This window comes from Elusimicrobiota bacterium (genome assembly GCA_016182905.1).
In the GTDB taxonomy this organism is placed as follows: Bacteria; Elusimicrobiota; Elusimicrobia; order UBA1565; family UBA9628; genus GWA2-66-18.
This window is the reverse complement of sequence record JACPFR010000010.1, coordinates 167534-224429: the sequence shown is the minus strand read 5'-3', so window position 1 is coordinate 224429 and position 56896 is coordinate 167534. Positions and strand designations below refer to the sequence as shown.

The following is a 56896-nucleotide window of genomic DNA, read 5'->3' as shown; positions in this document are numbered from 1 at the left end:
AGCAAGGTGAAGCGCACGTCGTTGTTGATGCGCATGCCGACGAGCGAGCCGAGCGGGCCCTCGTTGCCGAGCACGGGCGTGGCGCCCGCCATGTTCGTGCCGACGGTGACGGCCCAGATCGCCAGCTGGTCCCACGGCAGCAGGTAGCCGGTGAAGGAAAGGAACAAAGTCAGAGTCAGCAGCAGAACGCCGATGCCCCAGTTGAACTCGCGGGGCTTCTTATACGCGCCGGTCAGGAACACGCGCACCATGTGCGCGATGACGGCGACGACCATCGCCTGGGCGGCCCAGCGGTGGGCGTTGCGCAGGAACATGCCGAGCGTGACCGCGAACTCGAGGTCCTTGATGTCGCGGTAGGCCAGGCCGATCGTCGGGCGGTAGTAGAACATCAGCGCCACGCCGGTGAGCGTCAGGATCAGGTAGAGCGCGAAGGAGATGCCGCCCATGCCCCAGGTGTACAGCCACTCGAGCGCGCGGGGCCGGACCTTGACGGGGTGGAGGTGCAGCCAGACGTTGCCGATGATGTGGCCGGCGCGGTCGCGAGGGGTGTCCTTCCAGACGCCGCCGCGGAACACGGACCGCCAGAGCTGGGAGTCGATGACCTCTTTCTTGATCTTCTCGATGTCGAGCGTGGGCATGGTGATCGTTTATCCTCAGGCGGACGCGTAGTTCGCGAAGTAGGGCGCGTTCTCGCGCTTGCCGGGCTTGTTCTCCAAGACGGCCTTGTCCACGATCAGGTCGCCGGTCGGGGCCAGCTCCACCTTCGTGCGCCACAGCGGCATCGGCGCGGGGCCGGCGATCACGTCGCCGTCGAGGGTGTAGTTGGAGCCGTGGCACGGGCACTTGAAGCGGTTCTGGTCGCCCCACCAGTTCGGCGTGCAGCCGAGGTGGGTGCAGCGCGCCCACATCGCGTAGAAGCCCGACGGCGTGCGCACGATCCAGACGCGCTGCTCGTTGAGCCACTTCGTCGAGACGCCGAGGTCGTAGCCCGACGCCTGGCCGGCGTTGAACTTCTGCGACGGCTCGTAGATCACGTTCGGGAACATGAAGCGCGCGCCGGCGGCCGCGGAGGCGGCGAAGAAGGCGGCGAGCATGCTCCAGCCGGCCCAGAGGAAGTCCCCGCGGGAGATCGGCTTAGCGGGCTTGACGGGCGCGGCGGGGGCCGCGGCGACGGGCGCGGCGGGCGAGGCGGGCGCCTTGGGAGTCGAGTCGGGAGCCGGATTCGTTTCGCTCATTTTTGTCGTTTCTTACCTGTGTCAGTTTTGAGAAAAGATTAGCGCCGAGCGTCAGAAAATATCAATTAGCGGCGGGCCTGTCAAACGAACGGCCGTTCGCCCCACCGGCGGCCGCCGCGCGCTCGAGCACCCAGGCGTCGAAGCCCGGGTGCGGCATCAGGGTCTTGCCGTCCCAGGCGAAGTCGAGGCCCGCGAGGTCCCTCGGGATCTTCCTTTCTATGCCGCCGCGCGCGATGAGCACGGGGATGACGACCGCGCGGCCCTTGCCGGCCTTGGCTCGGACGACCTTCTCGCGCAGCTCCGCGACGGCGGCGGCGCGGATGGGCGCAGCCGCGTCGTCGCGCAGCAGGCCGAAGGAGCAGCTCCGGAAACCCTTGAAGGAGCCGCACAGCGAGGTCATCGAAGCGCGCCACGCCTCCACGGCCGCGTCGTCGACGGGCCCGTGCGCGACGAGGACGACGCCGTCCTCGGACGGCCTGCGGCTCAGCGCCTTCGCGCGCTCGACGAGGATGCGGCCCACGAGCGCGTGGTCGTCGAGCGCGGGGGTCAGGGAGACCGGCTCGCGCGCCTTCACGCGCTCGGTGGAGAACTCCATCGAGTGCCCGTGTCCTCCGGGCATGTGATGGGCGTGCGCCGCGGCCATGCGCTCGAGGCCGGCGCGCAGCGCCTCGGACGGCGCGTCCGACAGGCCGAGGGCGTAGCGCGTCTGGTCGAGGACCTCGGAGCGGGACTGGATGAACAAGGGCACCGCGACGACGCGCTCGACCCCGCGCTTCTCCAGGCGGTCCACGCCGGCCTGGAGCGTCTTGGGATCGGCCATGCCGAGCGCGGCCTCGGTCGGGACCTTCTTGTCGACGCGGGAGCGCAGGAGCTCGATCTCGCCGTTCCAGGATTCGTCGCCGCCGTGGGCCAGGAGGAGGATGCCGTACGGCGCCGGCGCGGCGCGCGCGACGGAAGACAGGAGCAGCAGGGCGAGCGCCAGCCTCATGCCTGGTATTCCGCGTCGAAGACCCGACCATCCGTTCGGTCGGCGTGCTTGAGGCTGAGCTCGCGGCCGGTCGACAGCGAGCGCGCCCAGGCGATGAACTCGGCGGACTTGGCGTCGACGATGCGGCGCGCCGCGGCGACGGCCTCGGCGCGGGAGGCCATGTTCTTGGCCACGATCGCCTCGAGGTCCTCCAGGCGGTACAGGTACACGCCGTCGATCTCGTGGACCGACTCCTCGATGTCGCGCGGCATCGCGATGTCGATCATGAACAGCGAGCGCCCGCCGCGGCGGCGGACCGCGTCCTTGACGAGGGCGCGGGTCAGCACGGCGGCCGGGGCGCCGGTCGAGGAGATGACGACGTCGGCGCGCTCGAGCTCGGCGGGGAAGGACTCCCACTCGACGGCCTCGCCTTGATAGCGGGCGGCGAGCTGGTAGGCGCGGTCCCAGGTGCGGTTGGCGACGGTGAGCCTGCTGACGCCTTTCTCGGCCAGGTGCTTGGCGGCGAGCTCGGCCATGGCGCCGGCGCCGAGGATCAGCGCGGACTTCCCCTCGAGGCGGCCGAAGATGGTCTCCGCGAGCTGCACGGCGACGGACGGGACCGACAGCGAGCCGGAGGCGAGCGCGGTCTCGGCACGGACCTTCTTGCCGACGAAGAGGGCGCGCTGGAACAGGACGTTGAGGCGCTTGCCGGTCATGCCCGCGGCCTTGGCTTTCTCATAGCCGGCCTTCACCTGGCCCAGGATCTCGGTCTCGCCCACGACGAGCGAGTCGAGGCCCGCGGCGACGCAGAACAGGTGGCCGACGGCGGGGTCGTCCTCGCGGACGTCGGGCGGAGCGGCGAGGGCCGCGCCGGCCAGGTCCTCGAGCGCGGCCAGCAAAGGCGCCGCGGCGAGGGTCTGGTTGGCCTGCGCGGCGACGTAAAGCTCGAAGCGGTTGCAGGTGGAGACCGCGACGGCCTCCGCGAAGCCGCGCGCCTTGAGCTCGGCCAGGACGCGCTCGACGGGCACGGCGGCCAGGGCCTCGCGGGACGCGCCGACGCGGTCGCGGTGCGTCCAGCTCAGGGAGAGGAGCTTCACTTCCCCCCCAGGAAATCGTGGCGGCCGGAGACCAGCTCGGCGCCGAAGAAGGTGAGCAGCATGCAGGCGAAGCCGGCCATCGAGACGTACACCGGCGTGCGGCCGCGCTTGCCCGAGACGTAGCGCAGCCACAGGAACTCGGCGTAGAAGCCGGCCGTGATCAAGGACATCGTCTCCTTCGGGTCCCAGGACCAGGCGCGGCCCGAGGCCTGGTAGGCCCACGCCGCGCCCATGGCCAGGCCGCCGACGAGGATGGGCAAGGTGACGGCGATGATGCGGCCGTTGAGCGCGTCGAGCTCGTCGAGCGAGGGCAGGCGGTAGCACAGCTCGCTCGGCTTGCGCGACTTGATCTGGCGCTCCTGGATCAGGAGGGCCAGGGCCACGCCGAAGGCGTTGATGAACGCGGCGTAGGCGGTCATCAGGATCATGGGATGGATATTGAGCCAGTAGCTGCGCAGCTTGGGCTCGAGCGGGGCGACGGCCGGATCGGCCGAGAGCACCGCGACGCCGAGGCTCAGCGCGGCCATCGGCAGGACGAAGGCCCCGAGTATCCCCAGGTGGCGGCGCACCTCGATGGAGAAGAACGCCGCGGCCAGCGCCAAGGACATATAGGTCAAGGCGCCGAAGTAATTGTTGACCGGCAGGTACCAGCGGTTCTCGGGGAAGGCCCAGAACGAGACGAGGCGGAGGCCGAAGCCCAACACGTGAAGGGCGATGCCGCAGCCGACGAAGGTCAGCATCAGGCTGCTGGCGCGGGCGTTCTTCGTCAGAAGATAGGCGAAGGCCGCGGCGCAAGCGGCGGTATAGAGGAGGAACGCCCCCCACGACAGGATCGATTCGGCCATTATCCGGGCTATTCTAGCATGCGGCGACGCGGCGCCGCTTGACCGGCGTCAATCAGTCGCCCGACCAGGGGTTGAAGCGGCCGCCCTTGATGGGGGCCTCGTCGCAGAGCTTCATGAACAGGGCGATCTGCTCCTGCGTCGCGCCCTCGGCCTTGAGGCGCTCGAGCTCGGGGTAATACACCGAGTTGTACTCGGTCGAGGACCACGGACGGCCCTTGAAGGCGATGACGTGGGCCGCGGCGGCCCGGACCATGTCTTCAGTGACCTTGGCCTTCTTCGTCTTCTTGACCATGCCGGCGAGGGCGCCGAGGCCGAGGACGCCGCCCATGCCGCGGAAGAACTCGTCGATGGTCGGGACGGGGCCGTTCCAGCCCTCGGGGATCTGCGGCGCGGCGACGGGCGCGTGAGAGGCCGCCCAGTAGAAGCCGCCGTAGATCAAGGCGACGAGCGCCACGCCGCCGAGCCACAGCAGGAAGGACTTCAGCGCCGAGTCCCGGGGCGCGGCGGGCGCGGCTTTGCGGATCTCGCCGGTTCGGGCGTTCATCGCCGCGAGCTCGCGGCGCGAGTCCTGGTAGGAGTACCAGAGGTCCTTGTCGCCGCTGAGCGGCTCGACGCGGGGCAGGAGGCTGACGCGGGTCACGCCGTCGAGGCCCTTGAGCCCGGCGTCGGGGGCGGTCTTGACGCCCATGTTGAAGGAGGCGGCGGGCACGCCCTCGGCGAGGCGCTCCTTGGACGTCAGGCCCTTGAGCTCGGGCGCGAAGGCGTCCATCATCGTCTCGGACACCATCGTGCGGCGGGCGGGCACGACGTACTGGACGCCGCCGTTCTCGCCGCCCCAGCCGAAGAAGAAGCGCCACTCGTCGCCGATCCACGCGCCGTTGAAGCGACGGGACTCGTGCACGGCCGACAGGAGCTTGATCTTGTCGGCGGAGACTCCGGCGGCCGCGGCCTTGGCCGTGATGTTCTCGAGCGCCAGGGCGTACAGGTCGTTCGGCTCGACGGCGTGGGTCAGGCCGGGAGTCGCCGGCGCGGAGGCCTTCTGGGCCTTCTCGGAGAGCTGATCGACGCGGACGAAGGCGCCCGCGACGCCGACGGTGCCGATGCTGCCGTCGTTGTCGTAGAACTTGTAGGACAGCTGCGAGCCGTTGCCGTCCGCGGCCGGGCGGGCCGCGAGCGAGACGGAGACGGCGGAGCCGAAGCCGGGAGCCTTGTCTTTGAGGAGAAGGAGCGCGGCGTCGGGGGTCAGCGCGACGAAGGAGGCGAAGGCCTCGGCGGGGATCGGATGGGACTTTTGAGAAGGAAACGCGCCCACGTAGACGCTGGTGCGGAAGTCCTGGCCGCTGCCGAGGAAGGTCGAGAAGTCCACGTAGATCAAGGCGCCGGGAACGGAGAACGTGTACTTCCACTGCGCGCCGTCGCGGACGGGCATGCCGGCGGTCGCCTCGACGAACTCGACCTGGTCGGCGGGGACGCCGCGCTTGGCGGCGGCCTCGCGGGCCTGCTTCAGCGCGGTCGCGTAGGCGTCGTTGGGGTTGGACAGGATCGAGCGGCCCGCGCCCAGCATCCCCGCCATGCCGAGCGTGGTCGCGCCGAGGAAGAAGCCGGCCTCGGGACCGAGCTCGATGCCGCGCCGCAGGGCCTCCTCGGCGAGGCGGAGCATGTCGATGAGGGCGCCGCCGATCGCGTACAAGGCGAGAGCGGCCAGCGCGATGAGCCCGATGCCGGCGCCGACTTCGACCGCCTGCGTGACCTTGATCGCGTCGTCCCGGTCCTTCTCCGCCCGAGAGCGCGCCGGCTTCGAGGCGACGGACTCGAGGACCTTCTGCGCGACGTCCGGCCCGTGGTCGGCGAGGTTCCAGCCGTTGGGGATGCGGGGGTCCATCTTGCGGCCGACGCCGATCGCGAGCACGCCGGGCAGGCCCTTGGACATGTTGCGGTCGGTCTCGTTGCCGGTCTCGCCGATGGGCAGGCCGCTGAGCTTGAGCCCCAGGCGGGTCAGCCACGACGCCTTCTTGGCCTGGCGCGGCACGTACATCATGTCGCCGATGACGAGCGCCTGCGACGGCTTGAGGCCGAGCTTCTCGGCGATCTTCGCCGTCGCGGGAGCCTTCGTGATGATGGAGAAAGTCGCGTAGCCGGGGTTCTTGAGATCTTTAGGAAGGCGGCCGGACACTTCGACCTCGATGCCGCGCTTGGCGAGCTCCTCGCCCATGATCGCGGCGACCTGCTTCATCTGCGCCGGGGTCGCTCCGACCTTGATCATCAGGGCGTAGCCGTAGGTGTTGTAGGACTCCTTGGGGTTGAGCGAGTCGCCGGGGTGCTGCTCGACGCCGGCCTCGGAGAGCCGCGCGATCGTCGCGGCCGACGCGTCCTTGACGGCCTCGGGCTTCTCGGCGGCGAGAGGCTCGGCCTCCCAGACCTTGACGGGGACGCCGTTCCGGTACTGATAGAGCCTGCCGCCGCTGTTGGCGGCGACGTACATGCCCTCGGTCACGTCGGCGGGAAGGCTGGCGAGCGACTCGAACACGGTGAGCTGAGTGGAGCCCGGGCGCTTCTCGTCGCCGCGGTCGCTGACGACGGCGAAGTGCTTGCCGGCCTGGCGGATGGCGCGGATCGCGGCGACCTTCTCGGCCGGCAGGACGGCGTTGTAGCCGGCCAAGGTGTCGTCGAAGTCGGAGACCACGAGCTGCTTGTCGGCGGCGGAGGCGATGACCTTCGCGGTCAGGGCGGCGCCGGCCTGGGGCAGGGAGAAGACGGCGCCGGTCAGGGCCGCGACCGTCTTCAGCGCCAGGCGATGGAACATATATGAGGAAGAGCTCTCGACCGTCTTGGGCGCCTGGACCTGCGGCTCGGCGGCGGGGACCGCCGCCTTCGGGGCTTCGGGAGCGGCCGAAGGAGCGGAGAGCGCGGGAGCGAGGGCCGACGGGACGCCGGCGGCGACCGCGCCGCTCAGCTCGGGATATTCAGCCGCCTTGACGCCGGTCAAGACGTCCTCGAGGTCGCGGCCGGCGACGGCGGCGGCGGAGCCGCCGGTCTCGGGCTTGGCCAAGGCCTGCAGCGCGGGCGCGGCGGCCAGGACCTTCTGGGCGATCGCGGCGGCGGGAGAGGCCGGCTTGAGCGCCGCGGGAACGAAGGCGGCGGGAGCGGCGATCCGAGGCGAGGCGGAGAGGGCGGAAGGCGCGGACAAGGACGGCGCCGACAGGGACAGGACGGGGGCGGCCAAGGACGGCGCCGGCGCGTTGGAGAAACCGAGGCCGAGCTGCGGCGTCGCGGAAACGGGGGCCGCGCGGCCGGCGACGGCCTGCGCGAAGGCCTGCTGCGCGTCGAGCCCCGAGGAGAGGACGACGAGAGCGGCGGAGAGGACGATGCGGACGAGACGGTTGAGGCGTCGGGCCATGCGAGGTTTTCTCCCTGTTGCTGGTCTAACGTCTGACCTTATTGTACCCGGCCCCGCCGTCCGCGCCCTGGGCCGTACGGGGAAGGGGGCCCAGGCATTCGGTCTAGGCCCAAGGTTCTACGCGCGCGGAGGCGGGCGGGATGACAATAGTCACTCATGGGCCTTTGGGCCCATGCCGTCATAGGCCTCATGGCCCACGCGCGGGCCGAAGGACCCGGCTAATAATAGGCCCATGAACCCCCTCCGACTCGCCCTCGCGATCGTCCCGCTCCTCATCGCCTCCGCCGCCCGCGCGCAGTTCTGCCCGCTCGACGCCGGCGACACCGTCCAGAAGATCGTGGCCTGCAAGCCCGGGGTGAGCGCGGACCGCTGCCGCGCGCTCGCGCAGAGCGTGGGGTGCGCGGTCGTGCGCGAGCTCCCGTCGATCAACGCGATCGTCATCGAGCTCCCCGCGTTCAAGGCCGACGCCGCGGAGACCAAGCTCAAGGCCGACTTCCAGGTCGACCTGGTCGAGACCGACAAGGTCGTCAACTGGCTCAAGGCCGTGACCGTCGCGCCCCCCGCCGCCGCGCCCCAGTTCGAGCTCGGGGAGGGTTTCCGCGACATCCTTAAAAAAATCAGCGCGCTCAAGCCCGTCGCCGTCGCGGACCCCGAGCAGCCCTGGGGCATCCGCCGCGTGAACGCGGAGGCCTCCTGGACCACGCCGCGCGGCCAGGGCCAGGGCGCGGCCGTCGCGATCATCGACACCGGCGTCTCCCGGTCCCACCCGGACCTCGCGGGAGTCGTCCTGGGCGGCTTCAACGCGCTCGACCCCAAGCGGCCCGACGCCTGGGACGACGACCAGGGGCACGGCTCCCACGTCGCCGGCACGGTCGCGGGCAAGCGCGACGGCAAGGGCGTCGTCGGCGCGGCGCCGCTGGCCAAGCTCTACGCGGTCAAGGTCCTCGACGCGGACGGCAACGGCGGCTACTCGAGCGTCATCGCCGGCATCGAGTGGGCCGTCAAGAAAGGCGTCAAGGTCGCCAACATGAGCCTCGGCGCCGACGAGGGCAGCGAGGCCCTCAAGCGCGCCGTCGCCGCCGCGAGCAAGGCCGGCATGACCATCGTCGCCGCGGCCGGCAACGGCGGCGGACCGGTCGGCTTCCCGGCGAGCTACCCGGAGACCCTCGCGATCGGCGCCTCCGACGTGAAGGACGGGGTCGCGGAGTTCTCGAGCCGCGGACCCGAGGTGGATTTCATCGCGCCCGGCGTCAACGTGAGGTCGGTGAACATGGCCGGCGGCTGGGAGGAGCTCTCGGGCACCTCGATGGCCACCCCTCACGTCGCCGGCCTGGCGGCCCTCGCCGTCGCGCGCGGCGCGTCCTCTCCCGCCGCGGTGCGCGCCATGCTCAGGAAGGCCGCGACGCCGATCCCCGGCCTGCCGTCCATCACCCAGGGCATGGGCATGATCGACGCCGGCAAGCTCCCGTAAGGGAACGGCTCAGACGGGCGCCGGTCCGCGGGGCCTTGCCTCGGCGACCGACGCAGGCCCGGCTTTCGGCTCCGTCCAGGGAAGGGCGAGCTGGAAGCGCGCTCCCCCCGCCGCGGAGCGTCCGGCGGTCAGGTCGCCCCCGTGACGACGGACGATCTCTCGGCAGTGGTACAGCCCCAGGCCCACGCCCCCCGCGCTGGCCGAGGCGAACGGCGTGAACAGCCGCGGCAGGAGCTCCGGCGGCAGGCCCGGCCCGTCGTCGTCCACGCACACGAACGCGCGCGGCCCGGAGCGGGACACGGACACCATGATGCGCCCGCCGGCCGGCAGCGCCTTGGCCGCGTTGCCGACGAGGTTGACCAGGACGCGCTCCAGCTCGAGCCCCGCGGCCCGGAGATAAACGGTCTCGTCCGGGAATTCCCGGGAGATCTCGATCCGGCGCGCCCGGACCGGGTCCTCGCACAGGCGAAGAGCCGCCTCGACCACGTCGCTGGCGCTTCGGGTCCGCATCGAAGGCTCGTCGCGCTTCAGGAGGCCGCTGACGAGATCCCGGCAATACAGGGCGGCGCGCTCGACGCGCGCCAGGTCGTCGCGCGCGGCCTGCGGCAGGTCCGGATCCTCGCGCAGCATGTTCGCGTAGCCCAGGATGACGGTCAGGGGCGCGCCTAGGTCGTGGACGGCTCCGGCGCCGAGGGCGGCCACGGAGGCGACGCCCTCCAGCCGCTCGATCTCGCCCCGCTGGACCGCCGCCCTCGCGCTGCTCTCGCGCTCGGACTTCGCGAGGGACCAGGTCCCCACGGCGGCTCCGGCGAGGATGCTCGTCTTGAGCACGAGGGAGAAGAGGTCGATGGGGCCGATGACGCGGGCCTCGACGGACAAGGACGCCGCGTTCGCGAGCACGGCGCCCGCGGCGATCCAGCCGGTCTCCCGGCCGCCGAGCAGGATCGCGGCGCTGAAGATCGGAAGGAGGTAGAGGACCCACAGGTCGGATTCGCTGCCTCCGGACCGCCCCTGGATCGCCGCGACGACGACGAAGGAGGCCACCAGCGCGAGGGCGGCCGGCATGACGCGCCCCGGGCGAAGCCGGACCGCCAGGCTCGCCGCCAGGCTCGCGCCCAGCAGGAGCAGGAACAGCCACAGGCAATCGGGGAGGACGAGGCGAGGGTTGTCCTTGGACAGGAACGCCAAGGCGGCGAGCGCCACCCCGAGCGCGGCCTCGTACCGCCCGGACGAGCGGACGCCGGCGGAGGAAGCGCTCATATCCCGCTCCTGCGCCGATCGAACGCCAGGGCGCTCGGCCCCGAGCGCCGCGTGCCCTTGAGCCAGCCCTTCATCTCCCCCGACCAGCGCACGGCCTCCGCGTAGGACGGGATCGGCCGCTGGACCGAGGACACGCCCGCCACGGTCAGGCTCAGCGGCGCGTGGCTGCGGACCACCCCCTGCCGGTCGACCGCCTGGATGGCGCCCCGGGCCGCGTCCGCCGCGTCGTAGAATCCCGGGACGGCCTCGTCGAACCTCATCGCGGCGAAGGCCGCGGCCAGCGGGGCCTTCTCCGCCGCGCACACCAGGGCGAAGTCGTCGCCGCCGATGTGCCCGAGGAAGCCGCTCATCTCTCCGGCCTGACGCATGGCGTCGGAGAGGATCTCGGCCGTCGACAGGATCACGCGGTCCCCGCGCTCGCAGCCGTAATGGTCGTTGAAGGCCTTGAAGCGGTCGATGTCGGCGAGGAGGAAGGCGAACTCCAGCCCTTCGCGGATCCGCCGCTCGACCTCGGCCTGGATCGACGGGCTTCCCGGAAGACGCGTCAGGGGGTTGACCGCCACCGCCTCCGCGTGGCGGTGAAGCCGCGACAGCACGCGCGCGCGCAGGTCCCGCCCCGAGAAGGGCTTCGTGACGTAGTCGTCGGCGCCGAGACCGAAGCCCTCGTCCCGCGCCTCCTCGCCGGCGCAGCCGGTCAGCATGATGACAGGAGTCGTCCGCGTCTTCGGCGCGTGACGGAGCTCGCGCAGGACCTCCCACCCGGTCAGCCCCGGCATCTGCACGTCCAGGAGGATCAGGTCGGGAGAGCGCGTCTCGGCCGCCGCGAGCGCCTCGACGCCGTCGCGCGCCGCGACCACGCGGCATTCGCCGCCGAGGAGACGCCCGACGACCGCCGCCACCCCCTGATCGTCGTCCGCTACCAATATCGTGCTTTCCATTGTCATGTCCTCACAGCCCGCACTCTTGGTGCAGGGAATACGCCTCGCCGTCGGCCTTCACGAAGCGGGCGACCTCCGCGGCCGTCAGCGGCGGGACCTTCCCCTCATGATACGCGCGGCGCAGAACGTCATAGAAGCGGGCCTTCAACTGGGGGTCGGGGATCGTCGAGCCAGGATTGACCTTGAGCTCGGAGGCGGGCAGGCCCTCCTGGAGGCGGCGCGCCCAGTAGCGCGCCTTGATGTCGAGTATGCTCTCCTCGAGGGCGTTGATCCGCGCCTCCGCGCCGGAGCAGCGCGCGGCCGTGTCGGCCACCGCGTCGCGGGCCGCGTCGACCTCGAAGCCGAACCGTCCGCTCATCACCGGCACCGGCACGTCGAAGGGATCCATGTCGGCGACCACCGCCTCGCCCTCGCGCTCCAGCTCGCCTTCGACCGCCCCGACGATGACCCCGGTCTTGTAGTCGACGATCCGCAGGACGAGCCGCACGACCTTCCCGGACGAGCGGTAGGTCCCCATGACGACGCCGTCCACCCGCGCCAGGCGGGAGCCGTCCGCCGCCTCCGGCTCGAGCGCTCCGGTCCGGCCCAGCGAGCGCTCCTCCATCAGCTTCGGCAGCAGGCTGCGCTCCACCGCCTGGACCTTGCCGGAGCGCACCAGCGCGGTCGTCAGGCGCTCGGTGAGGAGCGCCCCTTCCCCGTTATCGCTCCCGCGCGAGGAGTCGAGCCGGGACACCGCGACGCGATTGAGGCCCGCCGCCCGCGCCGCGTCCGCCAGCTCCCGGCCCAAGCCCCGCATCGCGTCGCTCCGGGCCGGCGCGGCCGCCGCGGCCAGGAGGAGGAGGGCGCCGGCGGTCGTCTTGAGGTCCATGCCGCCAGGATAGCCCCGCGGCCTGTGCGCGCGCCGACGCCGCGCTGAAATCCCGCTTAACGACGGGGTTCGGGAGCCGGGTCGAACTTGTAGCCGTGGCCGGGGACGTTGACGATGTGGCGCGCGTGGCGCGGGCCGAGCTTCTTGCGCAGGTGGGAGACGTGGACCTCGACGGTGCCGGGGTCGTTGTAGTTGGCGGGGTCGTAGCCCCAGACGGTCTCGAGGAGGTAGATCACCGACAGCAGGCGGCCGCTCTTGCTGATGAGGACCGCCAGCAGGTCGAACTCCTTGCCGGTCAGCGCGACGGTCTTGCCGTCCACCTTGACGGTGCGGCCCTCGGGATCGAGCGCGATGCCCGACTTGATCACGCTCTCGCCGGCCGGCGCCGCGGCCTCGTACCGGCGAAGGACCGCCCGCAGCCGCGCGAGCACCACGGACATGGTGAAGGGCTTGAGGATGTAGTCGTCGGCGCCCAGCTCGAGTCCCGAGACCACGTCCTGATCGCCCATGCGCTCGCCCGACATCAGCACGACGGGGATGGAGGCCGTCCGCGCCTCGCGCTTGATGGCCCGGCACAGCGCCTGGCCGTCGAGGCCCGGCATCTGCGAGTCGCAGAGGACGAGGTCCGGGCGGGAATCCTTGATCAGGAGCAGCGCCTCGGAGCCGTTGTCGGTGATCACGACCGCGACGCCGTTGGCGGTCAGGTATTGCTTGACCATCTTGAGGATGGCGCGGTCGTCGTCGACGACCAGTATCTTGCTCGGCATATGACAGAGGCCATGGTAGCGCTTAGGCGTCCGCGCGTCAAGGACGCAGCCAGGCCGCTTCGTCGAGCGCGACGAGCGTCTCCTGGAACGCGCCGCGGGCCGCCTCCGCGGCGGCCGCGCGCGCGGCGGACGAGCCGTCCGCGTCGAGGGCCGCGGCCTCGTGGCGCGTCTCGCGCACGACCCGGCCGTCCCGGGCGCCGACGACGCGCACCGCCATCTCCACGCGCGCGCCGACGAAAGGCAGGACCCGGGGGTCGCGGTGCGGCGCGACGAAGGCCGTTCCCGTGATCCGGTAGTCGGCGCCTTTCGCCGTCACGGCGATCCCCTGCCCGGCCAGGTGCGCGCGCAAGGCCGACTCGGCCGAGCGGGCCGCCTCCGCCCCGAACGGGCCCTCTCCGGAGAACCGCACCGACACCGTCGAGTCCTCGAACGCGGCCGGCGGCAGGGTGGTCCGTCCCGCGCATCCCTCCGCGCCCGCGGAGAGCTCCACGCGCACCCGCGCCGAACGCCCGCCCTGGGCCGCCCCCCGCCCGAGCACCTCGTGCTCGAGCACGCAGCCCGAGGCGCGGGTCACCACCCGCGCGTCGACGCCCATGCCCTTGTCGACGCGGGTCCGCGCGTCGACGCGCACGCCCGCGCCCTGCTCGACGGCGCGCTTCAGCGCGTCGGCCACCGCCCGCCGGTCCGCGCCCGGCCCTTCGGCCGCCCACCCCTCGACGACCACGCTCCGCCGCGCCGGGGCGTGGGAGCAGGCCCCGGCGAGGACGGCCAGGACGGCGAGGAGCGCGCGCCTCACGGGAGCACCAGCCCCGTCCCGCGCTGGAGGTCTTCCTTAGGAAGCCGCACGGTCACCACGCAGCCGCCGTCCACGGTGAACTCGCTCTTGAGCACGCGCGCGCCCCGGATGCTCTCATGCACGCGCGTCGCGAGCTTGGAGTCGACGGAGATGGCCCGGGAGACGGTGTAGCCGCCGTCGAGCTCCACGCCCTTGATCAGGGCCAGAAGCTCGTACTGCGCCTTCACGATGGCCGCGTCGCGCGCCAGCGAGCGCCGCTGGGTCTCGGTGGCCAGGGCCGGGTCGCCGGCGCCGATGCCGATGGCCTCGTAATAGGCGCCCTTCTCCGGCTTCTCGTCGATCACGTCGGGCACGCGACCGTCCGCCAATCGGGAGCGCACCGACGAACAGCCCGCCGACATCGCGACGGCCAAGGCCGCCGTCAGGACCGCGATCATCTTCATAAAGCCTCCCGGACGCCTCGCGTCCTGCCGACAGCATAGGCCGCGGAGGCGGCGGCCGCGCTGAACCCGGGCTTAATGAGCGCTTAAGGGACGGAGCCGGCTTCAGCGATATTTAAGCGTCCCGTCATGCGCGCGCAAACGCGGCGGACTACCTTTCGAGCATGTCCGACTGCCCCTTCGAGAGCGCGTGCCCCGTTCCCTCGGGCCTCGGACATCCGCTGCGCGCCCCGTGGAAGGATTGGAGAATATGTTGCATACTGGCTGACATGCTGCGGGAGACTCATCGGCCCCTCGCGCTCGTCCTCCTCGCGCTAGTCGTCGCCGGGGCGCTCGCGGCCCTCACGGGATTCCTCCTCTACCGCGCCGAGAAGGCGAACTTCCTCGCCGGGCGCCTCGGCTACCTCGCGGTCGTGGCCGACCTCAAGGCCGACGCCGTCCGGGACTTCCATCACGAGCGCCTGCACGACCTCGACATCTACGTGTCCAACATCCAGGTCGTGCCCGGCTTCGAGGAGGCTCTGCGCGGCGACGCCGCGAAGCTGCGCGCTCTCTCGAGGATATTCACGCCCCTGTTCGACTACGGCGACTACGAGAGCGTGGCGCTCGTCGACCGCCGCGGACGCGTCGTCCTCGCCCTCCCGCCCGGCGCCGAGCCGCCCCGCCCTTCCCCCAGCCCCGGGAACCCGCTGCGCTTCCTCGGGACCCGCCGCACCGCCTCCGGGACGGTCGTCTTCGAATACGAGGCCGCGATCGCCGGAGGCTCCCGGCTGATCACCCGGGTCAGGAGCAGCGCCCTGCTCGGCCCCCTCACCGAGCGCTGGCCCGGCGTCGAGAAGACGGCCGAGACCATCATCTACGAGCGCGCCGGGGACGATCTGGTCGCCCTCAACGCGCTGCGCTTCAAGAAGGACTCGGCGCTCGCGACGAGGATCCCGCTGACCTCCGAGACGCTCGCCGCCCGGGCGGCGCGCGGAGAGGCCGGCCCGCTCCTGGGACGCGATTACCGCGGCGTCGAGTGCTACGCCGCGGTCCGCGACCTGCGCGAGCTCGAGTGGATCCTCGTCGCCAAGGCCGACGAGCGGGAGCTCCTCGCCCCCCTGATCGAGAGGGTCCGGCTGGCCGCCCTCGCCTCCGCGGGAGGCTTCGGCCTCGTCTCGGCGATGTTCGTCCTCTTCCTGCGCACGCAGGCGGACCGCCTGAGCGCCGAGGCCAAAGCCGAGAGGCTCCTCCTGGCGACCGCGATCGAGCAGGCCGGGGAGAGCATCCTCATCACGGACAGGAACGCGCGCATCCTCTACGCGAACCCGGCCTGCGCCCGCGTGACCGGCTACACCCGCGAGGAGCTTCTCGGGAGGAACCCGTCCGTCGTCAAGAGCGGCCGGCACGAGGCGCCGTTCTACAAGGCGATGTGGGAGACCTTGCTCCGCGGGGAGGTCTGGAACGGGAGGTTCTCCAACAGACGCAAGGACGGGACCATCTTCGAGGAGGACTCCACGATCACGCCGGTGCGCGACGCCGGCGGCACGATCACCCACTTCATCGCGGTCAAGCGCGACGTCAGCGCGGTCAAGTCCCTCGAGGAGCAGCTCTTCCACTCCCAGAAGATGGAGGCCATCGGGCGCCTCGCCGGCGGCATCGCCCATGACTTCAACAACATCCTGACGACGATCAACGGCTACGCGGAGATGCTCTCCGACTCCGCGCCGCCGGAGTCGCAGGCCGCCGGCGACCTCGCGGAGATCCTCGGCGCGGGACGGCGCGCCGCGATGCTCACGCGGCAGCTCCTCACCTTCTCCCGGCGCGCTCCGGCCGACCCCGTCGTCCTCGACCTGCGCGCCTCGGTGCGGGGAATGGAGAAGATACTGCGCCGGACCTTGGGCGAGGACGTCCGGCTCTCCTTCGACCTCCCCGAGGATCCGCTGTGGGTCCGGAGCGATCCCGGTCAGATCGATCAGGTCCTCATGAACCTGGCGGTCAACGCCCGCGACGCGATGCCGCGTGGCGGGACCCTGACCGTCCGAGCGCACGCCGCGCGGCTCGAGTCCGACGAGGTCCGTTCGCTCGAGGTCATCCCCGCGGGAGACTACGCCGTCCTCTTGGTCGGGGACGACGGGGCGGGGATGTCCGGATCGATCCTCGCCCGCATCTTCGAGCCGTTCTTCACGACCAAGGAGAAAGGAAAGGGCACCGGGCTCGGCTTGGCGACGGTGTTCGGCATCGTCAAGCAGAACAAGGGGCACATCTCGGTGGACAGCGCCCCGGGACGCGGCTCGACGTTCAGCATCCATCTCCCCCCGGCCCCGGCGCCGGCCGGCTGGACGCCCTCCGGAGCCGCCGCCCAGCCCGCGTCGTTCCGCGGCGACGAGACCGTCCTCGTGGTCGAGGATCAAAGCGAGGTCCTGCGCCTGGTCGCCCGCGCGCTGACCCCCCAGGGCTACCGGGTGATCTCCTGCGGGAGCGCCAAGGAGGCGCTCGAGACGGCGCGGGCCGTCGAGAGCCCGATCCACCTCCTGCTCACGGACGTGGTGATGCCCGGGATGGGCGGCGCGGAGCTCGCCGAGGTCCTGGGCCGGACCCGTCCCGAGACGCGGGTCCTGTTCATGTCCGGCTACACGGACGGCCGGCTCGACGGCCTCGTCGAAGCGCATAAGAAGGCCGACCTCCTGCTCAAGCCGTTCACCGCCGAGCAGCTGTGCCGCCGCGTGCGGAGCGCGCTCGACGGCGAGGCTCCAAGGATGGCCTAGGCCCTAGGGCGCGGTCAACCGAGCTTCGCCCGGAGGAAGAGCATGAACGAGACTGGCGCGCGCCCGTAGGCCGGACGCAGCGCCGCCGGCAGCGCGTAGACGCTCGCCAGTCCGCCGACGCCCCACCGGGTCCCCTTCCACGCCGCGAAGTCGAAGCGATAGCCGAGGCTCAGCTTGCCGACCGCGCGCTCGTCCCCGCCGGGGATCAGCTCGTCCTTCTCGACGCGCTCGACCCGGCCGAACGCCGTATGGGCGCGCGTCCAGGAGGAGGACGCCTCGAGGAGATAGGCGTCGAGGACGCGCCCCGGCGCCGCGTCGTTGCGGCCGTAGGCGAGAGTCGTCTGCTGGAGCCCCCCGCCGAGGCGCGTGTTGACGCTCGCCGACGCGGTGAAGCGCCGCTGGTCGACCTCGGGCGCCAGCGCCTCGGGGCTCACGACGCGCCCATAGCTCGCCTGCAGGGCCCAGTCGTCGCCGGGGTTCCAGGAGAGCCGGCCCGCATGCGAGTCGAACCGCGGCTTTTCGATATCCCAGCGGTATCGGTCCGGTTCGCGTCCGGTGAAGACCGATCCCTCGAGCTTCCACGCCCCGCGCGAGGCGCCGAGCGTGGCCGCTCCGTGGGCGATGTGGGTGGAGTCGAGCCAGTGATGCGAGATCGGAGCCTCCGGCAGCTCCGCGCCGGACAGGCGGTGCATGAAGGCGGGCGGGCCGAGCGCGGGCTCGCCGGGCAGGCCGAAGTACGCGAACGCGGCGCCGTCCTCGCCGAGGCTCGCGGCATACGTCGCCGACAGTTCCATGAACAGGTCGTGCGGATGCTGGCGGTCGACGAGCTCGCGGCGCCCGTCGGCCGTCTCTCCCGTCTGGAGCAGCAGCGGATAGCCCGCGGCCCCCATCGCCGGGTCCGCCGAGAGCATGCCGCGCAGGCGCAGCGATCCGGGTCCGAGCGGCCGGCGGCCCGCCGCCATGAGCATGCCGGAGGCGAAGTTCTTCTCGCCTCCGCGGGCACCGCCCTGGCGGTCCCAGACGAGGTCGAGGACGCCGTGCGTCATCACCGTCCAATCCCCGCGCCGCAGGTGAAGGCCCTCGTGCGGCGTCGACGCCGGCTGCCAGCTCGTGCCCGAGGCCTCGCGCGTCGACATCGCGCGCGGAGCGTGATGCATGCCGGCCGTCTCCGCGCGGGCTCCGGCGCCGATCAGGAGCAGGCCGACGAGGACCGCTCCCCTCATCGCCCGGCGGGAGCCGTGGACGGCGGGACGCTGAACGACGGCTCGACGGGGGCCTCGTGAAGCGGCCGCCCGTGGCCGCGCTCCTCCGGCTCCAGGCTCCCCGGCAGGACCGGGGACGGCGTGGCCGTCCCCGTCCCCGCGGGATGCCCCGACCAGCGGAAGACCGAGCAGGCGCCCAGCAGCAGCGCGGCCGCGCAGAGGAACGCCCAAAGTCCGGCGTATCGCATGGTCAGATGATGCCGAACCCCGGCGCCGCCGTCCATGACGGGGACGGAAAGGCCTGATGACGGTGTCGCGTCAGCCCGGGCGGCGGACGAGCTTGCGCAGGACGCCGTGGTCCTCGCCGAAACGGCATAAGGCGTCCGCGTTCGCGGCGAGCTCGCCGAAAGGAATATAGGAAAACTCCAGCCCCGTCTTCAGGAACGCCGGACGGGACATCTGCGCCAGCACGTCCCCTTCTCGCTCGTCGGGGGCGACGAGATAAAGTCCGCATGGGCAGCCGGGAAGAGAGAGCGCCAGGTCTTGGAGGCGCAGCATGCCGGAATAGATCGACGTACTTTTCTCCACCTCGAAGGCGCAGACGATATCGCCCGTGCCGCGGCGCAGCCAGAGAACGTCGATGAGGGAAACCGTATCGAGGACCTCGTCGGACAAAGCGAGAGGCGGGAGCCGCGGCAGGGTGCGCAGGGAGAATGATTCGCCCTCGAAGCTTCGGTGCCGATCGTTGCGGGCGACGTGGACATCGCAGTTCAAGGCGCGGCCCACCGTGATGAGCAGGTGCTGCATCCGGCTGTGCTCGGATTCCTCCCCTTTCTCTTCGAGGACCCTCGCGTGACGCGCTCGGGCGGAACGTTCCGCTGCGGTCTTGCCTTCTGTAAAGGCGGCCGCCGTGCCGTCCACGTTGATTCTCCCCGACCCGATCTCGAAGAGAAGGCCGGCGAAATCGCCCAAATCCTTCGAGAATCCCGCCTCCGAGTTCGCCGCGAGGATGGCCGCCCGCATCTCCAGATAGGCCTCCCAGGATCCGAGCTTCTTATCGTCCCGAAATAAAGCGTTGAAGCCGCGAACCATCGCCGTATTGAACGGAGGGATCAAGGTCGGGTGCAGGAAGTAGAGGATGTTCGCCGAGGCCGGTCCGAGGCCCTTGATCTTCGCCGCGGCGAGCAGACTGATTTGATCCAGGAGCTGGGATTCGTTTCCCGCGGCGAGGCAGGCGTCGAGAAACGAAGCGAACAGGCGCTTGTTCGCCTCGTTTTCATAGATATCCGGGATGCGGAGCTTCGGCTTCCAGTAGAACGGGTGCGCGGCGCCCGCGAAAACCTCCTTCTGCTCGGTGATTGCGTTCAAGACCGTTTCCAGGGACGATCCCTTGAAGTCGTTGCCGAAATCCCCCCGCGCGATGCTCGCGACCGTCTCGCGCACCCCGAGGCGGATCGCGCGAAAGGCCTTCATTCGGGCCTCGCCGTTGACGAACCAGGTGTTGTAGACGGATTCCGGATCCGAGCGGTAGCGGGCGAAAAGGGGGCTCAACGCGGCCTTGTTCATTTCCCGTCCATTGTAGCCAATCAGGAGCGCCCGACTTCACCCGCGGCGAAAAAGCTACGCTCTTCCCCCATGCCCAGGATTCTATCGGCGGCGACGGCCGTGCCGGCGCACCGCTATGCTCAGGATGAGGTCCGCCAAGCGTGCCGGACGGCGTTCGGGCCGCTGCTGGAGTCTCCGGGGCGGGAAGCCATCTTCGACCGCGCGGGCGTGCGATCCCGCGCCCTCGTCGAGCCGATCGAGCGCTACCTTTTGCCCCGCCCGTTCGAGGAAAAAAATGCCGCCTACTTCACGCACGCGCGCGAGCTGTCCGAACGGGCCCTGCGCTCAGCGCTCGAAAAGGCGGGGCTCGACTTTTCCGACATCGGCCACATCGTCTCGGTGACGACGACCGGCCTGCTCACGCCGAGCCTCGAGGCCCACCTGGCCCAGGCCCTCCCCTTCCCGCGCGGAGTCAAAAGGACTCCCCTGTTCGGCTCCGGCTGCGCCGGCGGGGCCGTGGCGCTCGCGCGCGCGGCGGACTTCCTTCTGGGGAGGCCCGAGGAGGCCGTCCTCGTGCTCTCCGTCGAGTTGTGCAGCCTGACCTTCATGCCTCAGGAGCTGGAGACGACGCAGATCGTGGCGGCCGCGCTGTTCGGCGACGGGGCCTCCGCCGTGGTCCTGGCCGGAGACCGCCGCCGGGGCCGCGGACGCGCCGAGATCGTCGACTCGGCCGGCGCGCTCCTTCCCGACTCGCTCGACGTCATGGGCTGGGACTTCACCGATCAAGGCATGCGCCTGGTCCTCTCTCCGAGAGCGGTGACGCTCGTCGAGGAGAGCTTCGCCGCGACGGTGGAGCCGTTCCTCGCGCGTCACGGCCTCAAGACGGCGGATATCGAGCACTTCCTGCTCCACCCCGGGAGCGCGAAGATCCTCGACGCCTGCGAGCGCTCGCTCGGTATCGATGCGCGAAAGACCCGCCTATCGCGCGAGTTCCTCGCCGAGAACGGGAATCTTTCCTCATCCTCGCTCCTCTTCATTCTGCGCGATGCCATCGAGAAAGCCGAGCCGCGCCCGGGCTCGCATGGGCTTATGGCCGCGTTCGGTCCCGGGTTCGCCTGCGAGCTCCTGCTTATACGGTTCGCTTAGCACGATACGGCGCCCGCGAGTTGACGGACGTCGTCAAGCCGGCGGAGCGAGTCCTCGCCATAACGTTCTGAAGGCCTCAGGCTTGAGCGCGGACAGGTGATGGCGAAACACGATCCGACGGTCCCGGTCCAGGATGAAAAGGTTGTGCAGCGGGCACGTCCGGGGCGGATGAGCAAGGCCGAGCTTGCGGGCCACGATGTCCTCCGGGTCCAGCAGGATCGGGAAGCCGCAGCGGGCGGAGACCTGGGCCGGCAGCGTCCGGTCATCGCCCAACAAGCTGATGGCCAGGATGCGGAAACGGTCCCCCGCCTCCCGGCGCAGTTCCTCCAGCAGCGGCACCTTGGAGCGGCAGTCCTCGCAGAGGTTGGTAAGCCAGAGGGCGGTCATCTTCCCCTCGGGGTTCTCCGACAGCGAGAAGCGGCGCCCGGCCGCGTCGCTGAGCGTGAAGCCGGGGAAATAGTCCCCCTCCTCCAGGCCCTTGCGCCGCCAGGCGCGCAAGGGCCAGAGGAGCTTCCAAATCCGCATTCTCATGCCGCCGTCTCCCGCAGGACGACGCCATCCCGGGCCGCCGCGTCCGCGAGCGCGTAAAAGGGAATCTCCGTGAAGGCTTTGACGACCCGCGGGTCGAGGGCGGCTCCGGACTGCTCGCAGAGGATCGCGGCCGCCTCGTCGTGAGAAAAGGCGCGCTTGTAGGGCCGCGCCGTGGTCAAAGCGTCGTAGACGTCGGCCGCGGCCACGATACGGGCGCCGAGCGGGATGGCCTCGCCCGCGAGCCCCGCGGGGTAGCCCCGGCCGTCGAAGCGTTCATGATGGGCGGCGATGACCGGTGCCGCGCCCTCCAAAGCGTCCGATCCCCGCGCCAACCGCGCGCCGCTCTCCGGGTGTCGCCGCATCGCCTCCCACTCCTCGTCGTTGAGCGCACCCATCTTCAGGAGCGCGGAATCGGGGACTCCGATCTTGCCCGCGTCGTGAAGCAGCGCGCCGGTCTCGAGCGTACGGAGAAAGGCGCGGTCGCGTAGTCCCATCCGCTCGGCGGCGAGCAGACTGTACGCCGCGACGCGCCGCGAGTGCCCCGCCGTGTAGCGCTCGCGAAGCTCCAGCGACGAGACCAGGGCCAGCAAGGTGCCCGCGTGCGCCCGGCGCAGGCGCTCGGCGGCGGCGCGCTCGGAGCGGAAGAACGCCCAGCTCAGGGGAGCGGCGACCCAGAGGTTCACGAGTTCGGCCGCCTGGTCGGCCTGCACCATGGGGTGGCCGCGCCATTGCACGGCGATGTGGAGGCCGAAGGCCGCGCTGACCGCGGCGGTCATGAGCAAGGTCTCCCGCAGGCCGTACCACGCGGCGCACATGAGCACCGGGATGAAGAGAAGCTTCTGCGCGATCAGGTGAAGCCAGTGCCACTGGTGCGGGCCCGCCGGCGTCATCCAATGAAGAACGAAGACGAAGGCGAACGCGGCGGCCGTCCAGGCCCGCCGCAGGATGGGCGGGGCGGCCAGGGCCGCCTGCTCCGCGGGGATCATGGGATTTCCACGCGCGAGACCACGACGGCGGCCAGCCCTTCGCGCAGGCGGATTTCGCCCTCCACTCGGACCTTTTGTCCGGGCCGATCCTTCAAGCTCTCGAAAGCGGACGGATCCCGCCGGTCAGGCAGGGCGAGGAAGACGCGGCCGTCGAAGGCCGCGATGCCCACGGGCCCGCCCGCCGCGAAGCATTCCCGGGCGCACGCCTCGTGCCCCTCCGGCCGGGCGCCGAGCTTGAAGTAGCAGCACATGTCCGCGACGGTGCCGATCAAAGAGCTCGGCCGGGCTTGCGCGCGCGCGCGCAGCGCCTCCTCCCAGGCCTTGGCGTCCACCTTGAACTGGGTGACGCCGACGCCGTCGATCGCGACGATCGGCGTGCTCCAGCCCGCGAACCCGCGCAGGCGCTCGTCGCGCTCCACGCGCTGGACCTCAAAAATGGCCCCGTACTGCTCGCAGAGCTTGCGCAGTTCCTGTTGAGCCGCGTCGCAATGGCGGCAGGCGCATCGATAAAGTGCGACCTTCGGCCTGTATAGTTCCGGCTCGCTCATCGCGCTCTCCGCCTTCGCGTGATTCTAATCCGCCCGGGCCCGGCGTTCAATCGCCGCGGGATGAAGGATTTGCGGCTATTTCTTCTCGGCCGGGGGCTTGGCGGGCGCAAGACGCTTCGCGGAGAGGTGCAGGTGCCGGATCCTCCAGCCTTTCGCCTCCTTGGCGAGGACCACGGTCTCCGCTCCCAGCAGGACGACGGGGCCTTTCGCGTCGACGATGGTGTAGGTCGCCTCCTGGACGGCGTAGGCCAGGTCCGTGCCGACCTCGAGCTTGGTCAGCTTGGGATCGGCGACCTTGAACTCCTTCCACTCCGCCATCTCGGGGCCGATGTGATGGTCCCGGTAGTCCTTCCAGCCGTCGTTCTTGTACGTGCCCTCGAGCACGAGCAGGCCGTCGGAGACGACCTCGGCGAGCTTCTCGACGCTGCGCGCCTCCATCGCCGTCCTGTAGTCCCCGAGGACTTTGCGGACCGCCGCCTCCTCGGACGACGCCCCGATCGCCGCCGTCGCCGCCGCGACGAACGCCACCACGCCCATCAACCGATATCTCTTCTTCATTATCCGTTCTCCCTTCCGATCACGGCGCCCTCACGCCCACCCCGAAGCCGAAGACCAGCTCCCCGCCGTGCATGGCCGTCGCGACGAGCAGTCCCAGCCCGATCATCCAGAAAAAGACCTGAGCGGCGCGGACCTTGCCCGCGTCGAGGCCCTTGCGCAGCGCGAACGCGCGCAGCAGCGACAGCGCGGTGAACACCGCGACCGTCCGCCACGCCAGCGTCTCGTGCTCGGCCTGGACCTCCCAGGCCAGCGGCACGTGCGGCGCCGTCTTCTCCGCGAGGAGCCCGAGGCCCAACGTCACCCACGCGGAGATCGTTCCCAGCCAGAGCAGCCAGGACTCCGCGTTCGACAGCCACTCCGGCGCGGCCTTGCGCAGGCGCACGCCGGCGGCCGCCCCTCCCGCGATCAATAGGGCGATCGGGAAGTGGACGGCCGCCGGATGCAGATGGTAGAGCTCGAGCTCCACCTAGGGCTTCTCCACCTTGCTCACGACGATGGCCGTCAGGCCGCCGCGCGTGAACACCGTGCCGGTGATCTTCGCGTTCTTGCCCGCCTGCGCCTTGGCCTCGACGTAAGGCTTCTGGTCCTCGTGGTTGCCCACGACGAGGTACACCTTCCCGTCCTTCGTCAGCAGGCCGAGCGGGGCCCCGCCCGTGACGCAGGCGCCGGCGCACTTGGCGTGCTTGGGTCCCTTGCCCTCGTGCATCATGTAGCAGGACATGTCGAGCAGCTCGCCCGAGATCGTCTCGGCCTTGCCCGACGGGTCCATGTGGCTGCCGGCGGCGAAGGCGCTTCCGGCGACGGCGGCCGCGACGACGACGGCGCTCATCAGTTTTCTCATTTTCTACCTCCTTTTGATTCTGGAACGACGACCGGCTCGAGCACGAAGGCGCGCTGCTGCTCCTCGTCCTCGAAGAAGAACGTCTTCCCGCCCACGACCGCGCGCGGAGTGGCGGGCGTCACCTCCAGGCGCCGCCCGTCGACGGGCGAGATCGCGAAGGCCGGGGCCTCCGCGGGTGCCCGCCGGGACTTCCACAGGGACCCGAGGCCGACCGCCCCCATGACGCCCATCATCACGCCCATGACCAGCAGGGAGCCCATCTCAATGCCCCTCGTGGCCTCCCGAGGGCGGAGCCTGCTCGGGAGTCTTGAACGAATCAGGGGCCGCGGCGAAGCGCTTGAGGTTCTCCTCGCTGGAGAAGTACAGCCGCCGGCCCTTCCATGTCATGCTCGGCGTGCCGTCCTTGACCTTGACCGTCTCCCCGGAGACCGGGCAGATCGCCTTGGACGGACCACCGTGGCTTCCGTGCATCATCATGCAGCCCGACAGCAGCAGCGCCGGAACGAGCGCCGAGACCGCGAGTAGCGTCGACTTCATCATATGCCTACGACCTCCATTTCAGTCTTCCATCACCTGCAGCGAGGCGGCGTCGGGCACGACGCTCCCCTTCCTCATGTCCCCGTGCCACTTCCAGAGCAGGAAGACCGCGGGGTAGACGACGAGCTCCATCGTGAAGCTCGTGAACAGGCCGAAGATGATGGGCGCGGCGATGCGCTTCATCAGGTCGGAGCCGGCGCCGATGGCCCACATCACCGGCATCAGGCCGAGGAAGTCGGTGAACACCGTCATCATCTTCGGGCGGATGCGCTTGACCGCGCCGTGGACGACCGCCTCTTCGAGATCCCTATACGTGCGCATCTTCCCCGCCTTCACCGCGTCGGCGTAGGCCAGGTCGAGATAAAGGAGCATGAACGTCCCCGTCTCCGCGTCGAGGCCCATCAGCGCGATCATGCCCACCCAGGCCGCCACCGAGAGGTTGTAGTCGAGCAGGTAGAAGCCCCAGAAGGCGCCGATCAGGGAGAACGGCACCGCGAGCATCACGATGCCGGTCTTCACCCAGGACTTGGTGTTCATGTACATGAGCAGGACGATGAGCACCACGGTCAGAGGCAGCAGGAGCGCCATCTTCTCGCGCACGCGCGCGAGGTTCTCGTATTGGCCGCTCCACTGCAGGGAGTAGCCGGCGGGCATGGACACCGCGGCGGCGACCTTCTTCTTGGCCTCGTCGACGTAGCCGCCGATGTCGCGCCCGGCGACGTCCACGTAGACGTAGCCGGTGAGCAGGCCGTTCTCGTTGCGGATCATCGCGGGGCCCATCGCCAGCTCGATGTCGGCGAGCTGGGCGAGCGGGATCTGCGCGCCGTCCGTGGACACGAGCACGCGCCGCAGCTTCGGCAGGTTGTCGCGCAGCTCGCGCGGATAGCGGACGCTGACGCTGTAGCGCTCCCGGCCCTCGACGGTGACCGTCACCGCCTCGCCGCCGATGGCCGAGACGATCACCATCTCGACTTCCTTCACGGAGAGGCCGTAGCGCGCCAGCTGGTCCCGCTTGAGCTTGAAGTCGACGAAGTAGCCTCCGGCCGTGCGCTCCGCGTAGACCGAGCGCGTGCCGCGCACGCCGCGCAGGGCTGCCTCGACCTCGAGGCCCAGGGCCTCGATCCTGGCCAGGTCCGCGCCCTGCACCTTGATGCCGATCGGCGTGCGCACGCCGGTGGTCAGCATGTCGATGCGCGCCTTGATGGGCATGGTCCAGGCGTTGGTGACGCCCGGGAACTTCATCTTCCCGTCCATCTCCGCGACCACCTCCTCCCAGGTGACGCGGTCCCACCAGACGCGCCGCAAGGGCTTCTGGAGGGATTCGGGCAGCGCCGAGTACCAGCGCTCCTTCCGGCGCCACTCCTCCATGGGCTTGAGCACCACGGTGGTCTCCATCATCGAGAACGGGGCCGAGTCCGTCGACGTCTCCGCGCGGCCGGCCTTGCCGAAGACGCGCTCGACCTCCGGGAAGCTCTTGAGCACCTCGTCCTGGCGCTGGAGGAGGTCGGCGGCCTGCGTGACGGAGATGCCCGGCAAGGTCGTCGGCATGAAGAGGATCGTCCCCTCGTTGAGCGGGGGCATGAACTCCGAGCCGAGCCGGAGGTAGACCGGGACCGTCGCCAAGGTGACGAGGGCGGCGGCGGCGATCACCTTCCACGGGCGCTGGAGGACCCAGCGGCACACGGGATCGTAGGCCCGGAACAAGGCCTTGCTGATCGGGTGATCCTCCTCCGCGTAGTAGCGCCCGACGACGGCCTGGTTGACCGTCCAGGCCAGCCATTTGGGCTTGAAGACGAAGAAGTCCATGCGCGAGAACATCATGCGAACCGCGGGGTCGAGGGTCAGCGCGAGGAAGGCGGCCAGGAACATCGTCAGGTTCTTCGTGTAGGCCAGGGGCTTGAAGAGCCTTCCTTCCTGGTCGACGAGGGCGAAGATCGGGAAGAAGGCCACGGCGACGACGAGCAAAGAGTAGAACACCGACGGGCCGACCTCCTGCATCGCCTCCAGGCGGACCTTATGGTAGTCGCCCTTGCGCCCGCCCGCGTCCCAGAGCTGGAGCTTCTTGTACGCGTTCTCCACCTCGACCATGGAGCCGTCGACGAGCACGCCGATGGACAGCATGATGCCCGCGATCGACATGATGTTGGCGCTGATGCCCATGTAGTACAGCGGGATGAAGGCCAGCAAGGTCGAGATCGGGATGGTCACGATCGGCACGATCGCCGAGGGGATGTGCCAGAGGAAGACGAGCAGGACGAGGCTGACCAGGACCATCTGCGTGAAGAGCTCGTGCTTGAGCGTGTCGATGGCGCCCATGATCAGCTCGGAGCGGTCGTAGGTCTCGACGAGCTCCACGCCCTCGGGCAAGGAGGGCTTGAGCTCGGCGAGGCGGGCCTTGACCCTCTCGATGACGCTCAGCGCGTTCTCGCCGTGACGCATGACGACGATCCCTCCGACCGTGTCCCCCTCCCCGTCGAGGTCGGCGACGCCGCGCCGGATGTCGGGACCGAGCGCGACCTTGGCGACGCTCTTGATCAGGATCGGGGTGCCGCCCTTGTCGCGGCCGACGACGATCTGCTCGAGGTCCTCCACCGACTTGGCGTAGCCGCGGCCGCGGATCATGTACTCGGCCCCCGCGAACTCGACGAGGCGTCCGCCGACGTCGTCGTTGCCGTCGCGGATCGCGTCGACGACCTTGCCCAGCGGTATGCGGTAGGCGGACAGGGCGTTGGGGTCGACCTGGACCTGGTACTGCTTCTGGAAGCCGCCGATGGAGGCGACCTCGGCGACGCCGGGGACGGCCTGCAGGTGGTAGCGCAGGTTCCAGTCCTGGAAGGAGCGCAGGTCCGCCAGGCTGTGGCGCCCGCTCTTGTCGACGAGCGCGTACTGGTACACCCAGCCCACGCCCGTGGCGTCGGGGCCGAGCTCGGTGCGCACGCCCTCGGGCATCTGCGGCAGGATCTTGCTCAGGTACTCGAGCACGCGCGAGCGGGCCCAGTACACGTCGGTGCCGTCCTGGAAGACCACGTAGACGTAGGAGTAGCCGAAGTCCGAGAAGCCGCGCACCGCCTTGACGCCCGGCGCGCCCAGCAGGGAGGTCACGATCGGATAGGTGACCTGGTCCTCGATGATGTCGGGCGAGCGGTCCCAGCGGGAGTAGACGATGACCTGGGTGTCGGACAGGTCCGGGATCGCGTCGAGCGGTATGTTCTTCATGCAGTACCAGCCCACCGCCATCGCCACGCCCGTCAGGGCCATGACCAGGAACTTGTTGTGCGCCGACCAGGCGATGACCTTCCTGATCATCGCAGCGCCTTCAGCTTCGATTCGGAGTCGATGAGGAAGTTGGCCGTCGTCACCACCCTCTCGCCCTCCTTGACGCCCGACAGGAGCTCGTAATAGCCGTCCGCCTCCCGGCCCACGCGGACCTCCCGGGGCTCGAGGCGCCCCTCGCCGAGGTCGACGAAGACGAGCTTGCGCGCGCCGCTGTCGAGGAGCGCGCCCTCGGGCAAAGCGAGCGCCAGTCCTAGGTCGGCCTTGATGGCGGCGTTGACGAACATCTCGAGCTTGAGCAGGCCGCCCGGGTTGGGGACCTCGATGCGCGCCCGCAGCGAGCGGGTCTCGGGCGAGAGGTTCGGGTCCACGGTCCGGACCTTGCCGCGGAAGGTCTTCCCGGGGTAGGCGGGCGTGGTGATCTCGGCGTCGAGGCCGGGGCGGATCTGGGAGATCTCGTACTCGTAGATCTGCGCGTACACCCACACCGAGCCGCCGGAGCCGCCGATGAGGAGGTTCTCGGGCACGGCCTCGGCGCCGGTGTAGGCGCCGATCTGGTCCTCCGACAGGCCGAGCTGGCGCAGGCGCAGGGCGGCGGCCGCCACCAGGGCGTCGGCCCGCTCCCGGGCGTCGGGCCAGGGGCTGTCCTTGACCTTCTCGCGCGCGAGCATGGCCGAGTGATGCTCGGCGATGGCGTTGTACAGCTCGGGATCGTAGGCCACCTTGCCGGAGGCGCGCACGGTGAACTTGAGCCGGCGCTTGGCGACCGCCTCGGTCTTCATGCCGATGAGCCGGCGCTTCTGCTCGGAGACCACCGCGGAGGCCTGCCCGGCGACGGACGCCCCGGAAGCCGCTTCCTCGTACACTGGCACGTAGTCCATGCCCATCGAGTCCTTCATCGGCACGGGAGAGGTCACCGCGGGGTTCATCGGATTGCGGTAGTAGAGGAGCTTCGCCGTCGAGCCGGCGGCCGGCGCCGTGTGCGTGCCGCAGACGGGGCAGGTCACCGTCTCCCCGGGCTTCATCGGCAGCTCCATGCGGCAGTTCGCCATCGTGCACTTGTGCAGGATGCAGATCGACTTGCCCGTGACGACGGAGGTCGAGGCGGACGGCTGCGCCGCCGGCTCGACGGGAACGAGGTCCATGCCGCAGATCGGGCAGCTGCCCGGCTTGTCGGCTGTGACCGAGGGGTGCATCGGGCACTGGTACAGCGCCGCCTGATGGGCCGCGTGCGGCGCCGGGCCGCGGCGATAGAGGGAATAGGCTCCGAAGGCCGCCGCGCCGGCGGCGAGAGCGGCGATCATCACGATCTTCTTGTTCATGGTCATATCCTCAGGGAACCGTCTCTCGCCCGACGGCCCGCGACAGGGCCGCCATCGCTCGTTCAAAATCCGCCTCATGGCGCGCCGATTCGAGGCGCGCGGTGATCAAGGAGCGCCCCGCGTCGAGCAGGTCGAGGAAGCCGGCGCGGTCCGCCTGGTACGCCGACTCGGCCGAACGCAGGGCCGCCTCCGCCTGCGGGATCACCGTCGTGCGGTACGCGTCGCGCAGGCGCGCCTGCGTCCGCACGGAGGCGTGGGCCGCGCGCAGGGCGGCCAACACCTCGAGCCTCTCCCCCTCGCGCAGGGCGTCCGCGTACCGCGCCTCGTAGCCCGCGTGCGTCGCCGCCCCGGCCTGCTTCCAGAACCATAACGGGACGGACAACCCCAAGGAGGCGTCGTGGGAGCGGATCCCGTTCTCCGTGCGACGGCGATAGCGTAAAGACAGGTCCGGCAGCCACTCCGAGCGCTTCATGCCGAGCTCGGCGCGCGCCTTCTCGCTCTCCCGGACGGCGGCCGCGAGCGCGGGGTTCTCCGCGAGCGCGATGGCGCGCAGCTCCGCGCCCGACGCCGACGGGAGCGCCGACGCCGGCGGCGCCAGCGGCGGCAGGGGCGAGTCCTCGTCGCGTCCCATCGCGGAATTGAGCGAGCCCTTCGCCCCCTCGACGGCGGCCTCGGCCAGCGCCTTCTCGTTGAGCATGCGCGTCAGCTCGAGCTGAGCCTTCATCGCGTCGGACTGCGTGCCCTTGCCCGCCGCGTACTTGGCCTCGGCCACGCGCGAGAATCGGCGCAGCAGGTCGACGATCTCGTCGAGGAGGGCCAGCGAGCGCTCGGCCTCGTACAGGTCGGCGTAGGCCTCGCGCGCCCGCGCCGACGCCGCGACGATCGCGAAGCGGGCCTGAGCCTCGGCCGCGTCGGCCTCGCGCGCGGCGGCCCGTCCGCGGTAGTACAAGGCCGTCGGGAAAGGGATCTGCTGGCTCACCGACCAGGTCTTCTCGGGTCCGGAGAGGGGGCTCCCCCCCACGGGACCGCGCGCGCGCTCGAGCTCGAGCATGGGCTTGTCGGGCGAGGCCTCGCTCTTGACGAGGGCGCGCTCGGCGTCGCGGTGCATCGCCGCGGCGCGCACGGACGGCGCGTCGCGGCGCGCGGTCTCGAGCACGGCGGGCAAGGTCAAGGCGTCGGGCGGCTGGGCGCGGGACGGGACGGCTAAGGCGGCGAGCAGAACGGCTGCGATGATCTGGAACACGGATCCTCCGGAAACGGCGTCGGACGGCGTCGCCCGAAGACGCGGGCGAGCGGCGGACCTTACAGTCCGGAGGAAGGCGGCGACAGCCCGGAGTGCGTCCCCGGCGGCGCCTGAGGCGCGGAGGCGACGGAGCGCGACGTCGCCTCGCCGCCCGAGGCGGGCGGCTGGGCGACGATCACGCCGGACGGAAGAAGGGCGGGGACGGGCGCCAGGAGGGCGGCGGTCGAGGCGGCCGGCACGGAGTCGGCGGGGCGGCAGCAGGCCGGCACGTCCCCGTTCGAGGGCGCCGGCATCGGCGCCCCGCCCCCCACGCAGCAAGCGTGGGTCGGTCCCATCGGCATCGCGCAGAGGGGCCCCACCCATGCGACGGACAGGGCCAAGGAGAGGAGCAGACCGAAGGCTTTGCGCGCCATCATCACAGCATACCATGCAACGGAACTTCCCGCAAGAGCGCCGGCCGCCGGAATTATTGTAGAATGCGCCCGTGAAACGACGAGGCCCCCAGGCCGCCGTGTTCGCCGCCATCGCCGGAGCCGCTCTCGGCGGGATCTTCGCCATCCGCCACGTCGACGCGACGCGCGCCCGCCGCGAGAGCGAGTGCCGCGCCCTGACCAAGGCCCTCGACAAGACCGTCCGGGCGCGGTCCCCCCGATACTTCGAGGGCATCGTCGAGCACTCCTACGACCGGGACAAGGGACGCTGCCTGGCCTCGCTCGAGTATCATTACAAGCCCTGCAACGCGACCCTCCTGAAGAAGACCCCCCTGCTGTGCACCGGCCCCGACGCCGACATCGCCATCTACGCCTTCAACGACGGCGGCGCCAGCCCCCTGTTCATCTGCGAGCGGACCTACGAGACCGACGAGGCCCGGTGCACCGAATCGGTGTACGGCAACGACGGCAGCCTCCTGTCCAGCCGCGAGTTCCCGCCCGACCAGTTCCCGGCCATCAAGGCGGAGCTGATCAAACCCAAGCCTTAACCTCTAAAGCCTGGCACCGGAGGATTGACGGGGATCAATGACCGAAACCGGTCAGGACATGGTAAAATACCTTAATGGATCAGAAAAACACTCTCGATTTCCACGGTTCCGGCCTCTGGGCCGTCGTCCTCGGCGGCTCCTCCGGCTTCGGCCTGGCGACGTCTAAAAGACTGGCACGCGCCGGCTTCAACCTCCTCATCGGCCACAAGGACAAGGAAGGCACCGTCGAGACGGTGATCAAGCCCCATTTCGACGAGATCCGAGCCGCGGGCGTCAAGCTCGTCACCCACAACGTCAACCTCTTCGACGAGGACGGAAGAGGCGAGCTCTTCGAGAGCATCCAAACCAACTGCGGCCCCGGCAAGGTCCACCTGTTCATGCAGTCCATCGCGGCCGGCTCCTGCCGCCTGATGATCGAGGACAAGACCCCCGACTTCCGCGGGATGGCCATCAAGGGACTTGCCGACGCCCTCGGCATCTCCGCCGAGAAGGTCAAGGCCGCCGTCAACACCGCCTTCCACGAGAAGGGCTGCGACGCCCTGCATACCCTCGCCGATTCCCGGATCCCGTACCGCGAGGAGCTCCTGACCCAGGACGACCTCATGAAGACGATCTTCATGATGGGTTACGATTATCTGCTGTGGGGCCGCGAGCTCTGCAAGGAAGGGCTGCTCAGCAAGGACGCCCGCCTCGTGGCCATGACCTCCGAAGGCAACGAGGTCGCCTGGAAGGGCTACGCCGCCGTCTCCGCCGCGAAGACCGCCCTCGAGGCCTCCTGCCGCGCGATGGCCGTCGAGCTCGCGCCTTACGGGGTTTCCTCATATATCGTCCAGGCCGGCATCACCGACACGCCCGCCGGCAACGCGATCCCGAACTTCGACCTGATGAAGGCGCAGGCCCGCCTGCGCAACCCGTTCCACCGGCTCACCACGCCGGAGGACGTCGCCGAGACCATCCTCGGCCTCTGCACGCCCACCTTGCGGTGGGCGAACGGCTCGATAATCCGCACCGACGGCGGAGAGGCCATCTCCGGCCTGTGATGAACAACTCCTTCAACATCCTCGGGATGGGCTGGGCCCTCCCCAAGACCGAGATCGACAACGACTTCCTGCATAAGGAGGTCGGCTTGAAGAAGACGCCCGAGTGGTGCCTCTCGCGCCTCGGCATCCAGAAGCGATACTCGGTCCTCTCCAAGGAATACATCGTCAAGACGCACAACAAGGACCCGCTGCAGGCGATCGTCCACGCCCGCGCCAACGGCGAGACGCCGGTGACCCTCGCCGTGCGCGCCGCCCAGAAGGCGATGGCGCACTGCGGCGTGAAGCCCTCTCAGATCGGGATGGTCGTGTGCAACTCCGACCTTCCTTTCGACCTGATCCCCGGCACCGGCAATTACGTCGCCAAGGCCCTCGGCATCGGGCCCGGCCCGCACATCGACATGAACACCGCGTGCTCCTCCTTCGCCCGCCACATGAAGTACCTGGGCGACCTGAAGGAGAGCGCTTTCCCGGAATTCGTGCTGACCGTGCAGACCGCCTGCTACACGACGCGCACCGACTACTCCCCCGAGAACTTCGACGGCTACATCTGGGGCGACGGCGCCGCCGCCCAGATCTGCTCGCTCAAGCACAAGGGCCGCATCAAGATCGAGCCGATGGTCTTCGCCACCGACCCGCAGGGCTGCGAGGACGTGAAGGTGGACTCCACCCGCCACTTCTGGCAGGACGGCGCGAAGGTGCGGGAATTCTCCATCCGCCGCACCGTCGAGATGTTCGAGCAGATCGCCGCCGCGAAGAAGCTCTTCGCCGAGGACGTGTACACGGTCACCCACCAGGCGAACTTCGTGATGCAGGAGTCCATCATCGGCCATCTGAACCTGCCGAAAGAGCACCACATCAGCAACGTGCAGGTGCAGGGGAACATCGCCTCGGCCGGGATGCCGTCGGCGATCGCCCAGAGGCTCGACAAGCTCAAGAAGGGCGATCAGATCGTGTACGCAGTCCTCGGTGCCGGCCTGGCGTGGGGCGGCGGATACATGGAGGTGCAGTAAATGGATATCGCCGTCGTGACGGGTGCGTCCGGTGGGATCGGCGCCGCTATCGCCAAATTGATCGCCGTAAAAGCCGAAGGCCAGCTCCAGGTCTGTATACACTACAACGGCAATAAGGGGGCCGCGGAGGCGCTCGTCAACGAGATCCCCGATTCGTTCGCCGTTCAAGCGAATCTGTCGACGGCCGAAGGCCGAAAAACTCTGTTGGATGCCGTGCTTGCCAAGGGAACCCCCTTCTGTCTGATCAACAACGCCGGCATCGACAAGCCCCACGAGCCGGCCCTCATGGTCTCGGAGGAAGGCTTCGACAAGCTGATCAACACCAACCTGAAAGCGCCGTTATTCCTCATGCGCGACTTCGCCAAAGAGATGGCCCGCAACGAGTCCGGCGTGATCGTCAACATATCCTCGGTGCTCGCCCGCAAGGCCGTCGTCGGCTCCGCCGTGTACCGCGCCACGAAGGCCGCTCTCGAAGCGCTCACCCTGCAGTTCGCCTCGGAGCTGGGCCCGAAGGGGATCCGCGTCGTCGCGATCGCCCCCGGCTTCATCGAGACCGCGATGACCGCCGAGATCCCCGAGGAGCAGCGTTCCGGAATCAAGAAGGACGTGGCCCTCGGCGCCTTCGGCGGGCCCGAGGCGATCGCCGAGACCGTCTGGCACGCGATCGAGAACCAGTACCTGACCGGCGCCGTCATCGCCGTCGACGGGGGCATGGCGCTCTGATGAGCGACCTCACCGCCGCCGAAGTCCTCAAGCTCGTCCCCCAGCGCCCGCCGATGCGCTTCATCGATCAGATCCTCGAGATCGACAAGCAGCACGTCCTGACCAAGTACACCTGGAAGGACGAGGACTGCGCGGGCCATTTCCCCGGGAACCCCGTCGTGCCCGGCGTGAAGATGGTGGAGATGGCGGTGCAGACCTCGGTCGTCGCCTGGGCCATCTACCTGATGGGCGCCAAGGCCGGCGAGGAGCGCCTGGCGGAGCTCGTCAACCTGTTCACGCACGTGGACAAGGGCTCCTTCAAGAAGATGGTGCGCCCCGGAGACACGCTCGCCTGCCGCGCCCAGTTCGGCAAGGACGGGTTTTTCCGTGCCGGCAAGCTCGTGGCCGAGGCCGAGATCAAGTTCCTCGGCGGGCCGAAGGACGGAGAGACCGCGTTTTCCGGCGTCGTCTCCGGGCTGTGGATCCCCAAGGATTCGGAGAAACTGAAATGAGCCGATTTCCCAAGCGCGTCGTCATCACCGGCATCGGGGCGGTCGCCCCGAACGGCCTCGGCGTCGCCGACTACTCCGCGGCGCTGGCCGCGGGCAAGTCCGGCATCGCCCACCACGAGGAGCTCAAGGCTCTCAACTTCGCCTGCCAGATCGGCGGCAAGCCCCCCGTCGGTCCCGACGAGGCCGAGGCGCTGATCTCCGGCCCCGACCTCGCCAAGCTCAACGAGGCGATGGTGTACGCGACGATGGCCGCCGTGGAAGCCGCCCGGATGTCAGGGGTCCTCGTGGATCTCAAGAAGGGCTACAACGAGACCCACGTCGACTGGGACACCGGCGCCATCATCGGCTGCGGCATCGGCGGCATGGACACCATGTTCGACGAGCTGGCGCCGGTGATGACCGCGGCGGCCGAGCAGGACCCGGGCATGGGCTGCCGCCCGATGGGCACCGACATCGTCCCCAAGATCATGGAGAGCTCGGTGTCCGTGGCGGTCGGCAAATTCCTGGGGCTCGGCGGCCAGACCACGACGAACTCCTCCGCGTGCAACACGGGCACGGAGGCGATCTTCGAGGCCTTCAAGCACATCCAGATGGGCTACGCCGAGTCCATGTACGCCGGCGGCGCCGAGGGCACGCACGCGGGCACCTGGTCGGGCTTCGACGCCATGCGCGACGTCCTGTGCTCCAAGTTCAACGACCGCCCCGAGAAGGGCTCCCAGCCGATGGGCGCGGGCGCCTGCGGCTTCGTGCCGTCGGGCGGCGCGGGCGTTTTGCGCCTGGAAACTCTGGAACATGCCCAGAAGCGCGGCGCAAAAATCCTTTGTGAAGTCGTCGCGGCCTACGCCAACTCCGGCGGCCAGCGCGACGGCGGCACGATGACCTTCCCCAACCCGGACGGCGTCATGCGCTGCATCCGGCAGGTGCTCAAGGACAGCGGCGTCGACCCCAAGCGCATCTCGCTCATCAACGGCCACCTCACTTCGACGGGAGCCGATCCCCGGGAAGTGGGAAGCTGGATCAAGGCCCTGGAGCTCCCGCTCGACAAGTTCCCCCTCATCCAGTCCACGAAGTCCATGATCGGACATTCGCTCGGAGCGGCCGGCGCCCTCGAATGCGTGGCCGTCGTGGACCAGATCGTGAAAGGCTACGTGCACCCCTCCATCAACAGCGAGGACGTGCATCCCCAGATCCCGATCGGGAACAGCATCCCGCACGCGATGGTCAAGAAGGAGCTGGAGTACGTCATCAAGGCCTCGTTCGGCTTCGGCGACGTCAACGGCTGTGTTTTGTTCAAACGCTGGGACGGAAAATAATAGAATCGGTCGCTAAACCGGAGGAAAGAAAGACATGGCATTCATGCGAAAACAGGCGGTCGTCGAGGCGGTGGACGTGAACACGCTCACCCCGGAGGACACCGAGAAGCGCATCACCGCGGGCGTCAAGAAGTACGCCACTAACGAGGCGAACTACGCCGCCGCGGACGCGAACACCCCCTACCTCGGCCATATCGTGGGCATGGGCATCGAGTCCTCGAACCTCGCCGACATCACCATGTCCATCGAGCGCCAGTTCCTCACGAAGATGACCACGAAGACGCCGGTCGCCGAGGGCTCCGCGGAGTACAGGCTCACGGCGGGAGAGCTGGGCAAGCTGCGCATCCTGGACGGCCAGGACGCTTTGGCCGCGACGCCGGGCCTCTCCGTCAAGATGCTGATGGACCTCGGCCATATGCCGAAGAACGACGCCTACCTCGAGAAGGTCATGTCCTTCGCCTACGTGATGGCGACCGGAGACGGCTGGAAGATGGCCGACGCCCTCAAGAAGATGGCGGGCAAGGCCGAGAAGCTCGCGGGCGCGGAGCGTTCCGAGGCCCTGGCGAACCTCAAGACCCTCGTCGCGCAGGCCAAGGACTACGACGTTTTGCTCGCCGACGCCGCCAAGCTCGCGGCGTCCAAGGCCAAGGCCTACAACAACGACAAGGCCGGCTTCGACGCGCTGACCACCGAGCTGAACCTGACCCTCGACAAGATCAAGGGAGTGTCGGCCGGCGGCGACGCGGCCGCCTTGGCCAAGCTCCGCGGCGAGGAGGCCGAGATCAGGACGCGTCTTAAGATGAGCGCGGCGAAGCTGCGCGTCTCCCAGGAGGTCTCCGAGGCCGCCGGCAAGCGCCGCGCGATCGAGGACAAGAAGGTCGCCGAGGTCCGGGCCGCCCTGCAGGAAGCGGTCGCGCTGGCTGAGAAACTCTCCTAAAAATGCCCCTGGAGGCGGAGGAAGTCAAAGCCCTCCGCCTCCAGTGGGCGCTCAGCCGCGCGCTCGTGGTGCCCGTGTCGCTCGTGGTCGCCGCGGTCGCGCGGCTTCATTTCCGCTATCGCCTCGACCCGGACATCGACCGCATCCGCGCCGAGATATGGGCCAAGCTCGACGCGCACGACGGCCCGGTCATCTGGGCCGCCAACCACCTGACGCTCATCGACAGCTTCCTCGTCTACTGGGCGGTGTTCCCGACGAGCCGCCTCATCGAGGACCGGCGCATCCCCTGGTCCACCCCCGAGTACACCAACTACTACAAGCTCGGCGGCCCGGTGCAGAGCGCGTTCATCCGCGGCCTTCTTTATCTGTGCCGCTGCATCCCGTTTCTCCGCGGCGGCGAGGACGCGGCGTCGGAGACCTGGCGTCAGAAGGCCTTCGATAAGTGCGTCTGGGTCCTCAAGCAGGGCGGCGCCGTGTTCGTCTACCCGGAGGCCGGGCGCTCCCGCTCCGGCTGGCTCGAGCCGAAGCGGCCGAAGGACTTCCTCGGCAAGCTCGCCCTCGAGGTCCCCGCCTCCAAGTTCCTGTGCGTGTACCTGCGCTCCGACCGCCAGATCGCGACGACCGCCGCCCCGCCGCGCGGCGACCGGCTACGGGTCGTGGCCGACCTCATCGACGGCGTGCTCCCGGGCGAGACCAACGCGCGCGACATCAGCCGGCGGCTGTTCGACCGCCTGGCCGAGATGCAGCAGGAGTGGTGGAAGGGCTCGGACATGGCCCGCAACTGCGCGGGCAACGACGTGGTCGACCTCAAAGGTCCCCTGCTGAGGGAGAACTTCTCGGACGATCTCATGGAAGCGGATCAGGAGTGGCTGGAGCGGCACCTCACGAAGAAGGAGCTCGCCGCCCTGGCCGCGCTCGGGCCCGAGAGCCTGTTCCGAGGCTTCTGGCGCTACTTCTGCGCCAAGGAGGCGTGCCACAAGGCCCTGGGCCGCGCCGTGATCGTGGTCCCCAACGGCGCGTTCCACGAGATCGAGGTGGACCTGTTCCGCCGCAAGGCGACCCACATCCCGAGCGGCCTCCAGCTCGACATCCGCTTCACCGACGACGACGAGGACAAGCTGCACTGCGTCGCGGTCCTGCGCGGCGGCTTCGTCGGCGACGACGACTCCGAGGGCGACGTCCTGTGGGCGGTCGGCGAGGTCCCCCCGGGGACTTCCCCCGGCGCCTTCGTCCGCGACCTCGCGCTCGACATGATCGCCGCTTCCAACGACGAGATCGGGACCTCCTCGCGCCTGGCGCTCACCGAGGACTCGGGCCTGCCCGGAGTGCTGTGGAAAGGCGCTCCGCAGGACTGGAGCCTCTCGCTGTCCCACTCCGGCCGCTACGCGGCCGCGAGCTTCATGATCTCCTAGGCCGGACTGTTGCGGAGCGTTAGTCCTAGGAGGGCGGGGCCCAAAAGGCTCATATTCTGGCTCATATTCTTTAAAAGAGCCCCGCGCTATAATAGACCCATGAAGAAACTCATTTTCGTGCTCCTCGGCCTCCTTCCGGCGCTGAGCTTCGCCGGGGTCACCAAGTCCGCGACCTCCTCGGCCTCCTCCTCGATCGCCCCGGCCGTCTCGCCCGTGTCCGTCTCCGGCCCCGGCCTGCTGGCCCCGTCCGCGCTCGCGCCGTCGCTCCTCTCCCCGGCCTTGGCCGCGCCCGCGCCGGCCCCCATGCCCGCCGCCGCGGCCCCATCCGCCCTCGCTCACGTCATCCCGGCGGCCATCGCCCCGGTCGACGGCCACCCCCGCGCCGCGCTCTTCGAGCGCCTCCACCGCCGCTTCGCCGCGCTCGACGCGGCCTTCCCGATCCCCGCGAGGAGCCCCGCCGCCCGCCTGCGCCGCCACGTCCGCGCCGAGCTGCTCGACACCGTGCGCACCGTGCCGGAGGCCGACGCCTCCCTCCTCGAGACGGTGGCCGGCGAGGCCGACCGCGCCTTGGCCGCCATCCAGAAGCGCCTGGACGCCGGCGAGATCGACCCGTCGCTCGACCTCCGCGTCGATCCGGACGGCCCCCCCGTCTCCTCCCCCGCCCGCCCGCTGAAGGTCGGCGTCTATCCCGTGGCCGCCGACCCGTTCCACTGGGGCCACCTGATCGTCGCCCTGCGCGCCGTCGGCGACCTGAGCGTGGACAAGGTCGTCTTCGTCCTGGCCGGCGACGACCCGCGCAAGCCGACGATGACGCCGGTCCTCGACCGCCACCCGATGGGCGTCGAGGTCCTCAAGGGCTTCGCCCCGTTCTTCGTCTACTCCCCCATCGCGGTCGGCACCCAGTTCGACGGCGAGACCAACATCTTCCGCATCCTCGCGCTGAACCCCGGCATGCCGGTCGAGGCCTGGTACATGGTGGGCGACGACCACTACCGCCTGACCGACAAGAAGGGCAACCCCGACACCTTGCCGAAGCTCGAGGCCAACCGCGAGAAGGCGCTCGGCCACGACACGGCCCTGCATCAGCTCAAGGTCGCCTTCATCGAGCGCGAGCGTCCCGCCGAGTCCGTCCCCACCACGCTCGAGGTCAAGTTCATCGAGCACGCGGGCTTCGACGCCTCCTCGACGGCCGTCCGCGAGGGCAGCCACGGCCTCGTCCCGCACCGCGCCATCGAGTACGCCCGCCGCAGAGGCCTGTACGGCATGGCCGAGCCGCCGTCTCCCGTCAAATAGACGGCTCGCCGCAAAAAAGTTATTCTCGTTCCATGAACGAGACCGTTTGCGCGCTGTTCGCCGGGCAGTCGGTGCAGGAGTCGGGCATGGGCGTCGGGCTCCTCAAGAACGCCGCCGCCCGCGCCGTGATCGAGCGGCTCAAGCCCTCCCTCGGAGCGGACCTCGAGACTTTGCTGACCACGATGCCCGAGGAGCCGCTCGCGCTGACCTTCAACGCCCAGCGCGCCATCCACGCCTCCCACGTCGCCCACTGGCTCGCCTACGAGGCCGCGCGCCCCGGCCTCGTGCTCGACGGCGCGATCGGGCACTCGATGGGCGTCGTCGCCGCCCTGGTAGCGGCCGGCGCGCTCAGCGTCGAGGAGAGCGGCCGCTTCATCGCCGCTCGCGCGAAGGCCTTCTCCGACTGCTGCAAGGGCTTCTCCGAGCCGATGGGCCTGGCCGCGGCGTCCGCCGACGACTTCCAGGACGTCGCCGACTCGGTCTCCGAGGTCCCCGGCGTCTCCGTCGCCCTGTGGAACACCGTGACGAAGGGAACGCTCGGCGGGACCACCGCCGCGCTCGAGGCCTACGCCGAGAAGGCGCGCGCCGAGGACTGGCCGGTCAAGGTCAAGGTGCTCAAGGTCGAGGGGCCGTACCACACCGCCGCCTTCGCCCCCGCCAAGGCGGAGCTCGCCGCGGCGCTCGCGTCCATCGACCTCAAGGCGCCGAAGGTCCCCGTGTTCATGGGCACCTCCGGCAAGGCGGAGACCGACCCGGCGCGGATCAAGGAGCTCCTCGCCGAGCAGACCGTCGCCTGCGAGCGCCATCTCGAGGCGGTGCGCGCGGCGCACGCCGCCGGCTGCAGGACCTTCGTCGAGGTCTCCTTCAAGCCCCAGCCGGTGACCTGGCTCAACGATCAGCTCGAGGCCGGCTCCTACAAGGCCCTCGCCGTCCCCACCGCCGAGATCGCCGCCTGACGGCGCCTATCCTCAAGGATAATCAGCGGAGTCCGGCGCGGCGCTCGGCGCACTTGCTGCATTTGCCGCACGGGTCCACGCCGCGCGGACGCAGGCAGGAGAAGGTCAGCTCGAGCGGGAAGCGCTTCCCCAAGCGCTCGGCCAGGCGCGCCACGCCGTCCTTGTGGAGCTTGGTGTAGGGGGCCTCGACCTTGAGGCGCGAGCGCAGGGCGTCGTTGATCGCCGACTCCATGTCCATGAGGAAGCGCGGCTTCGAGTCGGCGAAGGGGTTGCCCCGCAGGACGCCGAGGACGACGAGCGGCAGGCCGCGCGTGGCGGCGTAGACCCCGGCCTGGCTCAGCAGGAGGAGGTTGCGCCCCGGGAGGTACACCGAGTCCCAGGCCGCGCGCGACGAGGGCACGCCCTTGCCCGTCAGGCTCCAATGTCCGCCCATGATCCAGCCCATCGGGGTCTCGGCGACGGTCAGCGGCTTCAGGCGCGGGCTTTTCAGCGCCTTCAGGAAGCGCCGGAGCCAGTGCAGCTCGGCCTTCTCCCAAAAGAAGCCGGAGCTGACGTAGAACGGATGGACCTCGTAGCCCCGCTCGAGGTAGTCGGCCAGGAGCACGCCGCTGTCGAAGCCGCCGCTGGCCAGGATGCAGACCTTCCTCCTCATCCCGCGCAGTGCGCCCATAGGGCCTCCCCGTCGAAAGCGAGCTCGGTCACGCTGCGGTCGAGCAGGAACAGCGCGAGCTGCGAGCCCGCCGGCGTGAAGGCGGCCGACAGGTCGCAGCGCGCGAACATCGGCCAGCGCAGGGGCCGCGCGAGACGCAAGGTCCAACCCGGCGATTCGAGAGACAGCGTCGCCAGCGGCGAGAGCCGCGAGAAATCCTCCAGCGCGCGGTCGAGGACCGGCTCCTTGAATATCCCCGCCTTGAACGGGACGGGGCTCAGGACGCGGCGCGTCGGGGCCTCCGCGCCGGCGGCGTAGTCCCAGGCCAGGGCCTGGCCGGTCTTGAGCTTGGCGCCGCGCGCCGCGCCGCACAGGCGGACCGAGGTCCAGCGTCCGGTCTTCAGGTCCCAGGACGCGGCGAGCCAAGGGCGGCCCTCGACGGGGGCGTCGGGGGCGGGGCCCTCGAGCCCGAACGGCGCGAGCGCCGTCTTGATCCAGGCGGCGTGATCTCCGGCCCCGAAGAAGCGCAGCCCGACGCGGTGAAGGCCGGCGCCGCTCACGGAGACCTCCCAGCGGCCGGGGCCGTCGAGGGCCCCGGCGGCGGCGAGCATCGCCTTGACGTCGGCGCCGGGCACGCAGGCGCCCACGGCCTTCGTCCATTCGATCCGTTCTTTGGCGTTCATGAATCTTCCTCGGGGGTCAGGAAGGCCGCGCGCTTCACCTTGTCGACGAGCGCGGCGTCCTTGTAGAACCCGGTGTCGCCGAGCGCGTACTTCTTGCGGTGCGCGGCCGCGGCGGCGGCCTGCTCCTTGAGCAGGGCCGCGGGGAACCACAGCACCGAGTGGCGCAGGACCTCGAGCTCGGTCCACATGCCCATCACGAAGCGGCGCCCGAACTCGGTGAAGGAGCCGTAGCCGGTCAGGCCCTTGAGCGCGGCCTCGACTTGATTGAGGCGCAGGGCGACGTTGACCATCAGCTCGATGCGCTGCTCGACGGGGAACTCCTCGCGCGCCAACGAGGTGGCGACGTAGCGCGCGACGTTGAGGAACGCGTGCGCGCCGAGGAGCAGGCCGCGCAGGCGCCGCGCGTCCGGGCGCCACGGCGAGTAGAACACCTGCCCGCCCTGCCCCGGCAGCAGGATCGCGTCGACGACGAGGAGCTGGTTCATCTTCTGGTGGCAGAATTCGTGGATGAGGGTCTCAGCCTGAAGGATGCGGTCCTCGGAGTGGGACAGCGCGATCAGGCCGCGGAGGTTGACGTAGGAGGAGCTGACGCTGCCGTGCTCGACGGGGTTCTTCAGCGGGACGAGGGAGAAGAGCAGGTCGCGCATCTCGGAGTACAGGCCGTGGTCGCGCCCGGAGAGGTCGCAGAACGCCTCCCCAAGGACCGCGGCGAAGCGCGCGCGCTCCTTGTCGTCCAAAGACACGAGCCCGTGCATGGTGACGCCGTGCACCATCAGCCAGCCGCGGTCGTCGGCCACGATCCCGGGAACGGCCTCGACGAGGGACTCGAGGCGGGCGGGCCTGGCTCCGGACGAGAGCCTGCCCCCCGCCGTCTTCAGCGTCAGCGGAGCCGTGGGCGCGGCCTGCAGGAACTTCGGCGTGCCGTACAGGAAGAAGCGCCCGTCGGGATCGGCCGTGGCGTCGAGCGCCAGGCGGTCGCCGCGCGACAGCGCCAGCGCCGCCGGGAAGCTCTGGAACAGCCCGAACTGGAGGTGCCAGTCGCTCTCCTGGACGGGCGCGCCGAAGTGGCGGGAGTGCAGGTCGAGCCAGTAGTCGAAGCAGGGGTGCACGGCCAGGCGGTCGCGCTCGGGGGACTTCGTCCGCAGGAAGTAGCGCAGGCCCGCGGCGTAGCGCCGCTTCTTGACCGCGGCGGGCGCGTGCTTCAGGTAATGCGTCTCGATGCGCGCGAGGTCCGCGAGCGCCAGCTCGCGCCGGCGCTTGACCACCCAGGCCCACTCCGGGCTGAGGCCTCCGCCGAAGATCCAGCGATTCTCGTAAAGGGTGTTCAATAGAGGAACCTCAGCACGTGGCCCTCGAGCAGACGGGTCAGGAAATAGCCCAGAAAGATCCAGTTCGCGAAGGAGATGGTCGGGGCGAGCGGCACGGTCTCGATGCCCTCGGCCCCGCACCACTCGCGCAGGGCCTCCGCCTGCTCTCCCGTCAGGCCGTCGGCGTAGAAGGTCGAGAAGTGCTCGTCGCGGAAGTCCTCGTCGGCCTCGATGCGCTCGACGAGCGAGGGGCCGAGCGTCATGAACCGGTCGATGTGCGCGATGGGCACGCTCTTGTAGGACTCGGCGTCCCAGATCTTCACGAAGACGAGCGCCAGGCCGAAGAACAATCCCATCACCGCCCAGATCGAGAGCACGGACAGGTCCATCGCCGCGGCCCACGCCGGCGCCTCGAGGCCGCCGAGGCTCGGAAAGGCCGCCGCGGGGAGCGCCGGCAGGGCGGGCGCGGCCGGCACGGACAGCCCGCGGCCGAGGGACGCCAGCCGATGCCAGGCGCCGGCGATCCACGACCAAAGCGTCGAGAACAGCAGGCGCCACGGGATCAGCCCCGGCAGCATCATCAGGAAGGGAAGGAACACGTAGCCGGTCTTCCCGGCGATGATCTTGAACGCCAGCTGGACGCCGAGGAGGATGCACAGGCTGAAGACGGTGAGGTGCCCGAAGATCACCGCCAGGGCCGGGAGGTTCAGGTTCGGGTGCCGCCACAGGACCACGGCGCAGACGCCGAGCACGGTGCCCAGCGCCCAGCCCGTGCCGACCCACTGGCAGATGCGGCTCCAGGTGAACATCAAGGCGAAGCAGACCAAGGTCTTGAGCACGTTGGAGGTGATCACGTCGTTGAGGTAGTAGGAGATCATCGACATCACCGCCATCATCGACAGCCAGGATAGCGCGTCGAGGACGAACCGCAGCGGCTTCTCGCGGTAGGCCGTCAGCCAGCCGCCGACCTCGACCTTGACCTGGTCGCGCAGCCAGCACGCCTTGCCGTGCACGACGGCGGCCGCGGCCCGGGCGTTGGCGAGAGTGAAGGCCTCCGCCGGGAGCAGACCCGCGCCGAACGACTTGAAGCGCAAGCGCGAGAAGTCGAACTCGGGGAAGCGGAAGTCCTTGTAGTAGGCGCGGATCAACCCCGTCACGTGGCTCTTGTAGTGGGCGAAGCGCGTGCGCCACAGGTATTCGCAGGCGGTCAGGAACAGGAACGCGGCCGCGGGCACGAAGACGTTGATCAGGACCTCGAGGAAGAGCAGGCCCGAGCGGAACGACCCGGGGATGCGCATCAGCGGGTAGCACAGCGCGAGGAGCACGAAGAGCTTCACGTCGCCGGCGGGCCAGATGCGCAGGCGCCACAGCAGGTACGCCGCGGCCGCCGAGAACCCCGCGTGGCCGGCGAGGGCCAGGTAGTAGTCGCGCAGGATGAAGACATTGATGAAGCCGAACGCGCCGAGCAAGGACTGCCCCAGGATCAGGGCGTAGCCGATCAGGATCAGCTTGAGCCAGAACATGATGTACTGGTTGCGGATCTTCTGCTCCTTCCAGTCGACCCACCCCATCTGCCCCCAGGAGGACAGGAACACGGCCCAGGCGTACAGCTGGATGACGCGGATCAGGACGCCGGCTCCTTCCATTACCTTCCCACCTCGTTTCGGTCTCCTTCGGGCGGAGGGATGTTAGCTTTTTTCATCTCGGGAACCGGGCGCGCGGGCCCGTTGAGACAGGGTAGGTCAAAATGACAGGGGCGTCAAGGACGGCCCCCGCGGGCCCGCTCCCCGTGAACAACACATGCAAAACGGCTAAGCTTTACACGTCCGAACCATGAAGACCTTCCCTCCCGACACCCTCGCGGAAACCCTCGGCCGTCACTTCTTCCTCGGCCGTTCCACCGCGCATCTTCCCGGCCGCCACGGCATCATCCATGGGAAGGATTACCGCGCGGCGCTGCGCCGTTTCCCCGCGATGCCCTCCCCCCGCAAGCTCGCCGAGCGCGGCCGTCTGCTGCGCGTCCTCGGAGAGGCGGAGCGCGCCGCGGCCGACCTCGACGCGGCGCTCGAGGCCGACCCGTCCCTCGCCGCCGCCCACGCCTGGCGCTGGGAGCTGAAGGCCGCGGCGGGAGACAAGTCCGCCGCGGACATCGAGCGGGCCGTCGAGCTCGAGCCGGGCAGCGGCTGGTGGCGGCTGTGGCTGTCCTTGGCCAGGATGACGAAGGGCGCCTTCGAGGCCGCGCTGGACGACGCCGAGGCCGCCGCGAAGCGGCTTCCGCGCGAGGCCCTGCCGCTCGCCGTCCAAGGGCTGATCCTCTACAAGCTCAAGCGCCGAAAAGACGCGCTCGCGCCGCTCGGCGCGGCCCTGCGCCTCGACCCGGAGCTGGAGTGGGGCTGGCGTCTGCGCGGCGTCTGCCGGTTCGAAGAAGGCGACCGGAAGGGCTGCCTCGCCGACTGCATGGAGGCGATGCGTCTCGACGAGAACTGCGGCCTGCTCTTCGTGATGCTGGGCCTGCACGCCCTCAAGACCGACTCGCGCCAGAGCCTGGACGCCGCGACGCGCCACATCGACGAGAACCCGGACGACTTCTGGGCCTACGTCTTCCGCGCCGACGTGCGCCGCGGACCCGAGATCGGCGAGAACCTCGGCGCGCTCGAGGACCTGCGCCGCGCCGCCGAGCTCGAGCCCGGGCGCGGCTTCGTGTGGGCCTACCTGTCGCGCTGCCAGATCACCTTGGGCGATTTCCGCTCGGCCGCCGAGTCGCTGAAGAAGGCCGTCGCCCTCGAGCCCAAGACCGGCTGGATCCGCGCCTGGCACGGGGAGTTCCTGCGCCGCACCGGCGACGCCGCGGGCGCCGCCAAGGCGCTCGACCTGGCCGTGCGCCTGTCCCCCGGCTACGAGCTGGCCTACGCGTGGCGCGGCAGCGCCCGCCGCCTGCTGGGCAAGCCCAAGGACGCCGTCGCGGACCTCGACATCGCCATCGCGCTCAAGCCGCACACGATCGACCTGTGCCTGTTCGAGCGCATGCACGCCTACCGCGCGCTCGGCCGCACCGCCGAGGCCCTCGAGGACATCCAGCGCGCGAGCGCGCTGAACCCGAAGTACCTCTGGGAGGCCGAGCCGAAGAGCTTCGCCCGCGGCCTCAAGGAGCTCGACGCCGAGATCGAGAGAGCGCCCGCCAACGCGCTGGCGCACCTGTGGCGCGGCGACCTCATGATGCGCCTGCGCGACTTCGCCCGCGCCGAGAAGGACCTGACCCGCGCGCTCGCGCTGAAGCCTTGTCCGCCCGAGGCCCTGATCCTGCGCGGACGCACGCGCGGCGAGCTCGGCGAATGGAAGGCCGCCTTCGCCGACTTCGACGCGGCCATCGCGCGCGACCCGGAGTCGGCGTTCGCCTACGCCTGGCGCGGCCGCGCGCGCATGCTGCAGGGCGCCTTGCCCGCCGCGATCGCCGATCTCGAGCGCGCGCTCGAGCTCGAGACCAACTCCGCCTGGATCCTGAGCTGGAAGGGCGAGGCCGAGTACCGCCTCGGCCGCGACGCCGCGGCCGAGGCGTCCTTGTCGAAGGCCATCGAGGTCCACGTGAAGTTCGCCGACGCCTTCCTGTGGCGAGGGGCCGCGCGCCTGCGCCGCGGCGACCGCGAAGGCGCGATGTCCGACCTGGACCAGGCGCTGGCGCTCCAGCCCGGCAACGGCCTCGCGCTGTACTACCGCGGCAAGCTGTATCTCGCGAACGGCCGCGCCTGCGAAGGCCGCGCCGACCTCGCCTTGGCCGCCGGGAACCCCGGGCTCCTCTCCCCCGCCGAGCTCAAGGAGATCAAGGCGATCCTGCGCAAGCCCGCGCCCGCCGCCGCCGACGCCGACGACGACGACGACGACGCTCTCGTCGCGAAGGCCCGGGCGCTTCAAAAAGAAGGCCGCCACGAGGAGGCCGCCGGTCTCTATGCCGGACTGCTCGCCAAACGCGAGGACGCCGAGCTGTACGGCCTGCGCGCCGAGGCCTACCGCTGCATGGGCCGCTACGACCTCGCCCTCGCCGACCAGAGCGCGATCGTGAAGCTGCAGCCGGGCTCGGCCGACGCCCTATCGGGCCGCGTCGAGTTCAAGCGCCACCTGTGGGACTTCGAGGGAGGACTCGAGGACGCGGAGGCCGCGATCGAGCTCGACCCGAAGTCGGCCTCCGCCTGGGTCCAGAAAAGCGAGTGCCAGCGCAGCCTCGGGCGCTACGACGAGGCGATCGCCAGCGCGACGAAGGCCGTCGACCGCGACCCGTCCTGGCCGTGGGCGCGCATCGTGCGCGCGAAGGCGCGGCGCCAGAAGGGCGATCTCGAGGGCGCGCTCGCCGACACGCGCGAGGCGGAGAAAGGCGGCACCGAAGCCTACGCCCGCGGCTGGCGCGCCGAGATCCTGCGCAAGGCCGGACGGCTCGAGGAAAGCCTCGCGGACGTCCTCGTCGCCGTCTCGCTGCAGCCGACGAACGCCTGGTTCCTGGCCCTGCGCGGTCAGATCCGGATGGAGCTCGGCGAGAAGGAGAAGGGCCTCGCCGACCTGCTCGAGGCGATGCGCCTCGATCCGCGCTGCTCCTGCGACTACGATTTCCTGGGCGCGCAGGGCCCGCTCGTGCTCCGCGACGAGAAGCTCGCGTGGGTGCACGCGTGGCGCGGCGGCGTGCACCGCGCCGCGGGCCGCGCGGAGCAAGCGCGAGCCGCCCTCGATCATGCGGTCCGGCTCGCCCCGGACTGCTTCTGGATCGTCGCCTGGCACGGCGAGCTGCTGATCGCGCAGGGCGACGCGGCGGCCGGCCTCGCGGAGCTGAAGCGGGCGCTGAAGCTCTATGCGCGCTACGCCCAGGCCTGGGTCTGGGCCGGACAGGCCCTTCTCAACGAGGGGAAGGCGGCCGAGGCCCTGAAGGCCTTCGCCTCCGCCGCCGCCGTCGAGCCGAACAACGTCTGGAGCCTCATCGGGCAGGCGGTCTGCCTCGAAAGGATCGGGAAGGCGGAAGAGGCCGCCGCCCTTTATTCGCGCGCCCAGGCCCTCGCGCCCGCGTTATTTTCCGGAGCGAAGTAGCCGCGTCGTCTCGTCGCGAGTCGAACGAAGCAGCACCCAGTGAGGATCGGAGGCGGCGCTTCCCAGCGTGAGCGCCCGGTCATAGACCTTCAACGCCTCCTCGGACCGCCCCATCCGGATGTAAACGGCGCCGAGAGAGAACGAGGCCGGAAGGAAAGCCGGGTCCGCCGCAAGCGCCTTTCGCAGGTCGGAGGCCGAAGCCTCCCATCTGCCGCCGGCGGCCTCGCTGACGGCCTTGTCCGTCCAGAGGGTCGCGGAGTCCGGGCGGACGCGAAGAAGCTCGCGGAGCAGAGCCAAGGCTTCGCGGTGCGCTCCCGCGGCTTGAAGGGAGACGACGGCGTCCCGCATCGGATCATGACGCCGCGCGACTTTCCTCGAAGGCTCGTCGTCGAAAAGGAGGTAAAGCTCCCGCCACACCGCGATCCAATCCTTCGGCGGCAGATGGCCGAAGAGCTCCCGCGCGTGGTCCCAGAGGATCTCCAGGCTGTGCGGGGATTCCTCCGGCGCCCGGCCCGCGTGAATGATCGCGTACGCCGCCAGCAGCCGTTCCCTCGCCTCGCGCGTCCGGCCGTCCCGGCCGAAGACATAGGCCCGCATCAGGTCGGGGTCGGTCTTGTGCGTCTGCGCGGTGAGCGGCGACAGCGGGCGGTTCCAGGCGAGCAGGGGCTCGGGGTCGCCCGCCAACAGCCTCGCCCAGTCGCGATGGAGCCCCCAGAGAGGGTTGTCGGGGCGGAGCTCGGCGGCCAGGCTCAGGTCCGCGACGGCTCCGGCGCGGTCCCCCGCTTTCAAGCGCCGCCAGCCCCGGCGATAGTGGAGCCAGCCGTCACGGGGCGCGCGTTCCAGGGCCTCGGCCAGCGCCTGGTCGGATTCGGGCGGGCGCGCCTGAAAGAGCTTCGCGTAGCGCAGCGCCCGGACGTCGGCTTCGGCTCCGGCCAGGCAGGCGCAGGCGAGAAGGAGCAGCAGCCAAGCCCGCGCGCCCGCCGCGAGGCCGGACGCCTCGGCCGCCTTAGGGAGAAAGGGGACGGCGAGCATAGCCCCGAGCGCGGCCAGCAAGGGCCAAAGCGGCACCATGTAGTCCGGGAGCACGGCGATGGAGGAATGGATCAGCACGTAATACGCGCAGAGGAGCGCCAAGGCCCGCGCCGACGGATTCCGGCGGCACGCCCAGGCGCCGGCGGCGCCGAAGGCGAAGAGCCACGGCTGGAGACTGATCGCGTAGGCGAAGCGCCCCGCGAAGCCCGCCGCGTAGCGCAGCGGGTGGCGTGCGATCTCGGTGAAAGCCCAGGTCAAGAATCGCGGAAGGTATTGGTTCTGCAGCCCGGGCTCGGCCCGCACCTGCGCGCGCCAAAACGCCTCGGAATAATGCACGAAGCCGCCCGCGGCGCTGACGATGTTCGGAAGCGATTCTCCCCGCTCGAAAAAGGAGATCTGATGGTGGACGATCCAGTTCATCGCCGCCCACGGCAGCAAAGGCAGATAAGGGACCGTCAGGAGGATCAGGGCGTTGACGGCCCAGTCCCGCCCGCGCTCCCGGCGGCCCGCCCATTCGAGGCCGGCCAGCAGCGGCGGCAGAAGCAGCAGCGGCGAGCGGTAGAGCAGGCTCACGCCCACCGCGGCGGCGAGCACCGCGGTGCGGGCCGGGGTCGGCGACGCGGCGCGCCAGACCAAGGCCGCCGCCGCCTGGAGAACGAAGAGCGTGTAGAAGAACTGCACGTAGGGCTGATGGCGAGGCCAAAGGTCCGGCCAAGCCAGCAGGATGAATACCGCCGGAACGGCGGCGAACGGCGCGCCCGACAGGATGCAGACGGCGGCGACGGTCAGCAGTCCGGCCAGAACCGCCGCCTGGCGCCAAGGCCGGCGCCCGGGAGGGGTATGGCTGAAGATCCGCACGGCGAGCATGCTCGCCAACGGCTGGTGGAAGGAAGGATAGAGCGAGAAGCCCGGATTGGCGCCGTGGATCAGGACTTCCCCGCACTCGGCGTACGGCAGAGACGCGCCGTGGGCCTCGGTTCCGGGAAGGACCCAGGCGGGAGCCTTCCAGACGCCCCAGGCGAGAAGGAGCGCAAGAAGGGGGAGGACGACGCGTGTCTGATTCAGTCTCGTTTCCTATTGCGCGCGGCGCCGAAGTCCGCGGACATGATACCAATATTCAGAATCCGCGCGCGGCGCCGGGCGAAAGCCTCCAAGTTCACTGGGTTTTAACGGATAAACCACCAAGGCACCAAGACACGAAGATATTTAGTTTTTCAAAGGACGATTCTTCGGATACCCTCCCGGATCAGGGATGAGCAAGCCGAGGCGTAGGCCTGTCAGCTTAAGATAGGTCAAGAGCTGCGCGGTATGGATCGGATGAAGGACCTCGACCGCCTTGAGTTCGACGATGATGCGTCCATCCACGATGAGATCGACGCGCAGGCCCGTCTCGATGCTGAATCCGCCGTAAAGAACGGGCAGGGAGAGTTGTGACTGGAAAGGAACGCCCCGACACCTGAATTCGTGGCAGAGGCAATGCTCGTAGACCGATTCGAGTAATCCCGGACCCAGGGTCTTGTGGACCTTGAAGGCCGCGTCGACGATGACGCGAGAGCTCGGCCCCAGATCGGGCGGGAGCGGTCGAAACCAAAAATCCTTTGTGTCTTGGTGGTTTATCCATTACTATTCATACGATCCACCCCGCCAAAAAGTTCCCTAGCCCCTGCCGTAAAACCCCGTGACCATGGACCCGAAAGCGAATTGCGCCTCAGGCTCTTATCTGTTATACTCGAAAAAATCGCATGAAGAGGGCCCTTTTATGAAGATGACAAGCCTCCTGGGAGCCGTTCTTCTTCTCGCGCCCGCCCTGGCGTCCGCGGCCGACGCCGCGTCTCCGCCGCCGCCCAGCGTTCCGAGCCCCTCCGCCGCCGCCTCCGGCGCCGCGACGAGGCAAGCCTTGAGGAATTCGATCGGAGGATTGAACGCGGCGTTCGACTCGACTCAGCAGTGCCTGGACCTGGAGGCCGAGTTGAAATCGGACCTCGCCAAGAAGAAAGCGGCCCTCGCCGCGGAGTTCAAGGGCAGTATCCCCCTCGCGTTCGACGACCTGCTCCGGCAGAAGACTCAGCGGATCGAAAAGCAGCACGCCCGGTGCTTCCGGGAGCATGACGCGCTGGGAAAACAGATCGAGACGGTGGGACAGCTCTTCGGCAGCATCGAGCCGAAGAGCTTGAACGTCAAGACGGAAAGGGAGCTCTTCGACGCCAAGAAGGCCCGATTCCTGGAGATGATGCCGACGGCCAAGCCGTACAATCGGCCGAAGCGCAGGCAGGCCTCGGAGTAGCCCCGTGCCCGTCTCCCCCTCCAAAGCCCGGAAGAAGGCCGCGGCCCGTCCCAAGCTCGAGTTCAGCGTCGACCCCCGTCTCGAGCTCGACGGCGTCATGGAGCTGCTCGCCTTCGACCTCACCGCGGGCGGCAAGGGCCCCGGGCACGCGACGGACTTCATGCACCCGGACATCGAGTACGTCCGCCAGGCCCGCAGGTACTTCGCCCCCTACAAGGACCACCCCGCCATCCGCCACCGCGCCCTGCCCGAGATCCGGGCCTTCGACCTCGGGCAGCGCGGCCAGGGGCTCATGCGCCTCTCGCCCTCGCCCGAGCTCAAGCCGCACTCGCAGATCTCCATCGCGTTCCTCGCCCACTACGTCGGAGGCGACGCCGAGCTCGAGAAGTGGCTGCAGCACATGCGCGACTTCGCGGTCGACTCGAAGTTCACGGAGTTCTTCGACGCGAACGTCCATCTGCTCGACGCCGACCTGGCCAAGCTGAAGGGCGAGATCGAGGCGGTCGACTACATCGGCAAGATCGAGAAGTACACCGGCCTGCCCTTCGAGGGACGCTACCTCTTCACGCTTTCCCCGTTCATCTCCTCGGACACCGGCGCGAACATCGTCCAGCGCGGAGAGGACGGCCTGGCCGACATCATCTCCGTCGTCGGCCCCGTCGAGCCGACCTCCGGGCCGCTCACCTGCACCTACCACCGCCTGCACGCGCGCATCTGGCACGAGGCCGCCCACGGCGTCCTCGACAACGTCACCGAGCTTTACGGCGAGGACATCGCCAAGAAGCAGCCCCCGCAGCGCAAGGCCACGCGCGAGTACCAGAACTGGATGCACCACGTGCGCGAGCACATGGTCCGCTCGGTCATGCTCCGCCTGGTCAGCCTGGAGATCAGCGCGGCGCTGTCCGACCACGAGCTGCGGCACGAGGAGGAGTGCGGCCTCCCGTTCCTGCGGGATTTCAAGGCGCGCATCGCCGAATACGAGGGCGACCGGAAGAAATATCCGACCTTCGCCGATTTCTACCCGCGCCTGCTCGACGCGCTTCCCGCGCCCCCCAAGGGCAAGCCCTCCCGCCCTCTCGATCGCGAGGGCGACCCTTATCGCGACTGGATCACCGAGAACGCGATGCCGTTCTACACCGAGCGCCAGCGCGTGCGCGCGCTGTGGTATCTCGATCTCATGCTGTCCCGCTCCAAGAACCCGGGGCTCCTGCTCAAGCGGGCCTGCCTCAAGCACCTCCTCGGCCGCACGCAGGAGGCGGTCAAGGACGCGGAGGCCGTGCTCGCTCTGCGCCCCAAGGACGAGGGCGCCTTGCAGGTGCTCAAGGGAGGCGGCTCCGCCCCCAAGGGGACGGGCGCGCCCGCCCCCGCCGTCGAGAAAGCGCCTCCCGGGCGGGAGGCGCCCTATGAACGGCCGGCCGATCTCAAGCGGCTGAACGCCGAAGGCGTCAAGCTTTATCTCAAGGGCGGCCACGCGGCCGCGCTCAAGAAGTTCGAGGCGGCGCTCAAGTCCGCGCCCGAGGACGCGGAGACCTTGGTCAACGCCGCCGTCGTCTACGGCGAGACCGCGCAGGACGCGAAGGCGCTCGCGGCGTACGAGAAGGCCATCGAGCGCTGCCTCGCGGTCCCCTCGCCGCAGAGCCGCACGACGGCGGCCGCGGCGATGACCTCGCGCGCCACCCTGCACGAGCGCGCGAAGGACCCCAAGGCGGCCCGCGCCGACCTGGAGCGGGCGCTGCAGCTCGCGCCGATGGAGTGGGACCAGCGTCCGGCCATCGAGAAGCGCCTCAAGGGATTGGGGTGACCGGGACCGCGGAGCAGGACCTCGAGACGCTCACCGCCGCCATGACCGCGGCGACGGCCCAAGCCTGGCTGCCCCTGCTCAAGACCGCCGTCGATCGAGCCTCGCACGGCAACGGCCGGTCCGCCTCGCCGGACGAGGCCATCAGGCGCGCGCTCGACAAGGCCCTCGCCCTCGCGCCCGGGGACTGGGAACTGCTGTGCCTGCGCGGGACCATCCTCGCCGGCCGAAGCGAGTTCGACCTCGCCCTGAAGGACTTCGATCGGTCCATCGAGCTCGCGCCGAAGTCCCCGAGGCCTTTCGCGGGCCGGTCGTACCTGCACACCCGCCTCGGCGACTGGAACGCGGCCCTCGCGGACCTCGACCGGGCCGCCGCTTTGTCGGGCGCGGGCGCCGGGAGCTCTCTCGACCGCGGCCTCGTCCTGCTCTCGCTCGGGCGCGCCGCCGAGGCCCGGGCCGAGTTCGCCAAGTCGCCCTCGGACCCCGAGGCCCGCTACCAGCTCGGCCGCGCCTTGCTCGCCGAGGGAAAGACGGAGGAGGCGCGGGAGGCGATCCGCGCGGCGCTCCAAGGCAGCGGCGCCGACTCGTCGCGCCGGCGCTCGTACGAGATGATGGAGGCCGCGGCCGCCGCGCTCGGCCACATCGCGAAGTCCGGGAAGGCGGCCGGCGCGCCCGGGGAGAAATTCATGAGCGACGCGAAGAAGACGGCGGCCAAGGACGGCAAAGGATGCCTCTGGCTCCTCGGCGTCGGCATCGACCGCCCGTACGAGGTCACTTTGAACACTTTGATGGCCCTCAAGCGCTGCGACGCCGTCTACACCCAGGCCGACACGCGCGAGGTGCGCGAGCTGCTCGAGGCGGTCTTCCCGGGCGTCCATTCGATCGCCGTCGGCGGCGGCAAGGGCGCCAACCCTCAGGAGACGGTCTGGAAGACGGTCAAAGCCGAGCTCGACAAGGGTTCGCAGACCGGCTACGTCACCTACGGCCACCCGATGCTGTTCGGCGAGGGGAACATGATGGCCAAGCGCTGCAAGGACGCCGGCTACCCGTACCGCGTGATGACCGCACCCTCCTCGATCGACGGGATCCTGACGATGCTGCAGGAGGACCTCGAGCTGTGCGAGCGCGGCTTCACGGTGCAGAACGCCCGCAGCCTCGCCGAGCCCGGCGCCGCCGTCGATTCCTCCAAGGGCGCGATCATCCTCGGCGTCAACCGCGTGATGGAGGAGAACAAGTTCGGGACCTTCTGCGACCGCCTCGAGGCCGCCTTCCCGAAGGAGCACGTCCTCTACGCCCTCAAGTGCGGCGACGGCTACCGCGACGAGACGCGCCTGAAGCTCACCGTCGCCGAGTTCCGCCGCAAGGAGCGCGAGCTCGACCCGGCGCTGACCTTGTTCGTGCCCGAGATAAAAGGGAACAGCCCGGCGCCGAAGCCTCGACGAAAAGGGTCCTGATGACTATCCTCGAGGTTAGTCCGCCGGAGGAAGGCCGCTAAATGCCCGTTCAGGATCATTTCGGAGGCGAGACGCTCGCCGCGTCGTTCGCGAGGATCGACCCGCTGCTCGACAGCGAGCCGACGGTCACCTATCGCAAGCTGCGGGACATGATGCTCAAGGCGCAGTTCGACCGCGGGCAGAGCGAGGCGCTGAAGTCCCCGTGGAGGGAGTTCTGCCTGGCCTCCCTGGAATGGGCCGCGAGCCGCGACCTCGAGGCGCTGAAGCTCCTCGACGCGGGCAGCCGCGTCTCCCCCCGCTACTACTGGATGCGCTACTACATCGCCGAGATCCTCCTGCGCCGCCTCGACCTGTACGGGCTCGCGCGCGAGGAGATCCAGGGCGTGATCGCGCGCTGCCCCTGGCTCTGGGAGGCGCGCTGCCTGTGGACGGAGAACCTGATGGCCGTCGGCCATCCCGATCCGCTCAAGGCCGTGCGGGGCATCGCCGTGCCCGAGCAGTCGCGCGCCTCGTTCCTCGCCTGGCGCGGCGCGCTCAAGCTCTGGTGGGGCGAGTACGCGGACGCGGTCGAGGACCTCGACGTCTCGGCGGGCATGGACAACCCCGACGCCCTGTGCTGGCGCGGCGGAGCCCTCTGCAAGCTCGGCCGGCTGGAGGAATCCAAGCGCGACCTCGACCGCCTGCTGACCATCGATCCGCACGATCCCGAGGGCCTCGTCTGGCGCGGCGAGCTCAACCGCCTGCTCGGCCGCTATCCGGAGGCGCTCGAGGACCTGGCCGGCGTGATCGCGATCAGCGGCGACAAGCCCTGGGCCCACGTCAACCGCGCCTTGGTCCATCTGGAGCGGAAGAACCTCCTCGAGGCGTACAAGGATTTCGCGCGCCTGCATCTCGATCACCACGACCTCGCGGCGATCGAAAGATCCCCCTTCACCGCCGCGAAGCTCCGGAGCCTGCTCGAAGCCGCCCTGAAAGCCGGGCGCGGCTGCCGCCGCTCGGATCCGCACCTCAACGCGGGCTGGATGAGGGCGGCCGGCATCCCGGTCCCGGCGAGGCCCGCGCCCGCCTCGCGCCTGCGCTGCTGGACCCGTTCGATGGGGATCCCGACGCCCCCCGACTCGCCGGACGCCGGGTCGGTCACCGAGGCGCAGGTCCGCGCCGCGTTCGCGGCCGCGGGAAGGAGATGACCAAGCCCGCGCCGGCCAAGGCCGCCGTCGCCCGGGCGCACGCGCTCCAGCGCGCCGGCGACGAGGGCCGGGCCCTCGAGGTGCTGGTGGAGTTCGTTCGAGCGCACCCGTCGAGCGCCGCCGCCCGCGCCGCGCTCGCCGACCTGCTCGCCGTCCAGGGCCGCCCCGCCGAGGCGATCGAGTCCTACGAGAAGGCCCTCGCGCTGGACCCGGACGCGCCCTCCGTCCTGATGAGCCTCTCCCGGCTGTATCTGCGCCACGGCGAGCCCGCGAAGGCGGAGGCGGCCCTGCGCCGCGCCGTCGCGAGGAAGGCCGGGCCCGAGGCGTCCTTGCTGCTCGGCGAGATGCTCAAGGACAAGGGCGAGGCCGGCGAAGCCGCGCCGCACCTTCGACGCGCCGCGGCCTCCAGGCCGCGGGGCGACGACGCGCACGCGCGGATGGCCGGCGGCCTCACGCGCTTCCGGGCGAACGTGAAGCTCGGCGCGTTCAAGGAAGCCTTCGAGGAGGCGGAAGCGCTGCTCGCCGCCTCGGGGACGCAGGACTGCATCGACTCCTTCTTCGTGTCGCCCGAGCAGAAGGAGCTCATGCCCACGCTCGACGCGCTCAAGGCCTTCTCCCGCGCGAAGCCGGAGAATCCCTGGCCGTACTACTTCCGGGCGACCCTGCTCGGCAACATGGGCCGCGGCGAGGAGGCGATCGCCGAGACCGAGAAGCTGGCCCG

The 56896-nt window shown here is 69.8% G+C and carries 51 protein-coding genes and 1 pseudogene (2 of these 52 cut by a window edge); 19 read left to right on the top strand and 33 right to left on the bottom strand.

The window, feature by feature from the left end:
* The 6 genes from HYV14_04960 to HYV14_04935 form a co-directional block, all read right to left on the bottom strand.
* Positions 1-638 carry the 5' portion of a cytochrome bc complex cytochrome b subunit gene (locus tag HYV14_04960; protein ID MBI2385348.1) on the bottom strand. Its footprint begins 1018 nt before the window's first position, so 638 of the gene's 1656 nt are visible here — the first part of the coding sequence; the start codon lies at positions 636-638; its stop codon lies beyond the left edge, outside the window.
* 15 nt (positions 639-653) lie between these two features.
* Positions 654-1235, bottom strand: a complete 582-nt coding sequence (locus HYV14_04955; GenBank protein MBI2385347.1) for a ubiquinol-cytochrome c reductase iron-sulfur subunit — start codon at positions 1233-1235, stop codon at positions 654-656.
* A 61-nt stretch (positions 1236-1296) separates the two neighbouring features.
* The gene (locus HYV14_04950) at positions 1297-2223 is read right to left on the bottom strand and encodes a hypothetical protein (protein MBI2385346.1); all 927 of its coding nucleotides are present in this window, start codon (positions 2221-2223) and stop codon (positions 1297-1299) included.
* Positions 2220-3299 carry a glutamyl-tRNA reductase gene (locus HYV14_04945; protein MBI2385345.1) on the bottom strand — a complete coding sequence of 360 codons (1080 nt, stop codon included), beginning with the start codon at positions 3297-3299 and terminating at the stop codon, positions 2220-2222. Before HYV14_04945 ends, HYV14_04950 begins: the two co-directional genes overlap by 4 nt.
* A complete protein-coding gene (gene ccsA, locus HYV14_04940) occupies positions 3296-4144 on the bottom strand; it encodes a cytochrome c biogenesis protein CcsA (GenBank protein ID MBI2385344.1) in 849 nt (282 codons plus the stop codon). Before ccsA ends, HYV14_04945 begins: the two co-directional genes overlap by 4 nt.
* A gap of 52 nt (positions 4145-4196) precedes the next feature.
* Positions 4197-7541 (bottom strand): hypothetical protein, encoded by a 3345-nt coding sequence (locus HYV14_04935; GenBank protein MBI2385343.1) that lies wholly within the window; start codon positions 7539-7541, stop codon positions 4197-4199.
* A gap of 232 nt (positions 7542-7773) precedes the next feature.
* Here HYV14_04935 and HYV14_04930 point away from each other — a divergent pair, with 232 nt between their 5' ends.
* Complete coding sequence (locus HYV14_04930) at positions 7774-9012, top strand: S8 family peptidase (GenBank protein MBI2385342.1); 1239 nt, start codon at positions 7774-7776, stop codon at positions 9010-9012.
* Positions 9013-9021: 9 nt separating this feature from the next.
* Here the strand turns inward: HYV14_04930 and HYV14_04925 are convergent, their stop codons facing one another.
* From HYV14_04925 to HYV14_04900, 6 genes are read right to left on the bottom strand one after another with little or no spacing between them, the layout of a single operon-like run.
* Positions 9022-10272, bottom strand: a complete 1251-nt coding sequence (locus tag HYV14_04925) for a HAMP domain-containing histidine kinase (GenBank protein MBI2385341.1) — start codon at positions 10270-10272, stop codon at positions 9022-9024.
* Positions 10269-11210 carry a response regulator gene (locus HYV14_04920; protein MBI2385340.1) on the bottom strand — a complete coding sequence of 314 codons (942 nt, stop codon included), beginning with the start codon at positions 11208-11210 and terminating at the stop codon, positions 10269-10271. Before HYV14_04920 ends, HYV14_04925 begins: the two co-directional genes overlap by 4 nt.
* Before the next feature lie 10 nt (positions 11211-11220).
* Positions 11221-12078: a hypothetical protein gene (locus tag HYV14_04915; GenBank protein MBI2385339.1), complete on the bottom strand. Its 858-nt coding sequence runs from the start codon at positions 12076-12078 to the stop codon at positions 11221-11223.
* A 56-nt stretch (positions 12079-12134) separates the two neighbouring features.
* Entirely contained in the window at positions 12135-12845 is a 711-nt protein-coding gene (locus tag HYV14_04910) for a response regulator transcription factor (protein MBI2385338.1), read from the bottom strand.
* 37 nt (positions 12846-12882) lie between these two features.
* Positions 12883-13641, bottom strand: coding sequence for a hypothetical protein (locus tag HYV14_04905; protein MBI2385337.1), 759 nt, complete (start codon positions 13639-13641; stop codon positions 12883-12885).
* Complete coding sequence (locus HYV14_04900) at positions 13638-14084, bottom strand: hypothetical protein (GenBank protein ID MBI2385336.1); 447 nt, start codon at positions 14082-14084, stop codon at positions 13638-13640. The genes HYV14_04905 and HYV14_04900 overlap by 4 nt, the downstream gene beginning before the upstream one ends.
* A 266-nt stretch (positions 14085-14350) precedes the next feature.
* Here HYV14_04900 and HYV14_04895 point away from each other — a divergent pair, with 266 nt between their 5' ends.
* On the top strand, positions 14351-16828 hold the full coding sequence (locus HYV14_04895) for a PAS domain S-box protein (GenBank protein MBI2385335.1): 2478 nt from the start codon (positions 14351-14353) through the stop codon (positions 16826-16828).
* 14 nt (positions 16829-16842) lie between these two features.
* Here the strand turns inward: HYV14_04895 and HYV14_04890 are convergent, their stop codons facing one another.
* The 3 genes from HYV14_04890 to HYV14_04880 all read right to left on the bottom strand — a co-directional run bounded on the left by HYV14_04890 (position 16843) and on the right by HYV14_04880 (position 19596).
* The gene (locus HYV14_04890) at positions 16843-18051 is read right to left on the bottom strand and encodes a hypothetical protein (protein MBI2385334.1); all 1209 of its coding nucleotides are present in this window, start codon (positions 18049-18051) and stop codon (positions 16843-16845) included.
* Positions 18048-18278: a hypothetical protein gene (locus tag HYV14_04885; GenBank protein ID MBI2385333.1), complete on the bottom strand. Its 231-nt coding sequence runs from the start codon at positions 18276-18278 to the stop codon at positions 18048-18050. The genes HYV14_04890 and HYV14_04885 overlap by 4 nt, the downstream gene beginning before the upstream one ends.
* 70 nt (positions 18279-18348) lie before the next feature.
* On the bottom strand, positions 18349-19596 hold the full coding sequence (locus HYV14_04880) for a hypothetical protein (GenBank protein ID MBI2385332.1): 1248 nt from the start codon (positions 19594-19596) through the stop codon (positions 18349-18351).
* A 69-nt stretch (positions 19597-19665) separates the two neighbouring features.
* Between HYV14_04880 and HYV14_04875 the strand changes: the two genes are divergently transcribed.
* On the top strand, positions 19666-20721 hold the full coding sequence (locus HYV14_04875; GenBank protein ID MBI2385331.1) for a type III polyketide synthase: 1056 nt from the start codon (positions 19666-19668) through the stop codon (positions 20719-20721).
* Between the two features lie 33 nt (positions 20722-20754).
* Here the strand turns inward: HYV14_04875 and HYV14_04870 are convergent, their stop codons facing one another.
* The 12 genes from HYV14_04870 to HYV14_04815 all read right to left on the bottom strand — a co-directional run bounded on the left by HYV14_04870 (position 20755) and on the right by HYV14_04815 (position 30973).
* The gene (locus tag HYV14_04870; protein ID MBI2385330.1) at positions 20755-21252 is read right to left on the bottom strand and encodes a TlpA family protein disulfide reductase; all 498 of its coding nucleotides are present in this window, start codon (positions 21250-21252) and stop codon (positions 20755-20757) included.
* Positions 21249-22238, bottom strand: a complete 990-nt coding sequence (locus HYV14_04865; GenBank protein MBI2385329.1) for an HD-GYP domain-containing protein — start codon at positions 22236-22238, stop codon at positions 21249-21251. The genes HYV14_04870 and HYV14_04865 overlap by 4 nt, the downstream gene beginning before the upstream one ends.
* Entirely contained in the window at positions 22235-22786 is a 552-nt protein-coding gene (locus HYV14_04860; GenBank protein ID MBI2385328.1) for a hypothetical protein, read from the bottom strand. Before HYV14_04860 ends, HYV14_04865 begins: the two co-directional genes overlap by 4 nt.
* Before the next feature lie 75 nt (positions 22787-22861).
* Positions 22862-23344: a nuclear transport factor 2 family protein gene (locus tag HYV14_04855; GenBank protein ID MBI2385327.1), complete on the bottom strand. Its 483-nt coding sequence runs from the start codon at positions 23342-23344 to the stop codon at positions 22862-22864.
* 19 nt (positions 23345-23363) lie between these two features.
* On the bottom strand, positions 23364-23810 hold the full coding sequence (locus HYV14_04850; protein ID MBI2385326.1) for a DUF2231 domain-containing protein: 447 nt from the start codon (positions 23808-23810) through the stop codon (positions 23364-23366).
* Positions 23811-24185 carry a hypothetical protein gene (locus HYV14_04845; protein ID MBI2385325.1) on the bottom strand — a complete coding sequence of 125 codons (375 nt, stop codon included), beginning with the start codon at positions 24183-24185 and terminating at the stop codon, positions 23811-23813. It lies immediately after the preceding gene.
* Positions 24182-24445, bottom strand: coding sequence for a hypothetical protein (locus HYV14_04840; GenBank protein ID MBI2385324.1), 264 nt, complete (start codon positions 24443-24445; stop codon positions 24182-24184). Before HYV14_04840 ends, HYV14_04845 begins: the two co-directional genes overlap by 4 nt.
* Position 24446: 1 nt before the next feature.
* Positions 24447-24725, bottom strand: a complete 279-nt coding sequence (locus HYV14_04835) for a hypothetical protein (protein ID MBI2385323.1) — start codon at positions 24723-24725, stop codon at positions 24447-24449.
* Positions 24726-24743: 18 nt separating this feature from the next.
* Positions 24744-28028 (bottom strand): efflux RND transporter permease subunit, encoded by a 3285-nt coding sequence (locus HYV14_04830; GenBank protein MBI2385322.1) that lies wholly within the window; start codon positions 28026-28028, stop codon positions 24744-24746.
* On the bottom strand, positions 28025-29317 hold the full coding sequence (locus HYV14_04825; protein MBI2385321.1) for an efflux RND transporter periplasmic adaptor subunit: 1293 nt from the start codon (positions 29315-29317) through the stop codon (positions 28025-28027). Before HYV14_04825 ends, HYV14_04830 begins: the two co-directional genes overlap by 4 nt.
* A 10-nt stretch (positions 29318-29327) precedes the next feature.
* Positions 29328-30560, bottom strand: coding sequence for a TolC family protein (locus tag HYV14_04820; GenBank protein ID MBI2385320.1), 1233 nt, complete (start codon positions 30558-30560; stop codon positions 29328-29330).
* Between the two features lie 59 nt (positions 30561-30619).
* Positions 30620-30973, bottom strand: coding sequence for a hypothetical protein (locus HYV14_04815; GenBank protein MBI2385319.1), 354 nt, complete (start codon positions 30971-30973; stop codon positions 30620-30622).
* 71 nt (positions 30974-31044) lie between these two features.
* Between HYV14_04815 and HYV14_04810 the strand changes: the two genes are divergently transcribed.
* The 10 genes from HYV14_04810 to HYV14_04765 all read left to right on the top strand — a co-directional run bounded on the left by HYV14_04810 (position 31045) and on the right by HYV14_04765 (position 40714).
* Positions 31045-31539 carry a hypothetical protein gene (locus HYV14_04810; protein ID MBI2385318.1) on the top strand — a complete coding sequence of 165 codons (495 nt, stop codon included), beginning with the start codon at positions 31045-31047 and terminating at the stop codon, positions 31537-31539.
* Positions 31540-31613: 74 nt separating this feature from the next.
* The gene (locus HYV14_04805; protein ID MBI2385317.1) at positions 31614-32579 is read left to right on the top strand and encodes an SDR family oxidoreductase; all 966 of its coding nucleotides are present in this window, start codon (positions 31614-31616) and stop codon (positions 32577-32579) included.
* Positions 32579-33589, top strand: coding sequence for a hypothetical protein (locus HYV14_04800; GenBank protein MBI2385316.1), 1011 nt, complete (start codon positions 32579-32581; stop codon positions 33587-33589). Before HYV14_04805 ends, HYV14_04800 begins: the two co-directional genes overlap by 1 nt.
* The gene (locus HYV14_04795) at positions 33590-34312 is read left to right on the top strand and encodes an SDR family oxidoreductase (protein MBI2385315.1); all 723 of its coding nucleotides are present in this window, start codon (positions 33590-33592) and stop codon (positions 34310-34312) included.
* Positions 34312-34803, top strand: coding sequence for a hypothetical protein (locus tag HYV14_04790; protein ID MBI2385314.1), 492 nt, complete (start codon positions 34312-34314; stop codon positions 34801-34803). Before HYV14_04795 ends, HYV14_04790 begins: the two co-directional genes overlap by 1 nt.
* Entirely contained in the window at positions 34800-36116 is a 1317-nt protein-coding gene (locus HYV14_04785) for a beta-ketoacyl-[acyl-carrier-protein] synthase family protein (GenBank protein ID MBI2385313.1), read from the top strand. Before HYV14_04790 ends, HYV14_04785 begins: the two co-directional genes overlap by 4 nt.
* 34 nt (positions 36117-36150) lie before the next feature.
* Positions 36151-37053 (top strand): hypothetical protein, encoded by a 903-nt coding sequence (locus HYV14_04780; GenBank protein ID MBI2385312.1) that lies wholly within the window; start codon positions 36151-36153, stop codon positions 37051-37053.
* Between the two features lie 2 nt (positions 37054-37055).
* Positions 37056-38465: a 4'-phosphopantetheinyl transferase superfamily protein gene (locus HYV14_04775; GenBank protein MBI2385311.1), complete on the top strand. Its 1410-nt coding sequence runs from the start codon at positions 37056-37058 to the stop codon at positions 38463-38465.
* A 99-nt stretch (positions 38466-38564) separates the two neighbouring features.
* Positions 38565-39758: a hypothetical protein gene (locus tag HYV14_04770; GenBank protein ID MBI2385310.1), complete on the top strand. Its 1194-nt coding sequence runs from the start codon at positions 38565-38567 to the stop codon at positions 39756-39758.
* Between the two features lie 32 nt (positions 39759-39790).
* Positions 39791-40714 (top strand): ACP S-malonyltransferase, encoded by a 924-nt coding sequence (locus tag HYV14_04765; protein MBI2385309.1) that lies wholly within the window; start codon positions 39791-39793, stop codon positions 40712-40714.
* Between the two features lie 22 nt (positions 40715-40736).
* On the opposite strand, the gene HYV14_04760 is transcribed toward HYV14_04765, so the two are convergent.
* The 4 genes from HYV14_04760 to HYV14_04745 are packed head-to-tail and all read right to left on the bottom strand — an operon-like array spanning position 40737 to position 44999.
* The gene (locus HYV14_04760) at positions 40737-41384 is read right to left on the bottom strand and encodes a 7-cyano-7-deazaguanine synthase (GenBank protein MBI2385308.1); all 648 of its coding nucleotides are present in this window, start codon (positions 41382-41384) and stop codon (positions 40737-40739) included.
* Entirely contained in the window at positions 41363-42046 is a 684-nt protein-coding gene (locus HYV14_04755; protein MBI2385307.1) for a hypothetical protein, read from the bottom strand. The genes HYV14_04760 and HYV14_04755 overlap by 22 nt, the downstream gene beginning before the upstream one ends.
* On the bottom strand, positions 42043-43374 hold the full coding sequence (locus HYV14_04750) for a hypothetical protein (protein ID MBI2385306.1): 1332 nt from the start codon (positions 43372-43374) through the stop codon (positions 42043-42045). The genes HYV14_04755 and HYV14_04750 overlap by 4 nt, the downstream gene beginning before the upstream one ends.
* On the bottom strand, positions 43371-44999 hold the full coding sequence (locus HYV14_04745; protein ID MBI2385305.1) for a hypothetical protein: 1629 nt from the start codon (positions 44997-44999) through the stop codon (positions 43371-43373). The genes HYV14_04750 and HYV14_04745 overlap by 4 nt, the downstream gene beginning before the upstream one ends.
* Before the next feature lie 187 nt (positions 45000-45186).
* Between HYV14_04745 and HYV14_04740 the strand changes: the two genes are divergently transcribed.
* Entirely contained in the window at positions 45187-48420 is a 3234-nt protein-coding gene (locus HYV14_04740; GenBank protein MBI2385304.1) for a tetratricopeptide repeat protein, read from the top strand.
* Here the strand turns inward: HYV14_04740 and HYV14_04735 are convergent.
* Entirely contained in the window at positions 48400-50319 is a 1920-nt protein-coding gene (locus HYV14_04735) for a tetratricopeptide repeat protein (protein MBI2385303.1), read from the bottom strand. The genes HYV14_04740 and HYV14_04735 overlap by 21 nt on opposite strands.
* A 347-nt stretch (positions 50320-50666) precedes the next feature.
* Positions 50667-51069, bottom strand: a pseudogene (locus HYV14_04730) (GxxExxY protein).
* A 142-nt stretch (positions 51070-51211) separates the two neighbouring features.
* Here HYV14_04730 and HYV14_04725 point away from each other — a divergent pair.
* The 5 genes in view from HYV14_04725 to HYV14_04705 are tightly spaced (at most 41 nt apart) and all read left to right on the top strand, a layout consistent with a single transcriptional unit that may run on beyond the window.
* Positions 51212-51736: a hypothetical protein gene (locus tag HYV14_04725; GenBank protein MBI2385302.1), complete on the top strand. Its 525-nt coding sequence runs from the start codon at positions 51212-51214 to the stop codon at positions 51734-51736.
* A 4-nt stretch (positions 51737-51740) separates the two neighbouring features.
* Positions 51741-53537, top strand: coding sequence for a DUF4932 domain-containing protein (locus HYV14_04720; protein MBI2385301.1), 1797 nt, complete (start codon positions 51741-51743; stop codon positions 53535-53537).
* Positions 53534-54988 (top strand): tetratricopeptide repeat protein, encoded by a 1455-nt coding sequence (locus tag HYV14_04715; GenBank protein ID MBI2385300.1) that lies wholly within the window; start codon positions 53534-53536, stop codon positions 54986-54988. Before HYV14_04720 ends, HYV14_04715 begins: the two co-directional genes overlap by 4 nt.
* 41 nt (positions 54989-55029) lie before the next feature.
* Positions 55030-56175, top strand: coding sequence for a tetratricopeptide repeat protein (locus HYV14_04710; GenBank protein MBI2385299.1), 1146 nt, complete (start codon positions 55030-55032; stop codon positions 56173-56175).
* Positions 56172-56896, top strand: the 5' end (the start) of a protein-coding gene (locus HYV14_04705) for a tetratricopeptide repeat protein (protein MBI2385298.1). The gene runs 784 nt beyond the window's last position; 725 of the gene's 1509 nt are visible here — the first part of the coding sequence; it begins with the start codon at positions 56172-56174; its stop codon lies beyond the right edge, outside the window. Before HYV14_04710 ends, HYV14_04705 begins: the two co-directional genes overlap by 4 nt.

Coding starts and splice junctions, on each gene's coding strand:
- HYV14_04805 (MBI2385317.1), top strand. CDS start 31,614: ATGGATCAGAAAAACACTCTCGATTTCCACGGTTCCGGCCTCTGGGCC.
- HYV14_04785 (MBI2385313.1), top strand. CDS start 34,800: ATGAGCCGATTTCCCAAGCGCGTCGTCATCACCGGCATCGGGGCGGTC.
- HYV14_04765 (MBI2385309.1), top strand. CDS start 39,791: ATGAACGAGACCGTTTGCGCGCTGTTCGCCGGGCAGTCGGTGCAGGAG.
- HYV14_04855 (MBI2385327.1), bottom strand. CDS start 23,344: ATGAAGAAGAGATATCGGTTGATGGGCGTGGTGGCGTTCGTCGCGGCG.
- HYV14_04760 (MBI2385308.1), bottom strand. CDS start 41,384: ATGGGCGCACTGCGCGGGATGAGGAGGAAGGTCTGCATCCTGGCCAGC.
- HYV14_04710 (MBI2385299.1), top strand. CDS start 55,030: ATGCCCGTTCAGGATCATTTCGGAGGCGAGACGCTCGCCGCGTCGTTC.
- HYV14_04935 (MBI2385343.1), bottom strand. CDS start 7,541: ATGGCCCGACGCCTCAACCGTCTCGTCCGCATCGTCCTCTCCGCCGCT.
- HYV14_04795 (MBI2385315.1), top strand. CDS start 33,590: ATGGATATCGCCGTCGTGACGGGTGCGTCCGGTGGGATCGGCGCCGCT.
- HYV14_04920 (MBI2385340.1), bottom strand. CDS start 11,210: ATGGAAAGCACGATATTGGTAGCGGACGACGATCAGGGGGTGGCGGCG.
- HYV14_04925 (MBI2385341.1), bottom strand. CDS start 10,272: ATGAGCGCTTCCTCCGCCGGCGTCCGCTCGTCCGGGCGGTACGAGGCC.
- HYV14_04840 (MBI2385324.1), bottom strand. CDS start 24,445: ATGGGCTCCCTGCTGGTCATGGGCGTGATGATGGGCGTCATGGGGGCG.
- HYV14_04740 (MBI2385304.1), top strand. CDS start 45,187: ATGAAGACCTTCCCTCCCGACACCCTCGCGGAAACCCTCGGCCGTCAC.
- HYV14_04845 (MBI2385325.1), bottom strand. CDS start 24,185: ATGAGAAAACTGATGAGCGCCGTCGTCGTCGCGGCCGCCGTCGCCGGA.
- HYV14_04870 (MBI2385330.1), bottom strand. CDS start 21,252: ATGAGAATGCGGATTTGGAAGCTCCTCTGGCCCTTGCGCGCCTGGCGG.
- HYV14_04910 (MBI2385338.1), bottom strand. CDS start 12,845: ATGCCGAGCAAGATACTGGTCGTCGACGACGACCGCGCCATCCTCAAG.
- HYV14_04915 (MBI2385339.1), bottom strand. CDS start 12,078: ATGGACCTCAAGACGACCGCCGGCGCCCTCCTCCTCCTGGCCGCGGCG.
- HYV14_04830 (MBI2385322.1), bottom strand. CDS start 28,028: ATGATCAGGAAGGTCATCGCCTGGTCGGCGCACAACAAGTTCCTGGTC.
- HYV14_04880 (MBI2385332.1), bottom strand. CDS start 19,596: ATGAACAAGGCCGCGTTGAGCCCCCTTTTCGCCCGCTACCGCTCGGAT.
- ccsA (MBI2385344.1), bottom strand. CDS start 4,144: ATGGCCGAATCGATCCTGTCGTGGGGGGCGTTCCTCCTCTATACCGCC.
- HYV14_04780 (MBI2385312.1), top strand. CDS start 36,151: ATGGCATTCATGCGAAAACAGGCGGTCGTCGAGGCGGTGGACGTGAAC.
- HYV14_04790 (MBI2385314.1), top strand. CDS start 34,312: ATGAGCGACCTCACCGCCGCCGAAGTCCTCAAGCTCGTCCCCCAGCGC.
- HYV14_04770 (MBI2385310.1), top strand. CDS start 38,565: ATGAAGAAACTCATTTTCGTGCTCCTCGGCCTCCTTCCGGCGCTGAGC.
- HYV14_04745 (MBI2385305.1), bottom strand. CDS start 44,999: ATGGAAGGAGCCGGCGTCCTGATCCGCGTCATCCAGCTGTACGCCTGG.
- HYV14_04900 (MBI2385336.1), bottom strand. CDS start 14,084: ATGAAGATGATCGCGGTCCTGACGGCGGCCTTGGCCGTCGCGATGTCG.
- HYV14_04835 (MBI2385323.1), bottom strand. CDS start 24,725: ATGATGAAGTCGACGCTACTCGCGGTCTCGGCGCTCGTTCCGGCGCTG.
- HYV14_04950 (MBI2385346.1), bottom strand. CDS start 2,223: ATGAGGCTGGCGCTCGCCCTGCTGCTCCTGTCTTCCGTCGCGCGCGCC.
- HYV14_04955 (MBI2385347.1), bottom strand. CDS start 1,235: ATGAGCGAAACGAATCCGGCTCCCGACTCGACTCCCAAGGCGCCCGCC.
- HYV14_04885 (MBI2385333.1), bottom strand. CDS start 18,278: ATGCGATACGCCGGACTTTGGGCGTTCCTCTGCGCGGCCGCGCTGCTG.
- HYV14_04735 (MBI2385303.1), bottom strand. CDS start 50,319: ATGCTCGCCGTGCGGATCTTCAGCCATACCCCTCCCGGGCGCCGGCCT.
- HYV14_04725 (MBI2385302.1), top strand. CDS start 51,212: ATGAAGATGACAAGCCTCCTGGGAGCCGTTCTTCTTCTCGCGCCCGCC.
- HYV14_04825 (MBI2385321.1), bottom strand. CDS start 29,317: ATGAACAAGAAGATCGTGATGATCGCCGCTCTCGCCGCCGGCGCGGCG.
- HYV14_04755 (MBI2385307.1), bottom strand. CDS start 42,046: ATGAACGCCAAAGAACGGATCGAATGGACGAAGGCCGTGGGCGCCTGC.
- HYV14_04860 (MBI2385328.1), bottom strand. CDS start 22,786: ATGAGCGAGCCGGAACTATACAGGCCGAAGGTCGCACTTTATCGATGC.
- HYV14_04890 (MBI2385334.1), bottom strand. CDS start 18,051: ATGAGGGGAGCGGTCCTCGTCGGCCTGCTCCTGATCGGCGCCGGAGCC.
- HYV14_04815 (MBI2385319.1), bottom strand. CDS start 30,973: ATGGCGCGCAAAGCCTTCGGTCTGCTCCTCTCCTTGGCCCTGTCCGTC.
- HYV14_04875 (MBI2385331.1), top strand. CDS start 19,666: ATGCCCAGGATTCTATCGGCGGCGACGGCCGTGCCGGCGCACCGCTAT.
- HYV14_04895 (MBI2385335.1), top strand. CDS start 14,351: ATGCTGCGGGAGACTCATCGGCCCCTCGCGCTCGTCCTCCTCGCGCTA.
- HYV14_04865 (MBI2385329.1), bottom strand. CDS start 22,238: ATGATCCCCGCGGAGCAGGCGGCCCTGGCCGCCCCGCCCATCCTGCGG.
- HYV14_04775 (MBI2385311.1), top strand. CDS start 37,056: ATGCCCCTGGAGGCGGAGGAAGTCAAAGCCCTCCGCCTCCAGTGGGCG.
- HYV14_04930 (MBI2385342.1), top strand. CDS start 7,774: ATGAACCCCCTCCGACTCGCCCTCGCGATCGTCCCGCTCCTCATCGCC.
- HYV14_04800 (MBI2385316.1), top strand. CDS start 32,579: ATGAACAACTCCTTCAACATCCTCGGGATGGGCTGGGCCCTCCCCAAG.